58 protein-coding genes and 1 other annotated feature (1 of these 59 running past the window's edge) are annotated in these 57,671 nt (G+C 42.2%); of the genes, 16 read left to right on the top strand and 42 right to left on the bottom strand.

All coding sequences use genetic code 11. The features are described from left to right. On the bottom strand, nt 1-62 hold the 5' end (the start) of the coding sequence (locus NOM01_RS08480; RefSeq protein ID WP_255748018.1) for an NUDIX hydrolase. The gene continues 475 nt to the left of window position 1, outside the view; the window shows 62 of its 537 coding nt (coding positions 1-62); its start codon is at nt 60-62; its stop codon lies beyond the left edge, outside the window. 248 nt (nt 63-310) lie between these two features. Between NOM01_RS08480 and NOM01_RS08475 the strand changes: the two genes are divergently transcribed. After that, nucleotides 311-1,573, top strand: coding sequence for an MFS transporter (locus NOM01_RS08475; protein ID WP_255748017.1), 1,263 nt, complete (start codon nt 311-313; stop codon nt 1,571-1,573). Here NOM01_RS08475 and NOM01_RS08470 read toward each other — a convergent pair whose 3' ends face one another. The 3 genes from NOM01_RS08470 to NOM01_RS08460 form a co-directional block, all read right to left on the bottom strand. Further along, on the bottom strand, nt 1,574-2,200 hold the full coding sequence (locus NOM01_RS08470; RefSeq protein ID WP_255748016.1) for a DNA-3-methyladenine glycosylase I: 627 nt from the start codon (nt 2,198-2,200) through the stop codon (nt 1,574-1,576). A gap of 15 nt (nt 2,201-2,215) precedes the next feature. Then, nucleotides 2,216-2,758, bottom strand: a complete 543-nt coding sequence (locus NOM01_RS08465; protein WP_255748015.1) for a cysteine hydrolase family protein — start codon at nt 2,756-2,758, stop codon at nt 2,216-2,218. Nucleotides 2,759-3,077: 319 nt separating this feature from the next. Continuing rightward, complete coding sequence (locus tag NOM01_RS08460) at nt 3,078-4,004, bottom strand: cation diffusion facilitator family transporter (RefSeq protein ID WP_255748177.1); 927 nt, start codon at nt 4,002-4,004, stop codon at nt 3,078-3,080. A 303-nt stretch (nt 4,005-4,307) separates the two neighbouring features. Between NOM01_RS08460 and gloA2 the strand changes: the two genes are divergently transcribed. Both gloA2 and deoD read left to right on the top strand, forming a co-directional pair. After that, nucleotides 4,308-4,700 carry an SMU1112c/YaeR family gloxylase I-like metalloprotein gene (gene gloA2 / locus NOM01_RS08455; protein ID WP_255748014.1) on the top strand — a complete coding sequence of 131 codons (393 nt, stop codon included), beginning with the start codon at nt 4,308-4,310 and terminating at the stop codon, nt 4,698-4,700. Between the two features lie 68 nt (nt 4,701-4,768). After that, a complete protein-coding gene (deoD, locus tag NOM01_RS08450) occupies nt 4,769-5,479 on the top strand; it encodes a purine-nucleoside phosphorylase (protein WP_255748013.1) in 711 nt (236 codons plus the stop codon). A gap of 69 nt (nt 5,480-5,548) precedes the next feature. Here the strand turns inward: deoD and NOM01_RS08445 are convergent, their stop codons facing one another. From NOM01_RS08445 to NOM01_RS08420, 6 genes are all read right to left on the bottom strand, one after another. Continuing rightward, the gene (locus NOM01_RS08445) at nt 5,549-6,010 is read right to left on the bottom strand and encodes an NUDIX hydrolase (protein ID WP_255748011.1); all 462 of its coding nucleotides are present in this window, start codon (nt 6,008-6,010) and stop codon (nt 5,549-5,551) included. A gap of 23 nt (nt 6,011-6,033) precedes the next feature. Beyond that, entirely contained in the window at nt 6,034-7,110 is a 1,077-nt protein-coding gene (locus NOM01_RS08440; protein ID WP_255748010.1) for an AI-2E family transporter, read from the bottom strand. 279 nt (nt 7,111-7,389) lie between these two features. Further along, complete coding sequence (locus NOM01_RS08435; protein WP_255748008.1) at nt 7,390-8,634, bottom strand: dihydrolipoamide acetyltransferase family protein; 1,245 nt, start codon at nt 8,632-8,634, stop codon at nt 7,390-7,392. A gap of 84 nt (nt 8,635-8,718) precedes the next feature. Continuing rightward, nucleotides 8,719-9,753 carry an alpha-ketoacid dehydrogenase subunit beta gene (locus tag NOM01_RS08430; protein WP_255748007.1) on the bottom strand — a complete coding sequence of 345 codons (1,035 nt, stop codon included), beginning with the start codon at nt 9,751-9,753 and terminating at the stop codon, nt 8,719-8,721. A 30-nt stretch (nt 9,754-9,783) separates the two neighbouring features. Then, complete coding sequence (locus NOM01_RS08425; RefSeq protein WP_255748006.1) at nt 9,784-10,779, bottom strand: thiamine pyrophosphate-dependent dehydrogenase E1 component subunit alpha; 996 nt, start codon at nt 10,777-10,779, stop codon at nt 9,784-9,786. A gap of 129 nt (nt 10,780-10,908) precedes the next feature. Further along, nucleotides 10,909-11,691, bottom strand: a complete 783-nt coding sequence (locus NOM01_RS08420) for an SDR family NAD(P)-dependent oxidoreductase (RefSeq protein WP_255748005.1) — start codon at nt 11,689-11,691, stop codon at nt 10,909-10,911. Nucleotides 11,692-12,004: 313 nt separating this feature from the next. Here NOM01_RS08420 and NOM01_RS08415 point away from each other — a divergent pair, with 313 nt between their 5' ends. Continuing rightward, nucleotides 12,005-13,267, top strand: coding sequence for an ammonium transporter (locus tag NOM01_RS08415; protein WP_255748003.1), 1,263 nt, complete (start codon nt 12,005-12,007; stop codon nt 13,265-13,267). A gap of 192 nt (nt 13,268-13,459) precedes the next feature. Here the strand turns inward: NOM01_RS08415 and rnz are convergent, their stop codons facing one another. From rnz to NOM01_RS08400, 3 genes are read right to left on the bottom strand one after another with little or no spacing between them, the layout of a single operon-like run. Then, nucleotides 13,460-14,395 (bottom strand): ribonuclease Z, encoded by a 936-nt coding sequence (rnz, locus tag NOM01_RS08410; RefSeq protein WP_255748001.1) that lies wholly within the window; start codon nt 14,393-14,395, stop codon nt 13,460-13,462. A gap of 57 nt (nt 14,396-14,452) precedes the next feature. Then, on the bottom strand, nt 14,453-15,664 hold the full coding sequence (locus NOM01_RS08405) for a DNA polymerase IV (RefSeq protein ID WP_255747999.1): 1,212 nt from the start codon (nt 15,662-15,664) through the stop codon (nt 14,453-14,455). A 34-nt stretch (nt 15,665-15,698) separates the two neighbouring features. After that, nucleotides 15,699-16,820, bottom strand: coding sequence for a M20/M25/M40 family metallo-hydrolase (locus NOM01_RS08400; RefSeq protein ID WP_255748176.1), 1,122 nt, complete (start codon nt 16,818-16,820; stop codon nt 15,699-15,701). Between the two features lie 123 nt (nt 16,821-16,943). Here NOM01_RS08400 and prli42 point away from each other — a divergent pair, with 123 nt between their 5' ends. Next, complete coding sequence (gene prli42, locus NOM01_RS08395) at nt 16,944-17,090, top strand: stressosome-associated protein Prli42 (protein WP_255747997.1); 147 nt, start codon at nt 16,944-16,946, stop codon at nt 17,088-17,090. Here prli42 and NOM01_RS08390 read toward each other — a convergent pair. The 3 genes from NOM01_RS08390 to NOM01_RS08380 form a co-directional block, all read right to left on the bottom strand. Next, a complete protein-coding gene (locus tag NOM01_RS08390) occupies nt 17,087-18,178 on the bottom strand; it encodes a sensor histidine kinase (protein WP_255747995.1) in 1,092 nt (363 codons plus the stop codon). The two genes, prli42 and NOM01_RS08390, sit on opposite strands and share 4 nt — an antisense overlap. Further along, nucleotides 18,175-18,849: a response regulator transcription factor gene (locus tag NOM01_RS08385; protein ID WP_255747993.1), complete on the bottom strand. Its 675-nt coding sequence runs from the start codon at nt 18,847-18,849 to the stop codon at nt 18,175-18,177. Before NOM01_RS08385 ends, NOM01_RS08390 begins: the two co-directional genes overlap by 4 nt. A 163-nt stretch (nt 18,850-19,012) precedes the next feature. Then, complete coding sequence (locus tag NOM01_RS08380; RefSeq protein ID WP_255747991.1) at nt 19,013-19,930, bottom strand: DMT family transporter; 918 nt, start codon at nt 19,928-19,930, stop codon at nt 19,013-19,015. Between the two features lie 151 nt (nt 19,931-20,081). On the opposite strand from NOM01_RS08380, the gene NOM01_RS08375 reads away from it, so the two are divergent. The 4 genes from NOM01_RS08375 to NOM01_RS08360 all read left to right on the top strand — a co-directional run bounded on the left by NOM01_RS08375 (nt 20,082) and on the right by NOM01_RS08360 (nt 23,820). Further along, entirely contained in the window at nt 20,082-20,963 is an 882-nt protein-coding gene (locus NOM01_RS08375; protein WP_255747989.1) for a LysR family transcriptional regulator, read from the top strand. Nucleotides 20,964-21,165: 202 nt separating this feature from the next. Then, complete coding sequence (gene aroA, locus NOM01_RS08370) at nt 21,166-22,434, top strand: 3-phosphoshikimate 1-carboxyvinyltransferase (RefSeq protein WP_255747988.1); 1,269 nt, start codon at nt 21,166-21,168, stop codon at nt 22,432-22,434. Continuing rightward, nucleotides 22,427-23,533, top strand: coding sequence for a chorismate synthase (aroC, locus tag NOM01_RS08365; protein ID WP_255747987.1), 1,107 nt, complete (start codon nt 22,427-22,429; stop codon nt 23,531-23,533). Before aroA ends, aroC begins: the two co-directional genes overlap by 8 nt. Beyond that, a complete protein-coding gene (locus NOM01_RS08360) occupies nt 23,530-23,820 on the top strand; it encodes a chorismate mutase (protein WP_255747986.1) in 291 nt (96 codons plus the stop codon). Before aroC ends, NOM01_RS08360 begins: the two co-directional genes overlap by 4 nt. An 87-nt stretch (nt 23,821-23,907) precedes the next feature. On the opposite strand, the gene NOM01_RS08355 is transcribed toward NOM01_RS08360, so the two are convergent. The 5 genes from NOM01_RS08355 to NOM01_RS08335 form a co-directional block, all read right to left on the bottom strand. After that, entirely contained in the window at nt 23,908-25,197 is a 1,290-nt protein-coding gene (locus NOM01_RS08355) for a dihydrolipoamide acetyltransferase family protein (RefSeq protein WP_255747985.1), read from the bottom strand. A gap of 18 nt (nt 25,198-25,215) precedes the next feature. Next, the gene (locus NOM01_RS08350; protein WP_255747984.1) at nt 25,216-26,199 is read right to left on the bottom strand and encodes an alpha-ketoacid dehydrogenase subunit beta; all 984 of its coding nucleotides are present in this window, start codon (nt 26,197-26,199) and stop codon (nt 25,216-25,218) included. Nucleotides 26,200-26,213: 14 nt separating this feature from the next. Next, nucleotides 26,214-27,239, bottom strand: coding sequence for a thiamine pyrophosphate-dependent dehydrogenase E1 component subunit alpha (locus NOM01_RS08345; protein WP_255747982.1), 1,026 nt, complete (start codon nt 27,237-27,239; stop codon nt 26,214-26,216). After that, nucleotides 27,236-28,654, bottom strand: coding sequence for a dihydrolipoyl dehydrogenase (lpdA, locus tag NOM01_RS08340; protein ID WP_255747980.1), 1,419 nt, complete (start codon nt 28,652-28,654; stop codon nt 27,236-27,238). The genes NOM01_RS08345 and lpdA overlap by 4 nt, the downstream gene beginning before the upstream one ends. A gap of 240 nt (nt 28,655-28,894) precedes the next feature. Continuing rightward, nucleotides 28,895-29,878 carry a DUF4003 family protein gene (locus NOM01_RS08335; RefSeq protein ID WP_255747978.1) on the bottom strand — a complete coding sequence of 328 codons (984 nt, stop codon included), beginning with the start codon at nt 29,876-29,878 and terminating at the stop codon, nt 28,895-28,897. 223 nt (nt 29,879-30,101) lie between these two features. On the opposite strand from NOM01_RS08335, the gene NOM01_RS08330 reads away from it, so the two are divergent. Then, nucleotides 30,102-31,235 carry a mechanosensitive ion channel family protein gene (locus tag NOM01_RS08330; protein WP_255747976.1) on the top strand — a complete coding sequence of 378 codons (1,134 nt, stop codon included), beginning with the start codon at nt 30,102-30,104 and terminating at the stop codon, nt 31,233-31,235. Between the two features lie 30 nt (nt 31,236-31,265). Here NOM01_RS08330 and NOM01_RS08325 read toward each other — a convergent pair whose 3' ends face one another. From NOM01_RS08325 to NOM01_RS08305, 5 genes are all read right to left on the bottom strand, one after another. Further along, the gene (locus NOM01_RS08325) at nt 31,266-31,709 is read right to left on the bottom strand and encodes a hypothetical protein (protein WP_255747974.1); all 444 of its coding nucleotides are present in this window, start codon (nt 31,707-31,709) and stop codon (nt 31,266-31,268) included. A gap of 185 nt (nt 31,710-31,894) precedes the next feature. Beyond that, complete coding sequence (locus tag NOM01_RS08320) at nt 31,895-32,206, bottom strand: hypothetical protein (RefSeq protein WP_255747973.1); 312 nt, start codon at nt 32,204-32,206, stop codon at nt 31,895-31,897. A 171-nt stretch (nt 32,207-32,377) separates the two neighbouring features. Further along, nucleotides 32,378-34,126 carry an ABC transporter ATP-binding protein gene (locus NOM01_RS08315; protein WP_255748175.1) on the bottom strand — a complete coding sequence of 583 codons (1,749 nt, stop codon included), beginning with the start codon at nt 34,124-34,126 and terminating at the stop codon, nt 32,378-32,380. A gap of 41 nt (nt 34,127-34,167) precedes the next feature. Then, the gene (locus tag NOM01_RS08310) at nt 34,168-35,925 is read right to left on the bottom strand and encodes an ABC transporter transmembrane domain-containing protein (protein WP_255747972.1); all 1,758 of its coding nucleotides are present in this window, start codon (nt 35,923-35,925) and stop codon (nt 34,168-34,170) included. A gap of 526 nt (nt 35,926-36,451) precedes the next feature. Then, nucleotides 36,452-36,886 (bottom strand): Hsp20/alpha crystallin family protein, encoded by a 435-nt coding sequence (locus NOM01_RS08305; RefSeq protein ID WP_255747971.1) that lies wholly within the window; start codon nt 36,884-36,886, stop codon nt 36,452-36,454. 315 nt (nt 36,887-37,201) lie between these two features. Here NOM01_RS08305 and NOM01_RS08300 point away from each other — a divergent pair, with 315 nt between their 5' ends. Continuing rightward, nucleotides 37,202-39,304: a DNA topoisomerase III gene (locus NOM01_RS08300; RefSeq protein WP_255747969.1), complete on the top strand. Its 2,103-nt coding sequence runs from the start codon at nt 37,202-37,204 to the stop codon at nt 39,302-39,304. A 43-nt stretch (nt 39,305-39,347) separates the two neighbouring features. Here the strand turns inward: NOM01_RS08300 and NOM01_RS08295 are convergent, their stop codons facing one another. From NOM01_RS08295 to NOM01_RS08285, 3 genes are all read right to left on the bottom strand, one after another. After that, nucleotides 39,348-40,046: an SGNH/GDSL hydrolase family protein gene (locus NOM01_RS08295; RefSeq protein ID WP_255747968.1), complete on the bottom strand. Its 699-nt coding sequence runs from the start codon at nt 40,044-40,046 to the stop codon at nt 39,348-39,350. Between the two features lie 98 nt (nt 40,047-40,144). After that, nucleotides 40,145-40,651, bottom strand: a complete 507-nt coding sequence (locus NOM01_RS08290) for a threonine/serine exporter family protein (protein WP_255747967.1) — start codon at nt 40,649-40,651, stop codon at nt 40,145-40,147. A gap of 9 nt (nt 40,652-40,660) precedes the next feature. Continuing rightward, nucleotides 40,661-41,446 (bottom strand): threonine/serine exporter family protein, encoded by a 786-nt coding sequence (locus NOM01_RS08285; RefSeq protein ID WP_255747966.1) that lies wholly within the window; start codon nt 41,444-41,446, stop codon nt 40,661-40,663. Nucleotides 41,447-41,759: 313 nt separating this feature from the next. Between NOM01_RS08285 and gpmA the strand changes: the two genes are divergently transcribed. After that, the gene (gene gpmA, locus NOM01_RS08280; protein WP_255747965.1) at nt 41,760-42,503 is read left to right on the top strand and encodes a 2,3-diphosphoglycerate-dependent phosphoglycerate mutase; all 744 of its coding nucleotides are present in this window, start codon (nt 41,760-41,762) and stop codon (nt 42,501-42,503) included. A 333-nt stretch (nt 42,504-42,836) separates the two neighbouring features. Here gpmA and NOM01_RS08275 read toward each other — a convergent pair whose 3' ends face one another. From NOM01_RS08275 to NOM01_RS08255, 5 genes are read right to left on the bottom strand one after another with little or no spacing between them, the layout of a single operon-like run. Then, nucleotides 42,837-43,238 (bottom strand): heavy-metal-associated domain-containing protein, encoded by a 402-nt coding sequence (locus NOM01_RS08275; RefSeq protein WP_255747964.1) that lies wholly within the window; start codon nt 43,236-43,238, stop codon nt 42,837-42,839. A 35-nt stretch (nt 43,239-43,273) separates the two neighbouring features. Further along, nucleotides 43,274-43,498 carry a hypothetical protein gene (locus NOM01_RS08270; RefSeq protein ID WP_255747963.1) on the bottom strand — a complete coding sequence of 75 codons (225 nt, stop codon included), beginning with the start codon at nt 43,496-43,498 and terminating at the stop codon, nt 43,274-43,276. A 35-nt stretch (nt 43,499-43,533) separates the two neighbouring features. Further along, nucleotides 43,534-45,669 (bottom strand): ferrous iron transport protein B, encoded by a 2,136-nt coding sequence (gene feoB / locus NOM01_RS08265; protein ID WP_255747962.1) that lies wholly within the window; start codon nt 45,667-45,669, stop codon nt 43,534-43,536. Nucleotides 45,670-45,712: 43 nt separating this feature from the next. Next, nucleotides 45,713-45,934, bottom strand: coding sequence for a FeoA family protein (locus NOM01_RS08260; RefSeq protein WP_255747961.1), 222 nt, complete (start codon nt 45,932-45,934; stop codon nt 45,713-45,715). A gap of 23 nt (nt 45,935-45,957) precedes the next feature. Beyond that, nucleotides 45,958-46,248: a FeoA family protein gene (locus NOM01_RS08255; protein WP_255747960.1), complete on the bottom strand. Its 291-nt coding sequence runs from the start codon at nt 46,246-46,248 to the stop codon at nt 45,958-45,960. Nucleotides 46,249-46,566: 318 nt separating this feature from the next. Between NOM01_RS08255 and NOM01_RS08250 the strand changes: the two genes are divergently transcribed. After that, nucleotides 46,567-47,622, top strand: coding sequence for an ATP-binding protein (locus tag NOM01_RS08250; RefSeq protein WP_255747959.1), 1,056 nt, complete (start codon nt 46,567-46,569; stop codon nt 47,620-47,622). A 99-nt stretch (nt 47,623-47,721) separates the two neighbouring features. Here the strand turns inward: NOM01_RS08250 and NOM01_RS08245 are convergent, their stop codons facing one another. From NOM01_RS08245 to NOM01_RS08230, 4 genes are all read right to left on the bottom strand, one after another. Beyond that, on the bottom strand, nt 47,722-48,012 hold the full coding sequence (locus NOM01_RS08245; protein ID WP_255747958.1) for a DUF2653 family protein: 291 nt from the start codon (nt 48,010-48,012) through the stop codon (nt 47,722-47,724). Continuing rightward, nucleotides 48,000-48,425, bottom strand: coding sequence for a hypothetical protein (locus tag NOM01_RS08240; RefSeq protein WP_255747957.1), 426 nt, complete (start codon nt 48,423-48,425; stop codon nt 48,000-48,002). The genes NOM01_RS08245 and NOM01_RS08240 overlap by 13 nt, the downstream gene beginning before the upstream one ends. Nucleotides 48,426-48,516: 91 nt before the next feature. Further along, on the bottom strand, nt 48,517-49,707 hold the full coding sequence (locus tag NOM01_RS08235; protein ID WP_255747956.1) for a MalY/PatB family protein: 1,191 nt from the start codon (nt 49,705-49,707) through the stop codon (nt 48,517-48,519). Nucleotides 49,708-49,724: 17 nt separating this feature from the next. Beyond that, a complete protein-coding gene (locus NOM01_RS08230) occupies nt 49,725-50,084 on the bottom strand; it encodes a MerR family transcriptional regulator (RefSeq protein ID WP_255747955.1) in 360 nt (119 codons plus the stop codon). Between the two features lie 152 nt (nt 50,085-50,236). On the opposite strand from NOM01_RS08230, the gene NOM01_RS08225 reads away from it, so the two are divergent. After that, on the top strand, nt 50,237-50,470 hold the full coding sequence (locus NOM01_RS08225; protein WP_255747954.1) for a hypothetical protein: 234 nt from the start codon (nt 50,237-50,239) through the stop codon (nt 50,468-50,470). 64 nt (nt 50,471-50,534) lie between these two features. Here the strand turns inward: NOM01_RS08225 and NOM01_RS08220 are convergent, their stop codons facing one another. After that, the gene (locus tag NOM01_RS08220) at nt 50,535-51,116 is read right to left on the bottom strand and encodes a thioredoxin family protein (protein WP_255747953.1); all 582 of its coding nucleotides are present in this window, start codon (nt 51,114-51,116) and stop codon (nt 50,535-50,537) included. A 126-nt stretch (nt 51,117-51,242) separates the two neighbouring features. Then, nucleotides 51,243-51,462: a binding site (T-box leader), on the top strand. A 45-nt stretch (nt 51,463-51,507) separates the two neighbouring features. Here NOM01_RS08220 and proB point away from each other — a divergent pair. After that, nucleotides 51,508-52,665: a glutamate 5-kinase gene (gene proB, locus NOM01_RS08215; RefSeq protein ID WP_255747952.1), complete on the top strand. Its 1,158-nt coding sequence runs from the start codon at nt 51,508-51,510 to the stop codon at nt 52,663-52,665. Then, entirely contained in the window at nt 52,658-53,920 is a 1,263-nt protein-coding gene (locus NOM01_RS08210) for a glutamate-5-semialdehyde dehydrogenase (protein ID WP_255747951.1), read from the top strand. Before proB ends, NOM01_RS08210 begins: the two co-directional genes overlap by 8 nt. A gap of 69 nt (nt 53,921-53,989) precedes the next feature. Here NOM01_RS08210 and NOM01_RS08205 read toward each other — a convergent pair whose 3' ends face one another. The 3 genes from NOM01_RS08205 to NOM01_RS08195 are packed head-to-tail and all read right to left on the bottom strand — an operon-like array spanning nt 53,990 to nt 56,881. Continuing rightward, complete coding sequence (locus tag NOM01_RS08205; RefSeq protein WP_304654825.1) at nt 53,990-54,688, bottom strand: LutC/YkgG family protein; 699 nt, start codon at nt 54,686-54,688, stop codon at nt 53,990-53,992. Further along, nucleotides 54,685-56,145 carry a LutB/LldF family L-lactate oxidation iron-sulfur protein gene (locus NOM01_RS08200; protein WP_255747949.1) on the bottom strand — a complete coding sequence of 487 codons (1,461 nt, stop codon included), beginning with the start codon at nt 56,143-56,145 and terminating at the stop codon, nt 54,685-54,687. Before NOM01_RS08200 ends, NOM01_RS08205 begins: the two co-directional genes overlap by 4 nt. Beyond that, nucleotides 56,111-56,881, bottom strand: a complete 771-nt coding sequence (locus NOM01_RS08195; protein ID WP_255747947.1) for a (Fe-S)-binding protein — start codon at nt 56,879-56,881, stop codon at nt 56,111-56,113. The genes NOM01_RS08200 and NOM01_RS08195 overlap by 35 nt, the downstream gene beginning before the upstream one ends. Between the last annotated feature and the right edge of the window lie 790 nt (nt 56,882-57,671).

Genomic DNA, 57,671 nt, shown 5'->3' with positions numbered 1-57,671 from the left:
TGAACAATTCTTCCTTTGAAGATTTCTTTTGAGTCTTTCTTTATTTCGGTAAGACCATCCATGAAACACACATCCTTCATCATTTTATACTTTCTCAGCAGAGTGGTATTGTTGCAGTATTCTTGTTCCGATCTCATTTTAACATAGCAGATCATTCTGCTTGAATGATCTGTTGTTCATTTTTTCACCGCCGCTTCATTCTTTTCAGGTTAATCCCTAACAATAAGACTCATTCGCTGATGACTTATAAGTAATTTTGCTTTATAGTGATTAAGGTTGTTAAAAAGCGCTGTTATTTGAGGTGAAAACAATGAGTCCTGAACATACTGCAACGCCTACCAAACATAATGTCCCGCATTTTTTTCTGCCAATTTATCAATCACGGGCATTTAGAGCATTGTGGATCGGAAATACGCTCTCTGTGTTTGGTTCATCGATTACAGGCATTATTATTCCCATACTCGTTTATTCACTGACACAGTCAACGCTTGCGATGGGATTTGTTATGACTGCCTATATGCTTCCCAATGTCATTATCTTGCCCTTTGCCGGAATCATTGTAGATAAAGTGAATCGAGCAAAACTGATGCGTTTGACTGACATCGTTCGCTGCTCGATGGCATTCACAATCATGGGTATGGGATTAAACGGATCGTTAACCATTCACCTATTGTCAATGTTTGCAATTATACTCGGAATCATGGATGGTCTTTTTCAACCCGCCTTTTCAGCAATGAGAGCGACCGTCTTCACACCGGAAATCCGCACCTCTGCAAATGCCCTGAATCAATTAAGCATTCAAGGCATGCGGTTGCTCGGACCGGCATTAGGCGGATTAATCGTCTCTGTGTGGTCTGCACCCATCGGATTTGGTATTGATGGGGTTACTTTTCTTGTCTCTTTTACCTGTCTGCTCTATTTGACCAAAGAAGGAAAAATAAGAAAAGCAGCTTTAGAAGCGAAAAAAACTTCCTTTATACACGACTGTTTCGGCGGCATCGAGATCATTAAGCAAAATACATGGCTGTGGGTAACCATCATGGCTTTTTGCTTTATCAATATCTGCACAACAGGGATTACCGTCATCATCATTCCTTGGCTGATGAATGTGCATCATCACTTTCCTTCCTACGTTTACGGCCTTGTTATGTCAGGGCAGGCAATTGGAGCTGCATTGGCTGCCTTTATTTTCGGCATGCGCAAAACATGGCATCATCGCGGTATCATTGCCTATCTTGGGATTGCTCTCGGCGGACTCGCGTTCATTGCCATGCCATTCGTATATAATATCGTCCTTCTCATCGTACTCATGATTTTTGAAGGTTTAGGGAGCATGGCTTTCGGATTAATCTGGGAAACAAGTCTTCAAGATCTTGTCGCTCCTGAAGCGTTTGGGCGCGTCGCGAGTATTGACATGCTCGGATCATTTGCACTTATTCCGGTCGGTTATATGTTCACAGGCTGGTTTGCCAATGTACTTGGAGGCGTTTCTGCAATGCTCGTGCTCAGCTCGCTGACACTTCTGCTGATCGCACTGAGCCTGTGTATTCCGGCCATTCGAAATTTCGATTAGTTATTCATTGCTATTTCCTGATTCGATCAATTCACTCTTAGCTGTGCCCGTTAATTCTCGGAAACAGAAACAATCAGTTAAATGGTCATTAACCATTCCTGTCGCTTGCATAAACGCGTAACAGATTGTCGGGCCAACAAATTTGAAACCTCTTTTTTTCAGATCTTTACTCATCAGAATTGATTCTTCAGTTAATGCGGGGATGGTTTTTGCTTCCTTATAATGATGAATAATTGGCTGTCCTTCTACAAAGGACCATAGGTACTTGTTAAAGGGTTGTTCTTTTTCAACTTCAAAAAAATTGCGTGCATTTGTAACAATGGCATTAATCTTGAGCTTGTTCCTGATAATCCCTGAGTTGTTCATTAACTGTTCAATTTTATCATCAGAAAAAGCCGAGATGGATTGAGGATCGAAACCATCAAATGCCTCCCGATATGCTTCACGTCGTTTTAAAATCGTAATCCAGCTCAATCCGGCCTGCATTCCTTCTAAGCAGAGCATCTCGAACAATTTGAGTGAATCATACTGGGGACGCCCCCACTCATGATCATGATAAGCTAAATAGACAGGGTCTGTTGTGTTCCAAGCGCAACGCCTGATCTTCTGGTCATGTATGTTTTCCAACTCGCTTTTCCTCCCCTAATCCGTAAGTGTTGTTTTGAATATCGCCTTCATATGGTCAAGAAATAAGTCATGCTGATTTGTGAAGGTCGCCATTCCTTTTCGATGCGCGACCGTCTTGTATCCTCTTGAATACGCACCATATGCAGTCAGAAAGTCACAGATATCCGTGCATACTCCTGTTAAGTGGACCGTGTCGATGCGATGCTCTTTTAGCTGCTGATCAAGGTCCGTTCGGATAAAAGCATCATACTCAGACTTAGGAATGAAGATGACATTTGAGTCCTTCTCATGTGTTTGAAACCATTCTCCGAGCCGTCCATACAATTGAGCGCCCCATGTACCTTTTACATTATGCGGCGGCCAAAGCTGGAAATGTGGATCATTCGGTTCATGTGCGTCCATACAGAAAAAAATTGGTTTCTTCTCGCTTAAAAACCTGTCAGCAAGTTTCACAATATAAGGAACAATGCTCTGCGCTGGTTTCCCCGCTGTCAGTCCACCTCGATCATCAACGAAATCATTGCTCATATCAATAACTAGAAGAGCTTCATTACCCATCTGAACATCCTCCAATCTGCTGTAGACACCGATTTTTAATGGGTCTCATAATCTTATCTTTAAGTCTGTTCGCTCATATTGATCACAACTCAATCAATTGAAATGTGACCATCCAGCTGTGTCCCCCCGTTCTCTTCCAAAAGAAAAGACAGCTTTAAATTAATTATAGAACATTTGTTTTCATTTAACTATAAATAAGTAATTCATTCATCACTTTGGCATGGCAACAATTGCTTGCAACAATCGTGCACATTGAAAAAGCGGAAGCCGCGTATTCGTGTTACCTACGCCTGCTTCCGCTCTGTTTGATACCGACACATTATCCATGCCGTTGATGTGCGCAATCAGAATGACAGCTTTGAAAATTGACACTTTCGATTTGAATCGTTGAGTGTTCCAGATGATAGCCATCAAGCACTTGTTCGACTTGTCTCAGCATGTCATCATGGTTGATACCCTCTTCGACTGTCAGATGACAGCTTAACGAAAAAAATCCCGAAGTGATCGTCCAAATGTGGAGATCATGGATTCCGTTAACACCTTCCAATGCTGTAATCCGACTGCGAATTTCATCCAGATCAAGATTATCGGGCTTAGCTTCCATTAAGACGTTAATCGAGTCGCGTGTGACACTCCATCCGCTTTTCAATATAATTACAGATACAATCATGCTGGCAATCGGATCGGCAAGTCCCCAACCGAAAAACATAATTAGTGCCGATGCGGTAACAGCCCCAACAGAGCCAAGCAAATCGCCAAGCACATGTAAAAATGCACTTCGTACATTCAAATTGTCATCTTTTTCGCCTTGCATTAGAATTTTTGCCACAATAATATTTACGAGAAGTCCTATGAATGCAATCATCATCATTTCGCCGCTCGCAATGGTGACAGGCTGCGCAATTCTTGTGATCGCCTCTATGATAATCCAAATTGAAATAAGGAGAAGCAGAATTCCATTAAATAGAGCTGCCAATATCTCAAATCGCTTGTATCCGAACGTTTTCCGATTATTTACAGAAATTTTGCTTCCAATCACCATTGCAGTAAAACTCAAGCCCAGAGAAACAGCATCACTAAGCATATGTCCTGCATCCGACATCAGCGTTAAGCTTCCGCTTAAATAACCGCCGACGGCTTCAACGATCATGAATCCGAAAATAATCAAAAAACTGATAAGCAGTGCCTTTTGATTCGCTGTATGGTGGTGATGCGTGTGACCGTGCGCAACTTCATGATTATGCATTGAATGATTTGCCAAATTTTGTTCACTTCTTTCCTCGATAAGGGCCAAAAACATATGACTAACCGTTCATATGTATAGTATCCGTTTTTTTTAATTAACTGTCAATGGTCTCTTGTTTATGCTCTCAAACCTGCTCACGTTGTATTTTTGATATACTTTAAAATAAGTAAATCGTTTTTTTGAATACTTTGCTTCTAGCAAGTTTGCTGTTCCAGTGTACAGATCATGCAAATTACGCCGTTCTGACGTGAACAGCGAGCAGCATTTATATAAAATAAGGCCAATGAAAAAAGGTGGGAAACTATGGATTTTAAAGGCATTCATCACTGTGCAATCATCTGTTCCAATTATGAACGTTCAAAACATTTCTATGTAGATCTGTTAGGACTTTCCGTTATTAACGAAATCTACAGGGAAGACCGAAACTCCTATAAACTGGATCTTGCAATCGGAAATGGCAACTGCGGCCAAATCGAACTTTTTTCATTTACAAATCCTCCTCAGCGATCAACACATCCAGAGGCATGTGGACTCAGGCATCTCGCCTTATCTGTTGATGACTTGGAGAAAACTGTTACTGAACTAAACGACAAAGAGATAGAGACAGAACCCATACGTGTAGATCCGATTACGGGAAAAAAATTCACGTTCTTCAGGGATCCTGATGATCTGCCGCTTGAGCTCTACCAAAATTAATTTAACCAGCTCAATGTTTGCGTGATAAAATAGGTAAGACTTGTTCAATTTGAGGGAGGAACTATAAAATGAGTATTCATATTGAAGCAAAACCAGGTGAAATTGCGGAACGCATTTTGCTCCCTGGTGATCCATTACGTGCGAAATATATTGCCGAGACCTACTTAAAAGAAGTTACCCAGTACAATAATGTGCGTGGAATGCTTGGATTTACGGGTACATATAAAGGGGAACGCATTTCGGTTCAAGGTACTGGAATGGGAATTCCCTCAATATCGATCTATGTTAATGAATTGATTCGTGACTACGGTGTCAAGAAATTGATTCGTGTCGGTACCTGCGGCGGCGTTCAAAACGGAATTCATGTTCGAGATGTTATATTGGCTATGTCTGCAACAACGGATTCCTCCGTTAATCACGGTGTTTTTCCAACTATTGATTATGCACCTACCGCTGACTTTAGGCTTCTCCAAAAGGCATATAATATCGGCACAAAGTTAGGCGTTTCATTAAGAGCCGGCAACGTTTTATCTGCCGATGTTTTCTATCGTGACAGTATGGATATCGTGAAAAAATTAGGTGAGTATGGTGTATTAGCAGTAGAAATGGAGACTTCAGCGCTATACACATTAGCGGCCAAATATGGAGCCCAAGCATTAACTGTTCTGACGGTCAGTGATCACATTTTCTCAGACGAGCCGGATACGACAGCCGCCGAACGTCAGACAACATTCAACGACATGATTAACATTGCCCTTGATACCGTAATTAGCGACTGAATCACGTAACCTTTTTCTTAAACTAAAAGAGCACCGATCCAATTAATGTACAGATCAGTGCTCTTTTGTTTATGCGTTATTTTGTTGTTCAAAATAATCATCAAGGATTCTTTTCTGGTTCTTCAGAATAAAATCCGGAAGATCTTTTTGTGTACGGAACTCAAACCGCTCTGACTCTGTTTTATCAATTCGCCAATCGCCTTCAAACATATCTGCCTCATAGGCAATTGTTACGGGATAATATTGATCTCCGTTTTCCGCTACAGCTGGCGTCTTCACGCCAGAATATACCTGAAACAGATGAAGCCCATGAACCATTAAGCCGGTCTCTTCACGAATTTCTCGACTCGCCGTTTCCTCTGCCGTTTCGCCAAGCTCCATCAGGCCACCCGGAAGTCCCCAGCTTCCTTCTGGATATTTGCGTTTCTGAAGGAGCACTGCTCCTCGGTGGTCATGAATGATTGCGACTGCGCCAACCAGAATAATTGGCTCGTGTCCAATCTTGCTCCTCAGATTCTCTATGTACCCCATACTAATCTCTCCCTCAACTAATTTTATTGCTTGCGCAATTGGATTAATTGGTACACACGCGTCACAATTACCTTGCACACAGCATAGAAGGGAATGGCAAGCAGCATGCCGATAATACCGGCCAAGTTTCCTGCAACAAGCAGAATACAGATGATCGTCAGCGGGTGAATATCTAATTTTCTTCCCATGACAAGCGGTGAGATCACATTGCCTTCAATTTGCTGAACGACGGTAACTCCGATGATAACATAAAGTGCGAGAATCGGTGATTGAATAAACGCAACAATGACAGCCGGTATGGTTGCAATAAATGAGCCGATAAACGGGATGACATTTGTAAACAAAATGACTAAGGCGAGTACCAGCGAGTAGTGGAGTCCGATAATCAGATACCAAATATAAATGAAGACAAAATCAAAGAGTAAAACAATCATCTGCCCCTGAATATATCCGCTCAACGTTTGATCCATGTCCCTAAGTATCTCTCCCGCTTTTTCGCGATGCTCGGCAGGAATGAATTTTATAATTCCTTGAGACATGCGATCACCATCTTTTAAAAGATAGAAAAGGATAAAGGGAACGATGGCAATAATGAGCACAGTACCTGTAATCGATTGGATAATGGATAGAATATTATTTCCAAATGTAGTCGCCATTGCAGATAGAGATTTTGAAAAACGGTTGGCGAAATCAAGATATGGAATTTCATCCAAATGCATCTTTGAAAAAATTTCACTCTGTTGAAAGTTGACCAGTTGTTCGCCAAGCTGCTGTACCAAGCCCGGCATGCTTGTAATTAAGGAAAGAAACTGATTATATAAGAGCGGGCCAAAATTAAAGAGAAGCAAGGTGATTAATCCGATGACAACGAGATAAATAATGATTATAGCAACAACTCTTGGAATTTTAAGCCTTACTAATCCACGAACAAGAGGACGCAATAAATAAAAGAGCAATCCGGAAATAATGAGAGGAGCCGCAAGTGATGTAAATAGAACACCAATCGGCTGTAAAATAAAGGTAAGTTTCGAACCTACCATAAGTATTATTAATATCAGAAGCACCCAAACTGCAAATCGAAAGTATTTAGATTTCGGCATGACCATTCCCCAATCTTTCAAAAATGCCGATAATACGGCTAACATTCACTATTCCATTGTACCCTATTTCACAATCACTAATCCAATATAATCCAAATCTAACATCAAACTCGAGCACCATTGACTTTAAAAAATTTGTACTAAATGATCCTCTTCCTTGTGAGTTCTGCAAAAAAAAAGGAAGCAGCCGTCGTTTACCCGGATCTGTTTCCTGCATAACATGACTCGTTTATTCTATTAAACTTATCTTATTTAATAAAAATCTCTTTACGCAAAAATTTAGAGTACCAATTTGAATGGTGCTTCTAGATTTTGTTTAACCGTAGCTAAAAATGCGGCTGCCGGCGCTCCGTCAACTGCTCGATGATCAAAGGTCAAACTGAGCGGCATCATACTGCGTTTCTTTAGTTCATCGCCAAAGTAAACAGGCTGTTCACTTATCGTACCTACACCAAGTATACCTACTTCAGGAGGATTGATCACCGGTGTGAAGAAGCCGACGCCATAGGTTCCTAGTGAAGTAATGGTAAACGTTGATCCGCTTAACTGAAGCTGATTCAATTCCGAACCGCGTGCTTGCTTGCTCGCTTTGCGAATCTCGCGTGATATAGAACTCAATGATTTTTTGTCCGCGTCTTGAATGACCGGTACAACGAGTCCTTCATTAAGCGCTACCGCCACGCCAAGGTGAACGGCATCAAAAGTTGTAATCGTATCCCCTTCATAGATGCTGTTCATCGCTTTGTGTTCAAGCAAGGCGTTAATTGCTGCCTTGGCAATGAAATCAGTGATCGTTAAACGCACTTCATCATTAATTTGATACGCTTCACGCGCTTTTTTCTGGAAAGCTATCAGTTCTGTGACATCGACAGTGGTCTGCAGAGTCAATTGTGCTGTTGTCTGCAAACTGTTGAACATTCGATCTGAGATCACTTTACGCATTCCAGTAACTTTCTTTGCCGTTCCTATACTAAGTGATGATGGTGCAGGTGTTGGAGCAGGCTTAGATGCTTCAGCCGGCTGCTGAGCTTTTTTTGTCTGAGCCGCAGCAACATCGGCTTTTGTAATTCGTCCCATTGGCCCCGTGCCGGTAACGGTAGCTAAATCTATATTTTCGATTTTTGCTAAACGGCGAGCCGCGGGAGAAACACGAAGTCTCGGTTCTTCACCCTTCGCCGGTTCTGGAGCAGATTCTGCTGCAGGTGCAGGGGCTTCAGCAGCAACTGGAACATCTTGTTTCTTTTCCGGTGCTGGTGCAGATGCTTCTTCTGAATTAACTGTTTCCCCTGGAGCACCAATATATCCTAACGGGTGACCAATTGGAACAACATCGTCAACATCTGCTTCAATATCAATAAGGACGCCTTCTTCCGGCGCTTCCAGTTCTTTTTCAATCTTATCTGAACTAATTGAGACAACAGATTCGCCTTTTTTTACCGAATCCCCTTTTTGTTTCAACCATTCGACAACCGTTCCTTCTTCCATGCCCATGCCCATTTTCGGCATAATGATTTCTACCGCCATTTTTTCCTCGCTCCTTTCGGATAAACTCAGAAGGGATACTGAGATCAATTACGGAGCATCCCATTACTATAATTGCTGATTACTTTACACAGCTGAGAAAACTTTATCGCCTACCATAACACTGAATGCATCGATAATTTTCTCAGGTGTCGGCATATACAACTTCTCAAGCGGCGGAGAAAATGGTACTGGTGCATGAGGAGCAGTCACACGCTTAATTGGCGCATCCAGATAATCAAAGGCTTTATCACCGACGATCGCTGCGATATCCGTAGCTGCACTGCAACGAGGATAAGCTTCATCTACAATAATTAGTCGTCCCGTCTTCTTCACCGAATTGATAATCGTATCTTCATCAAGAGGTGATAAAGTTCTAGGATCAATAACTTCTGCTTCGAAACCTTTCTTCGCCAATTTGTCTGCAGCTTTTAAAGCGGTATATACTTGTTTTCCGAGGCCGACAATCGTCAAATCATTCCCAGCACGTTTGATTTCAGCTTTTCCGAATGGAATTGTATAGAAACCCTCGCCGACCTCGCTTTTCATTCCATAAAGAGTCTTATCTTCAAATACCACGACAGGGTCGTCATCAAAGATTGCGCTGAGCAGCAGTCCCTTCATATCATATGGATTGCTTGGTATGACTACTTTGATACCCGGAATATGTGTGAACAATGCGTAGAGGCTTTGCGAGTGCTGAGCCGCAGCGTTGAATCCGGCGCCGTCAATGGTTCGAATGGTCAGCGGTACCTTTGCTTTTCCTCCGAACATATAATGAAATTTTGCCGCTTGATTCATGACTTCATCTAAACAGCTGCCGATAAAGTCATTGAACATTAGTTCTGAAATAGGTCGTAATCCAGTTGCCGCTGCGGAAACAGCCGCGCCCATATATCCGGATTCAGCAATTGGCGTATCAATTACACGATCACGGCCGAATTCCTCTACAATTCCTTTTGTAACTCCGAAAACACCGCCCCATGCGCCTTGATCCTGCAAATGATCAACTTCCGCACCGCCTGCGACATCTTCGCCGATTAAGATAACATCATCATCTTTACGCATTGCAACTCGAATTGCGTCATTAATTGCTTCTGAATAACTCATTTTAACTGCCATTGCGAGCACCTCCAGATTTATCCAATCGATTTAATATGAGACATAGACATCGGTGGTGACTTCTTTATCATCAGGGAATGGACTTTCCTCACTAAATCGAACCGCCTCATCGATGGCTGCCTTGACTGAATCATCAAGTCCCTTGATTTCTTCAGCCGACAAAATTTTGTTTTTCTTTAAGTAGCCCTGAAATCTGAGAATAGCGTCGTCATCAGTAACTGCCTTTTGTTGTTTTTCTTTATCTTTATATGATTGCGTATCGCCTTCAAAATGTCCGAAATCGCGATAGGTCATGCATTCAAGAATCGTCGGGCCTTCACCTTTGCGTGCGCGTGCAACTGCCTTTCCTGCAGCGTCATACACGGCAGTCAGATCTTTTCCGTCCACCGTTTCTCCTGCAATTTTATATACCTTGGCAAAATTTGCAATTGAATCAGCTGCTGCTGCGTATTCAAATGTAGAAGCTTCACCGAATCCGTTATTTTCGCATACGAAAATAACGGGAAGTTTCCAGATGGCAGCCATATTCACTGCTTCGTGGAACGTTCCGTGGTTGCTTGCTCCATCGCCGAAGAAGCAGACGGCAACATCATTCGTTTTCTTTACTTTGGCTGTTAGTCCCGCACCGACCGCCAGCGGCAGTCCCGCGCCTACAATACCATTGGCACCGAGCATGCCTTTTGATACATCCGCAATATGCATGGAACCTCCCTTACCCTTGCAGAGACCGGTTGCTCGTCCGTAGATCTCAGCCATCATTCCGTTCAAATCACAACCTTTTGCGATACAATGTCCATGTCCGCGGTGGGTACTTGTGATACTGTCATTGTCTGTCAGGTGAGCACAGACTCCGACAGCAACAGCTTCTTCGCCTGCATACAAGTGAACAAAACCCGGTATCTCACCCTTAGCGAAGATTTCATGTACAGCAGTTTCAAATTGGCGAATCTCTTGCATTTTCGTATAAATCCATTTTGCTTTCTCAACGGTCATGTCTTTAGCGGATGCTTGTGTTTCAGTTTGCATTCTGACTCCTCCCGTCATTTAGCGCTTACAAAATTGAACGCGCAATAATGTAAGCGTTTTCTTACAAATCAATAATACACTTTTTGCACGTAATATGCAAAATATATAGATTGTCACTGAAAAAAATGCCTACTTCATATTAATAATACGTCCGAAAATCTTCTCAAATACTCCGGGCATTAACTGATACAGCTTTGCACCTATACCCATATACCAAGGAAGATTAATTTCCCGCTTATTTTTTTCAATTCCACTGATCACTTTTTCCGCTACGGTACGTGCATCAAGCATAAAACGTCCTGCATTTTTCAAATAATGTCCTGAAGGATCCGCAATATTTAAAAACGGCGTACGAATCGGTCCGGGATTTACAACAATTACGCGTATGCCGTCCTTCAATGTTTCCATCCTCAATCCATTTGAGAAACCGATGACCGCATGCTTTGTTGCACCATAGACGACCGATTTTGATGTCGTAATGATTCCTGCAAGTGATGCAATATTAACGATACATCCGTGTTTTTGCTGAACCATTGATGGAAGAGCAGCCTGTGTACAGTGAATGAGTCCATGTACATTGACCGCAAGCATTTGATCAATCACGTCGCTTCCCATTTTCGAAAAAAATTGAAATTTTCCAACTCCGGCGCAGTTAATCAGTATGTCAATATGTTGGAAACGCAAAACAATTTTTTCAAAAATCAAGCGAATCGAATTGATGTCAGTTATATCCAATGAATAGTAATCAGCCGAACCGCCTTCAATATTAATTTGTCTCTGCAATTCAGCTAGTTTTTCTACATTGCGAGCAAGCAGCACAACCTGAGCTCCCTTTGAAGCAAATAAACAGGCAAGTTCACGTCCAACCCCACTTGAAGCACCAGTAATAACAATTATTTTCTTTTGAAACATGATGAATACTCCCTTAATGTCGAATCCTCATTTATTACAAATACTATTATAAATAATAGTACATTCAATAGATAACAAATGTTAGCCCCGTCTTATCGCCTAGATCAATTTAATCATTATAAATCACCTAAAGTGAAGCAAAATATGTCGAACTTCGCAGAATTATAGGAAAAAGGGCTTGCAAAATAGTAACAAAAATGCCGAAATTGAAAAGGCTTACATAAATAAATGAATATTTTTAATATTTAGTTGTAACTTTTACTGACATGATATGTTATAATTACTTCATCATAAAAAAGGGGGCATCAACTTAATGAAAGCAACAGATGCTATAACAGTAAGTTTGGATTCTTTATGGGTAATGGTTGCAGCAATTTTAGTTCTCCTTATGCAAGCCGGATTCGCATTTCTTGAAGCAGGATCACTGCGAAGCAAGAATGCGGGCCACATTACAGGAAAGCAGATTATTACACTCGGCGTTTCCTCAATTGTTTTCTGGGCAGTAGGTTATGGGGTCGCTTTTGGCGATGGTAATGCATTTATCGGTACTTCTAAATTTTTCTTGAGCGGCATCCCGAGCGGCGCTGATTCAATTTTCTTCCTCTTCCAGCTCGCATTCGCCGCTGTATCGCTGGCAATTGCTTGGGGCGGTTTTGCAGAACGTGCCAAGTTGTCTGTGTACTTCGTATTCGGAACGATTTTCGTTGCGATCATTTATCCGGTAGTTGGTCACTGGGTATGGGGCGGCGGCTGGCTGTCCACTCTTGGCATGCAGGATTTCGCTGGATCAACAGTCGTTCACCTTCAAGGTGCAACGGCAGCATTAGTTGGTACATTGCTTCTCGGACCTAGAATCGGCAAGTTTGTCGATGGAAAAGCAAAAACAATTCCGGCACACAGTATTCCATTTGTATATCTTGGTACATTTATTCTTTGGATTGGCTGGTTTGGATTCAACGCCGGCAGTACCGTTTCAACAGGTGTAGCAACATCTGGTTATGGTCAATTCTTCGGTTATGTAGCTTTGACAACGAACCTAGCAGCAGCAGCTGGCGCACTTGGTGCTCTGTTCGCAGCAATGCTTATTTCTAAAAAGGCAGATATCGGTGCAATGTGCAACGGTGTTCTTGCCGCACTCGTTGCGATCACAGCATCTTGTGCGTTTGTTGAACCTTGGGCAGCAATTGTCATTGGCGCAGTTGCCGGTGCATTCACTTACTGGACTTCAATCTTCCTTGAAAGCAAAGGTCTTGATGATCCGATCTATGCCTTCTCTGTACACGGCATCTCTGGTGTTATCGGTACTCTTTCAACTGGTTTCTTCGCAGCTCCTAAGCTTGTTGCACTCGCTGGTGTTGGTAAAGCCGGACTCTTCTATGGCGGCGGTTTCCACCAATTAGGCGTTCAAGCACTCGGCGTTATCGCAGCATTCGCTTTTGTTGCTGTTGCTTCGCTGATTGTACTCTCAATCATGAAAGCAACCATGGGTCTCCGCGTATCTGCTGAGGCTGAAAAAGCAGGTCTTGATATCAGCGAACACGGTGCATATGGTTACGGTGAAACAGAAGCAAAGTAATCTGTTTACTTAATGAACGATCAACGTACATGAAAAATAAGGCTCCCATATTTGGGAGCCTTATTTTTGCTTATAAAAAAGGACAAGAAACAAATAACAAACGCAGCAATGAAAACGGATGTCATCATTATATCCTCACCCTCACCGACTTGTATGAAATTTTTCAACACATCGAGTAAGATTTTTGAATGATCAATGCCGTGATGGGTGCTTTAATTCATAAGTCCACAAATCATGAGCGAGAAAAGTTAATGGAAAAACTGCTTTTGCTTCATTAAGCAGTGCTGATTGTTCCCTTTTTTGATATCTTGAACTTAAATGAGAGAGAATCAGAGCTTTTGCCTCCGCTTTATTTGCCGTTTCAGCAGCTTGCAGTGACGTAGAATGGTGATAATCATGAGCAAGCTGATCACAATCTCCACTAAATGTCGCTTCATGAATAAGCAAATCAGCATTTTTCGCAAGAAGCAAAGACGTCTCACAGGGCCTCGTGTCGCCTAAGATGGTAATCGTTCGCCCTTTACGTTGTTTTCCGATGAAATCAGCTGTATCTAGAACTTTTCCATCCGGTAGCATAACATTCTCTTGTTCCTTTATCTGCTTATAAATAGGACCCGGACGCACGCCTATATCGATCAGCTTGTCCACCAGCAACTCTCCGGGCTGATCTTTTTCAGTGATCCGATAACCGTATGTTTTGATGCCGTGATCCAGTTCGCCTGCATCCACAATAAAATGATCATTTTCATACACTATGTTTTCTGAATTAATTTCATGTACAGTAACCGGATAATAGAGATGCGTTCCGGAAACACGAAGTGATGTTTCAACATATTCCTTCAATCCCTTCGGACCGATGAGTGTCAACGGTGTAAGCGCTCCCTGAAAAGACCGACTGCCAAGAATTCCCGGCAACCCGAAGAGATGATCTCCATGCAAGTGGGTGACGAAGATAACTGACAGCTTTGTTAATTTAACAGAGGTATAAAGAATTTGCCGCTGGGTCCCCTCACCACAATCAAAAAGCCATAAATCTCCATCATATTCTGGAAAACTGACAGCGAGCGACGTAACATTTCGTTCTTTCGCCGGCATTCCCGCACCTGTTCCTAAAAATGTAAACCTCATTCTATCCAATCCACCTTTTATACCCTTACTACACTAAATTTTTCAACGATAATACTCTTAATTTCCAAATGAATCTCCCATTCGTTTCTTATCAAGTAGGCGCGTTGCCGGCAGCAACGTTTCTTCTCCAAATTGGTCGTTGATTTGATCAATTAAATTGACAAGCTGCTCTGATTGGGCATCTTTCTGGTATGAAAACAGATCAAGTTGTTTCGTTGAGTCACTGACTGACTGAAAAGAAGCAAGCGTGATACCAAGCAGTCGAACATCATTGCCTTTCCAATTTGAACGAAAGACTGAGAACGCAAGGTTCTCAATTTCTTCCAAGCTCCTCAACGGTTGTACTGTTGTTTTATGTCGCGTAACCGTTGTCCAATCATGATAACGTATCATCAAAATAAGTTCATAGCTTGCCACATGCTCTTTTTTTAATTGAAGCGCTAGCTTAGTCGAAAGCTGATGCAAGGTATCTTGAATAATTTTCATTGATCGTGTGTCCTGAGACAGCGTGACAGAATGTCCGATGCTTTTATAACGATCCCAAGCCTCTGGATCGACAAGACGATCGTCTTGTCCATTTGCTAATTCAAAAAGTCTGCGTCCATTCGTTCCAAAATGCCGTTCAACTAGAACCGGATCATGATTTGCAAGATCACCAATTGTCAGTATGCCTTCTGAGTTAAATTTTTGTTCTGTTTTCGGTCCGACACCATGCATTTTACCAATAGGCAACGGCCATAATAGATCCGCCAACTGTCGCTTTCGGACAACTGTTATGCCCATGGGTTTCTTCATATTAGACGCCATTTTTGCGAGAAATTTATTAGGTGCAATACCAATACTGCATGGCAAACGAAGCTCATCGCCAATCCTGTTTTGAATCGTGCCGGCAAGCTTCAATGGATGTATTTTATTCAAAGCACTCACATCAAGGTAACCTTCATCAATGGATGCTTTTTCAACTAATGGAGTATATTCTTTAAGCATTTCGAATAATTGATCCGAAGTTCGTCGATACAAGGAAAAATCAGGATGACGTACAATGAGGTCAGGACACAGCTTTCGTGCTTCACGAACTGTCATGGTCGTCCGCACCCCTCTTTTTCTTGCCTCATAGCTGCTCGTTACAATGATACCATGCCGCTCCTCCGTTTTACCGGCGATGGCGAGCGGCTTTTTTTTAAGTTCCGGATGGTTGGCAATTTCAACTGAGGCATAAAAACTGTTCATATCGATATGAAAGATAATCCTTGCACTTGCCATCGCCATTTATCGCCTCTTCGTACGTCATTCTTTCTTAAGATTAATCTTTTTCAATTGCTTGATCAACTAGAGCAATGACAAGCTCAGCTGTCTTTATGAGTTCCTTAATTGCTATTTTCTCTTTGACTGTGTGAATGTTTTCATAGCCGACACCCAAGTTTATCGTTGGTATTCCTTTACCGCAAAGTACATTAGCATCGCTTCCTCCGCCGCTTTGGAGCATATGCGGTGTTCTGCCAACTGCTTCAATCGCCTTTGATGCGAGCTGGACCACTGCATCCTCACTGCCGAATTTGTATCCCGGATACATGAATTCAGCATGAACCTCTGCTTTTCCTCCCATTTTCATGGCGGTATCTTTGAAAGCCTCAGTCATTTTTATAATCTGATTATCCATTTTTTCTTTGACAAGTGATCGAGTTTCTGCAATCACCTTCACGTAATCACAGACAATATTTGTCGCTTTACCGCCTTCAAAACTGCCGATATTCGCTGTTGTGTCATTGTCGATCCGACCGAGCGGCATTTTAGCAATGGCTTTAGCTGCCAATGTAATTGCCGATACTCCTTTTTCAGGTTCAATGCCGGCGTGTGCAGTCTTCCCATATAAATCAACGATGAATTTCGTTTGAAATGGAGCTGCCACTACCACATCTCCTACCGGTCCGTCACTGTCCAATGCAAAGCCATAATCAGCATGGACCAGAGACATGTCAAGCGCTTTTGCTCCGAGCAAGCCGGATTCCTCGCCAATCGTAATGATGAACTGAACATCGGCATGTTCGTGCTGCTCCTCGATCATTACTTGAATTGCCTCCAGAATCGCTGCTATACCGGCTTTATCATCCGATCCGAGAATCGTTGTCCCATCTGAGGTGATGTAACCATTTTCAATTAATGGTTTAACACCTTTTCCCGGAAGAACCGTATCCATATGTGTACCAATGAAAATGGGAGTACCTGTTTTCGTTCCATGCAACGTGCAAATGAGATTATTTGCTCCATGACCCGTTGTCTTTTGTGCCTGGTCTTCCTTAACATCGAGTCCGAGTTCAAGAAGTTTTTTTTTCAGAACCTCATAGATTTTCCCTTCAAATCCAGTTTCCGAATCAATGCTGACTAATTCACAAAAATTCGTGATCAGACGTTCTTCATTAATCAATCCACTCACTCATTTCATCATTATTTCTGTAAAAATTACCTTTATTTCGTTTTGCCTGTTTCTCTTTTGTTATAATAACATACTGTTCATTCAATTTTGCTCAGTCGATTGAAAAGTCTGCTTATGATCAACTATAATGGACAAGAACTCACTAGGAAAGGAACGGTCATATCTATGTCGAAGAAATTATTTAAAGTCGTTGTCTATCTCATGATCGGCGCACTCGTCCTATCAAGCATTTCCGTTTTTATCATTGCACTTGTCAATTAATTAGTGCTTTGGGACTTTGTTTCTGCCTTTTCCAACCATATAGAAAAAGTAGTCCCCTTTCCATAGTCGCTGCTTACACGAATTTCTCCTTGATGAACATCTATAATTTTTTTCACGATAGAAAGGCCTAAACCACTGCCGCCTTCACGACTGGTTCGCGAGCGGTTTCCTTTATAGAATCGTTCGAAAAGATGAACAAAATCCTCTTTTTTAATGCCCATTCCTGTGTCTGACAATTGGAAGAGAATACGACCACTCTGCTCTTTTAATAAAACACTGATCTTCCCTTCAATGGGAGTGAATTTAATACTATTTTGAATTAAATTCATCCAAACCTGATTCATTAGTTCACTATCTGCATGAATCATAACCGGTTCTAATTTAATATCTAGATTCAATTTCTTACTGCTCCATTGAGGTTCAAGTGCGAGCAGGCATGATCTTATTTGTCGATCCGGATGATAATCAGTCATGTACATCGGGTGCTTCTCATTTTCAAGTGCTGTCAATTTTAATAAATTATCGCTTAATTTCGAGAGACGATCTGTTTCTGTTTGAATGATCTTTAAGTAATGATCTTTCTTTTCCTTCGGCAGCTGATCATTCTCCAATGCACGTGCGAATCCTTTAATCGAGGTCAGCGGCGATTGAATCTCGTGGGAGACATTTGAAATAAACTCTTGCCGCACACGTTCCAGCTGTCCCAGTTCCTTCGCCATATAATGAACGCTGTCTACAAGCTGGACAAAAGGATTATGTCGATTTTTTTCTTCCGTAGGAAGCGGAATGTTAAGCTCTATTTCGAAATTTCCCTTCGCCATCTGTCTGATCGCTTGGGAAATCGTCTGAAAGTAATTAAATCTTTTTGGCTTAATGTACTTTCCAACCTGAGTCATCACAAAGCCCATTAAAACGACACCAAGGAGTCCGCTCACAACATGAATAAGAAGCGGATGGACATGAATTTCAAAATGATTCGTCACCGAATCAATCAACAGATAAAAAAGAATCCAGAACAGACTCAGTACTAATAAGAACAAAATGCCAAAACAGTGCACTTTGAATTTATTCCAAGGGTATCTTTTCATAATAACTCTTCCAATCGATATCCGAGTCCACGTACTGTTTTTATTTCAAATCCGCATTTATCAGTGACAAAACGTTCACGAAGTCGTTTCACATGAACATCAATCGTGCGTTCATCCCCCTCGTAATCATAACCCCAAATATTTTCAATGAGGTCATCTCGAGTGAACGTTCGACCTGGCGCTCCAGCAAGCATAAACAGCAATTCAAATTCCTTCATTGGGATCATAATTGAATCGTTTCCATTAATAATGGTATACGATTTTCGATCTAAAACCAGTTTTCCTATGCGCAGGGTTTGCGAGACGGATACCTGATAGCGCCTCAGCAAAGCTTTCACACGCATAACAAGCTCAATCGGTTCAAATGGTTTTACGAGATAATCATCAGCTCCAAGCTCAAAACCCTTAACTTTCTGCATTGTCTCTCCCTTTGCTGTAAGCATTAAAATCGGAGTTTTTTTGGACTTGCGCACTTCACGGCAGAATGCCCATCCGTCCATCTCAGGCATCATAATATCCAATATAATGAGCACAACAGAATCATCATCAAGTATTCTTAGCGCTTCTCTTCCATTTTCTGCTTCAATGCAGGGCAAATTTTCACTTTCAAGAAACACAGTCACTAGCTCGCGAATATGCGGATCGTCATCAATAACGAGAATTTTGTTCATTGGTTTTTCGACTCCTTTTCACACAACATTCTTCTCAAATAGTGTGCATGTGAACTATGAACAGAAAATGAATCGATTGATATGTACGATGATAAAAATTATAATGCATAGTTGTTCCAAATGCATCCCGCAAATCGTGCGCCTGCCTATTTTGCCTAAACAATTACTTATCAGGACGGCTGTGCTTTTTAAACAGAGAGACAGCAAACCATGCACGAGGCATTTTGCGATCATTACCAATTTTGATTTCCATGATGACGATACTAAGTAAAACAAGCACGGCTCCGATAGATGCCTGAACAGATAACCGTTCTCCGACAAACAAATAGGCAAACAGCGCCGCAAATACGGGCTCTAATGAAAAAATAAGCCCTGCGTGGAGATCCGAAGTAAACTTTTGTGCTATGTTTTGCAGCAAATAACCGACTGCACTGCATAGAATGGCCAGACCAAGAACAGAAGTCCATGCCGCCAGGGTTGCAGGCAGCTGAAACGGCTCGAAGATCAGGGCAAGCAGTAAGGACAGAACGCCGGTGAACCCCATCTGCCAGATACTGAACGCAAGTGTGGGCACTTGCTTACCGACATGTCCGGCAAGAATAATATAGCCTGCATTGAATAACGCACCAATAATACAGAACAAATCACCACTGCTGAGCATGAGTGAGGAGGTACCTGTTAAAAGAAAAATACCAATTAACGAGACACCTGCTCCCGTCATCACGCGTCTTGGTGGCAGATGTCGCGTGATCAGCGCATGAAGAATCGGAACAAAGATGACCGTAAGACTATTCAAGAATCCCGCCTTTGACGCGGGTGTTGTTAGCATTCCGAACATGAGAAATGCAAAAACGCCGAGAAGCATCAGACTTTGCAGCAAGCTATAAACCAGTGTTCTGAAATCTGTATGAAAAAGTGCACGATGGAAAAATAAAGCCATGATGACAAAAGCAATGAAAAAACGCAGTGCAATAAAAGTAAAGACCCCCAAATCATCCAGCCCGGTTTTCATAAACAAATAAGAAGTGCCCCAAAGAACGGTAACAAGGACAAGCATCCAGTCTGCTTTTTTTTGATTCATGCCTCAACACCTCGATTCAATCATTTTCTTCATCAGTATAAAGGACGTATTGTTATTAATAAAATGAATCTTTATAATATAACAAATGAAATATTTTCATCATGAGGTGATGTCTCACATGGTTTATAAACAAACATGAGGAGGAGCACGAATGAGTCTCATTAAATATCAAATTTTTTCCAAAGTGGCTCAGCTGCACAGTTTTACGCGAGCGGCTGAACAGCTCGGATTGACGCAATCAGCGGTTAGCCACGCCATTTCCGGGCTTGAGCAGACCTTTGGTTTTTCATTGATCCATAGAGGGCGTTCTGCCATCACCTTAACTCGCGAAGGCAACCTGATGCTTCCGAATATCAATGCCGTATTGCAGTTGGATGAAGGTGTTCGCCAGGAAGCTTCATCCATTCTCGGTGTCATAAAGGGAACTGTGTCTGTGGGCAGTTTCAATAGTGTCTCCATTCATATCCTGCCACAAGTGATTCAGCAGATGGAGACGCATTATCCATTAATAAAAATCCGCCTTTTCGATGGGAATTATGAAGAAATTGAACAGGCACTGTTACGCGGTGAACTTGACTGCGGATTTGTAACAAAAATGGAAATTAAATCTGTCCGGGTCACACCAATTAAAAAAGATCGTATACTTTGCATTGTGTCGCCGAAAAGTCCGCTCTATAATCAAAAGACAGTCGCTTTTAAACAGATTGAAGACGAACCCTTTATCATGCCGGCGTACGGTGGATATCACGAAATTAAACGTTTGTTATCTGAGCACCATTGCTCACCTAATGTTCGGTTTGAACTTATGGAAGAGAATGCAATACTCGCCATGGTCGCACATCATCTCGGGATTAGTATCCTTCCGGAACTTGTTCTTCCAGAAAACATTGAGCCGCTTCGAGCAATTCCATTTACTGTTGAAAGTTTTCGAACAATCAGGCTTGCTTCTCGAGTTCCCACATCACCAGCTGCCAAATGTTTCGCAGATATTGTCCTTGAAGTCATAAAAGACAATGAATCTGCAAATCGATAGAATAAAACATTACATGAAAACAAGTCTTTATTGACAGATATTTTTGAAGCACTTAAAATTTATTTTAATTGATTCTCATTCAAATAAAGAATGAACACTTATCCTTTAAAGAGAGTTACCTCTCTTTTTTGTTTTTAAAGAATTAAAAGCGATTATCGCCGGCCCCAATGATCAATGAAAATAGTTAGGGAGATAAACATTGATGCATATTTCAGCAGATTCACTCAATGGTACTGTTGTTGTCCCACCTTCGAAAAGCTACGCACACCGAGCAATCATGGCAGCCTCACTGGCTCAAGGCACAAGTTTGATTCAAAATGTCGGACTATCCGAAGATATTACGGCTACTATAAATGCAATGCAGGCTTTTGGGGCACGAATCAGTTCCCCCCCTTTGTATAAGGAAAGAACTTCACTGACAATTACCGGAATTTCATCTCAATTTAATGGCACGGTTCCCACAATTGATTGTCATGAATCAGGATCAACGTTACGCTTTGTTCTTCCTGTAGCGCTTGCGTTATGCGGAGAAGCACTTGTTACAGGCAGCGATCGATTAGCACAACGTTCACTGACGCCCTATCAATCGCTCTTCGCTGAGAAAAAAATACGATGGCAGCAGATACCCAAGCAGTTTCCAATACATTTAAAAGGAGCATTGCATCCAGGCGACTTTCCCATCTCAGGAAGTGTCAGTTCTCAGCTTATTTCGGGATTAATGTTCGCACTTCCCTTACTTGATCACCCATCAGTAATTCGTATTACCGACTCATTGGAATCAAGCGGGTATGTGACCATCACTCGGGATGTACTCAGTCAATTCGGCATAGCAATTAAAGAAGACGGACGTTCCTTTTTAATAAATTCAGAACCCTACCGATCGAACACCTATACTATTGAAGGAGACTGGTCTCAGGCTGCTTTTCTTCTGCTAATGGGCGTGCTTGGCGGTCGGATTACCATACGCGGCTTAAACCGGGACAGTAAGCAAGGGGACCGCGCCATTAAGTCGATCCTCACGTCAATGAATGGACAGATTTATTGGAACGACGATGAATTAATTGCTGAGAAATCAAAATTAACAGCAACAACAGTGGACGTCGCACAATGTCCTGATCTTGCACCAGTAATAGCAGGAGCTATGGCATTAGCCGATGGAAAAAGTGTCATAAAAGGCGGAAAACGTCTTCGCGACAAAGAATCGGATCGAATCACTAGTGTAGCAAATGCATTGAATTCGTTGGGAGCAGATGTCACGGAGACTGAAGACGGTATGATTATTCGCGGTGTTCCCTTCCTTCGGGGAGGATCCGTTTCATCTCACAACGATCATCGACTTGCCATGCTTCTTACATCTCTTTCAGTGATCGTACACGGTCGGATTCATTTGCAAGAAGCACATGCCGTCGCAAAATCATGGCCGGATTTTTATCACGTATTTCAAACAATTGGAGGGTGCTGTAATGAGTAGTTGTTGGGGAAATCTAATGAAATTAACTATTTTCGGTGAATCACACGGACCTGCTATCGGCGGTGTGATTGATGGCCTCCCCTCTGGAATATCAATTGATTTTGATCAAGTAAATTTCCATATGAAGCGCCGTGCACCGGGCCTTCATCGGTGGTCAACACAGCGACATGAAACGGACACTTGGGAAATACTCAGTGGTATGTTTCAGGGTCGGACAACAGGTACCCCGCTCGCCTTTCTCATTCGCAATCATGACCAAAAGTCTAAAGCGTACGCGGAATTAAATATTATTCCGCGTCCAAGTCATGCAGATTATACAGGAAACGTACGCTATCACGGCTTCCAAGATTATCGAGGCGGCGGTCATTTTTCCGGTCGACTGACTGCCCCTTTGGTCTTTGCGGGATCTATTGCTCGTCAGTTGTTGGAAAATCAAGGAATTCATATCGGTGCTCATATTCGTTCAATTGGCAAAATAAATGACTCTCCTTTTGATCCGATTCATCCTTCAAGCGAGTTGATGAAGGAAGTGGCGAAAAAACAGTTTCCAGTCATTAATGATTCTTCAGGAGAGAAAATGAAAGCACTGATTGAAAAGGCTCGAATGGATTGTGATTCTGTCGGCGGTGTAATTGAAGCAGCAGCAAGCGGAGTCCCCGCAGGTATCGGCTCACCGATCTTTGATGCACTGGAAAGTGTACTTTCCTCAATTCTGTTTGCCATTCCCGCAGTGAAGGGTGTCTCTTTCGGAGACGGTTTCGGAATCAGCAACCTGCGTGGCAGTGAAGCAAATGATCCATACGAGAAGATGAACAAGGACGGTAAACTTGTTACAAGCAGTAATCACAACGGAGGAATATTAGGCGGCATTACGAGCGGTATGCCTTTATTGCTGAATGTAGCGGTGAAACCCACCGCTTCGATTGCCAAACCGCAACAATCAATTAACATGGACAACGGGGAACAAACCGAATTGAACATCAAAGGCAGACATGATCCATGCATTGTCCCGCGTGCGGTCCCAGTTGTCGAAGCGGCAACTGCCTTTGCCTTACTCGACACAATGATTCAAAACAGAGGATTGGAGCACTGGCTATGACCGATATGCAAAGACTTCGCCAGGAAATTGATAAAATCGACGAACAGTTAAGCTGTCTCCTTAATCGGCGTATGATGATTGCACGATCCGTTGCTCAATATAAAATAGATCATAATTGCTGCGTACTTGATACGGAGCGTGAAAATGAAATTATTCACAAAGCATGTGAACGAAGTGCGTGTGATGAACTAAAGCCCTATCAGGAACTTTTTTTCAAACAGTTGATGACACTCAGCCGAGATTACCAGAAAACATTTATCAAACTACAAAAGCAAATAAAAAAATAAAATAAGTAAAATAAAATAAGTAAAATCCCCTTGTCTTTGTTCCGAAACAAAGACAAGGGGATTTTCAATACATATTTATTTTAATTATCAATATATAGGTGTGTTCTCTGGGTTAATATTTTCCAGCAATTCTTTCACTCGTGCAAGGAAACGGCCGGTAATCAGTCCATCCAGTACGCGATGATCGATGGAAATACAGAGATTGACCATGTCTCGGATCGCGATCATGTTATTGACAACAACCGGTCGTTTGACGATGGATTCAATCGAGAGAATCGCTGCCTGCGGATAATTAATAATCGGCTGTGACTGAATTGAACCAAATGATCCCGTATTATTGACCGTAAATGTTCCTCCTTGCATGTCATCAGGAGATAATCGATTTTCACGAACATTAGCAGCAAGTTCATCTACCGCAAATGCAAGGCCTTTAATACTTTTTTCATCGGCATTCTTAATCACAGGCACATAGAGCGCCTCATCTGCTGCAACGGCAAGTGAAATATTTACTGCCTTTTTTTCTATAATCTTGTCGCCGGCCCATGTACTGTTAATGCGTGGGAATTCTTTCAGTGCAGCGACGATTGCTTTGATAAAAAAGGGCAGATAGGTCAATTTATGACCCTCTTTCTTAAGAAAAGCACCTTTGATCTGATTTCGGTAGTTCACCAAATTCGTAACATCCACTTCAATCATCGTCCATGCATGCGGAATTTCGTGCTTGCTTCGAAGCATGTTCGATGCAATTGCTCGGCGAACGCCTGTCAAAGCGACAACATGATCTCCCGCTTCGTTTTCAAAAGTTTTTGGAGCATGAACTGCAGGTTTTGCAGCTTCCTTAGCGACTGCTTCGGAAAAACACCCTGCTGCAGACGGCTGAGGAACATGCATATCAGATGGAGATTCACTTGTGTGTTCTTCAGGGACGGATGCGATATAGAGTTCAACATCCTTACGTGTAATTCGTCCGCTTCTGCCCGTTCCGGCTATCTGATCCAAATCCAGATCATGTTCCTGAGCGAGTCTCAAAACAGCAGGTGAATAACGTCTCTTCATTGATGTATCCTGTTGTTCCTCTTTTTGAGCAGCTTTTCCTGCCGTATTCTTGACCAGCTTTTCAACGGCCGGTTCTGCTCCTTCGACTTCGATGGTACAAATTGGCTCGCCAACGGGCAATGTATCTCCTTCACCCACAAGAAGCTCCGTAATTTTCCCGGAAAAACTTGATGGAATTTCCGCATTGACTTTGTCTGTTGTTACTTCTGCAATCGGATCATACTTGTTTACCGTATCTCCGACTGAAATCAGCCATTGGCTAATCGTACCTTCAGTCACACTTTCTCCTAACTGAGGCATCGCCATTTGTTCGACACTCATTCTGCTGCCCCCATCCTGTTAAAATTCAGCTAAATCTCGGATTTCATTTTCCACTTGTTCAGGTTTAACCATAAATGCTTGTTCCAAAGGTCCGGCATAAGGCATGGCCGGTGCATCTGGGGCAGCCAGTCGTCTGATCGGCGCATCTAAGTCGAACAAGCAGTTTTCAGCAATAATTGCCGCTGCCTCGCTGATCACACTGCCTTCCTTTGTGTCTTCAGTAAGAAGCAATACTTTACCGGTTTTTCGCGCTGCATCAATGATTGCTTCCTTATCCAAAGGATAGACAGTACGAAGATCAAGAATATGTGTTGAGATGCCTTCAACAGCAAGCTTATCAGCAGCCTGCATTGCATAATGCACCATCAGGCCATAGGTGATCACCGTGACATCGGTACCGTCGCGTTTTACATCTGCCTTACCAAGCGGAATCGTATAATCATCAACCGGAACCTCGCCTTTAATCAGCCGATATGCACGTTTATGTTCAAAGAAGATCACCGGATCATTATCACGAATCGATGCCTTCAGGAGTCCTTTGACATCATAAGGTGTTGACGGAATCACAATTTTAAGTCCCGGAACATTGGCAAAAATCGCTTCCATTGATTGTGAATGATAAAGACCGCCATGCACACCGCCGCCAAATGGAGCACGAATCGTCATCGGAACAGACCAATCATTGTTTGAACGATAGCGCGTTTTCGCCGCTTCGGAAATGATTTGATTCGCTGCCGGGAGCATAAAGTCGGAAAACTGCATTTCAGCAACAGGACGCATACCATACATTGCTGCTCCGATTCCGACCCCGGCAATTGCTGATTCGGCAAGCGGTGTATCGATCACGCGATTCTCTCCATATTTGTCATATAAACCCTTCGTAGCTTGGAACACTCCGCCGCGTTTTCCAACGTCCTCACCAAGAACGAACACATTTTCATCTCGACTCATTTCTTCATCTAACGCCTGAGTCACGGCTTCAATATACGAAAGTACAGGCATATGCTCTCTTCCCTTCAGTTCTTTTCCTCATATACGTACCGCAAAACAGAATCAGGATCAGCGAACGGCGCATTTTCTGCATAATCAGTCGCTTCGTCAATTTCCTTGCGTACCTGATCTTCCATTTGTTTTTCTCGTTCTTCTGTAAGGACACCGACAGATCGCAAATAAGCGGCAAAAGTAAGAACACCGTCATGTTTCTTTGCTTCATCGACTTCTTGCTTCGTCCGATAGGTCATGTCATTATCATCACTGGTATGCGGCATTAAACGATAGCAGTTTGCTTCAAGCAGAGTCGGTCCTTCTCCACGGTGAGCGCGATCAGCTGCTTCTTTGACCGCCGCGTATGCAGCGAGCGGGTCATTGCCATCAAACGACTTTCCAAACATGCCATAACCGACCGCGCGATCAGAGACATGAGCACATGCCAATTGATGCTTTAATCCCACAGAAATCGCATATTGATTATTTTCACACATAAAAATAACCGGCAGTTTATGAACGGCCGCAAAATTAGCTGCTTCATGAAAATCACCTTGGTTTGATGAGCCTTCACCAAAATCAACAAAGCTGACAAGATCGTCTCCTTTAATTTTAGCCGCGAGTGCTATTCCGACTGCGTGAGGATTCTGAGTTGTCACCGGTGACGAATGACTGAGCATCCGCAGCTTTCGATAGCTGAAATGACCCGGCATCTGGCGTCCTGCAGAACTCGGATCTTCTGCTTTGGCAAAGTTATTGAGCATCATTTCTTTGACCGTCATTCCCCAAGCAAAAACAAAACCAAAATCACGATAATACGGTGCAACATAATCCTTCTCACGGTTCAAGCCGAATGCAGCGCCAACCTGGGCCGCTTCCTGTCCTTGGCATGACACAACAAAAGGAATCTTCCCGGCTCGATTAAGCAGCCAAAGCCGTTCGTCCACTCTTCTTGCTTTCAGCATACTCTCATACATTGACAAAACAACTTCATCGGATAGTCCTAAATTTTGATGACGGTTTTTCACTAACGTATCTCCACTTTTTGCTTTAATCATATATGAATCGCCCTCCCGTCTACCGCTAATGCGGCTTCTCCGATCACTTCTGTTAATGTTGGGTGCGGATGGATCGCTTCTGATAATTCCCATGGAGTCGCATCAAGTAATTTTGCTACAGCAGCTTCTCCGATCAAGTCCGTCGCATGCGGCCCGTAAATATGAATACCTAAAAGATCATTAGTCGTTTTGTCGGCAATAATTTTTGCAAAGCCATCGGATTCACCGTAAACAAGCGCTTTTCCAATTGCTCCGAACGGTACCTTTCCAACCTTGACAACGTGTTCCTTCTTCGCTTGTGCCTCTGTCAATCCGATCGAAGCAATTTCCGGATGCGTGTAAATGCAACGCGGTACAAGTTCCGGATGAAGCGGCTCAACTGAAAGTCCTGCTAAATGTTCAACAGCCTTTATACCCTCATGTGAAGCAACGTGTGCAAGCTGCAGTCCGCCGATCACATCACCGATGGCATAGATATGCGATTCCTTCGTTTGGCCGAAGGCATTTGTCTTAATATAACCATGATCCGTTTCAATTGATGTATTCGCTAGACCAATATCCTCGGTATTTGGCATCCTGCCTACAGACACGAGCATTTTCTCAGCTGTAAAGGTTTCGAGTTGGTCGCCAATTTCTGCACTGATTGTTACTCTATCCGTTTTCTTCAATGTTTCAGGAAGTACCTTTGCTGCAGTCACAACCTTAATGCCACGCTTCTTCAAGCCTCGTGCAAGCGTGATTGAAAGTGTTTTGTCTTCTGTAGGAATGATTCGGTCGCTGTACTCAACGATCGTCACCTCTGCGCCGAAGTCTGCCAGCATTGAAGCCCACTCAACTCCGATGACCCCGCCGCCGACTATCAAGATTGAGGCTGGACATGCCTGCAGCTGCAACGCTTCATCCGATGTCAGTATTTGTTTTCCGTCAATGTCTAGTCCTTTTAATGAGCGGGGCCTTGATCCCGTTGCAATAATTACATTTTTCGACGTTAAAATTTCATTTTCCTTTCCATCGGCAAATTCAACAGATATTGAACCGGGAAGTGGTGAAAAAATCGAGGGTCCAAGCATCCGCCCCAGTCCGTTATAGACATCAATTTTCCCCTTTTTCATCAAATGCTGAATGCCGTGGTGCAGCTTTTCTACAATTGCTTGCTTTCGTTCTTGAATTTTTTCGAAACGGAGTGCAACTTCAGAAACATCAATACCGAATGAACTGCTTTTCTTGATTTCATCGTATACTTCAGCGCTTCTGAGCAGCGCCTTCGTCGGGATGCATCCTTTATGGAGGCATGTGCCGCCAAGTGCATCTTTTTCGACAATGGCGGTTTTTAATCCAAGCTGGCTGGCGCGGATCGCCGCAACATAGCCGCCTGTTCCACCACCTAATAGGACCAGGTCATAATTTTGGGCCATAAAAAAAGTCACTCCTTATTCTTGCATGACCTATCTACGTTCAGATTTTAAAAAGGTTTCATTCATCATGACTTTATAAAAACAGTGACAGCAACTTGCATGTACTTTATTTTCTAACGATTATTTTACTCTTGTTTCAAGATAGGTACAAATAATACGATATTGAGGAATTAAATAGTCTCCCCAAGAAACAGCAAAGATGCCATTGGCGTTTCTCAAGTACTCCAGACATTTTTATAATTAATTTCCGCTGTTTGATGCGGCGGCTGCACTTGTAGATGCGGCAATAGCTGCGGCGCTAGCCGCTTGTTGAGCACGAATCACCATCTCGGTCATGACAAGCAAACTTGGATCAATTGATTTTTGTTTTTCCTCACCGTTCAACACTTCATTTACAAATAGACTAGCCGCTGTTTGAAAGTAAAGATCTTTGCCGACAAACAGAGTAAGCTTCTTGTTTCTTATTTGTTGATAGAATTCAATCACTTGTCCAGCTGCTTCGTTTTCATTGGCAAGCAAAGCAAGCACACCATACATCGGAAAACAGCTGGCTCTAAGACGCATGCCTTGATCTTCCATTGCCGACTTGATTTGTGCAGCTTTCCGAGCGAGTCTTAAGCTGCTTCCCTCAGAAATATAGGCAAGGAGACAAGCGAGCGTCTGGAGGTCATCGCATTTTCTAAATCCATTCTCATTCAAATGGGTATAAATCCGTTCCTCTTTTTCAACAAGTTCATTCGTGTCCTCTTCAAGCTGGGCAAGAAGCACAATAAGTGATACATCATTTTTATTTGTTAAGAACGGATGCTTTTTCTTTAATAATTTGTACAATGAAAAAGCCTTTTCCGAAATTTGAAACGCCTTGGAGGGATCCATTCCGGCAAGTATGGCTGCCGCTATGTAAGTCTGTTGCTGACGAGTAAATCCTGCTTTAACGAGATAGCCATAAATTACCCGAACAAAATCAGGTTCTGCTTGTTTTTGAATGAGCATGGCATTAATACAATAACGAATTTCACGACTAAGCACGGTGAACCACCCGGTCGCACCTTTCATTTGTTCATCGACACGGTAAAATGCCGCCGTATCAAAACGAACACCTGAAGCCGTATAAACCGATGCGAGGATCAGCCGCGTATTCGCCGAAGTCATTTTTAACTGTTTTGTCAGTAAATCCATATTTTTTTCGAGCAGGTTTAATTTATCATCAAGCATCAGATTCATTTCATCACACTCCAGTACCCATTTAACAGTACATATATGGTACCATATTTTTATAATGAACATCATGTTATGGCTTTTCGATTGATACAATCCCCTCAATAATCTTTTCGAACATGCAGTATAAACTTGGTCACATTTTTTCGTCATTTCTTAATTTTGAATGAACGTAGATGATAAATTCCATGCTATGATAGAAATAAAAAAGATTTTCGGAGTGAATAAAGTGGAACAACTGAACTGGATACTTAAAATAACATGGCTGGACGGGCTCATTTCAATAGGGATTTTTCTTGTCTTCTTCTTTGCCCGCGAGCTTTTTTCTAAATATTTTCTTAAACTCGTTACGCGGCTCTCAAAATTGAGCAAGACCCCTGTTGACGATGCACTGATCGGCGCATTCCGCAGGCCCGTTGCTTTTATTCTTTTCTTTGCTGGTATTTATTTGGCACTTATGTACTTGCCGATGCCGCATCAATGGAAATCCATTGCTACACTGCTTTTTAAGTCATCGGCAATCTTTTCGATTGGCTGGGGATTTTTCATTTTTTCAGATGCGATTGGGATCTTCTTCCATCATATGGGAGATCGCTATGATCTTCAGTTCAATACAATTGTCATTCCATTTCTTGCCAAAATCATGAAATTCATTGTCGTTGTCTTCACGATTGTAATGATTCTTGATCAGTGGAATTATCATGTAACCGGGTTGATCACCGGCCTTGGAATCGGTGGACTCGCGATCGCCATGGCAGCAAAAGATACATTAAGCAATTTATTCGGAGGATTTGTGATCATCACCGATGCCCCATTCACAATCGGCGATTTAATTCAAATGGGTTCAATCGAAGGATTTGTTGAAGATATTAATTTCAGATCAACCCGAATTCGAACAATGGATCAGGCAATTGTCACGGTTCCAAATTCTACACTTGCTAATTCACCGATTACCAATTTGTCTAAAATGGATAAACGGCGGATATCATTTAATTTACCGCTCGATCTTGAAACAACGAATGAACAGATTAAGCGATGCCTTGGACAAATCAGACAAATGCTGCTAAACGATTCTGAGGTGTATGAAGATCGCAAACTGATTTATCTCGATAAAATTACGTCAAGCAGCATGAATCTGCTCGTTGATTTCTATATCAAGTCGATCGATGCAGAGGAATGGCTGAAGGAGAAGGAAAAATATACGTATGCAATATTAGAGATTCTGCAAAACGAAGGGGTAGAACTGGCAACAACGCGCTCTCTAATGGTTGTTCCGTCACAAAATAATCAAGAACAGCCTGATACACACAGAGATGACAAAAATCAAACTGAACGTGAACAAAGATCTCGCTCGCGTGAATAGTTGCAAGCATTTAACGTTATTTTTCGAAACTCAGTCCGACATTTCTTTCTTTTGAACAATCGGCGGCTTTGGTGTAATACTGTCTGACTTGCCTGCCATGGCAGCAATTCCTGTAATGACAAGAATGATACCGGCCGGAAGCCCTGTACCAAAGAGTATTAAGCTGTTCAAACTTCCTGAAATGAGAAAACATAGGCCTGGAATTGTGTGCCAGCGTTTTTTAATAAAAAAGTATAAGGCTGTACCTGAAATGATAGAACATAATAAACCTGCGAAAAAGGCATGAATGCTGAATGCGTTTAAACTGTAAATGGCACCCGCGGAAGTTATTTGATCGGTATTCAGCCGCAATTCATCAATCATTCCGCTGTCGAAGTGGGCCGCTATATATGAAAATCCTCCAAAAATAAATTGGATCACCGTCAAGATTGTTCCTAGTATACCTGCTACACAAGCGGTAATACGCCTAAACATAACCCTCGCTCCTCATATGTCCGAATCAATGATCTTGATTCAATAGTATGCTTGGCCAACACGCGAGATGCATGGTCTTTAGTTTTTTGCTTACAAAGAGGAGCAGGACGATCAAGGTTTTGTCGTCCTGCTCCTCTTTGATACACCATTTATTTATCAATTAACTTCAGACGGTTTATCATAACTTAGCCATGTCGATACAAGCCAGGATTTACTCGCGCATTCTCTCGAGCAAGCTGAATAGTATCCATGATTTTCTGATGCAACGATTGTGCATCCTCGCCTTCAAGGACAAGTAAAATCTCTTTTTTTTGCACGGACGAAAGATAGGTCATCGTTTGTGGTAAATATTTCATCGGGAAAGTTGAGCCATTGTTCGAAAAGTATGCTTTGCAACGGCATTTTCTTATGGTCTCAAACAGCCTGATCGCACGTTTTAAGGTAATGCCGCCACCTGGAGTAAGCGGAATTTTAATTGAAACAATTTGTTTTTCCATGATTAAAAATCACCTCTAAATCCATTTCTCGGACACTCCAGCTACATCTATTATTATATGTCATCTTTCCACACTTTCGAAACAATAGGCATGCTGCTTGGTTGAATATGAAAAAAGAAGCCCGATATTAAAGGACTCCTCATTAATGATCATTAAATAAAAATCGTTTTTTCACTGTGCTGAAGACACTTCACCTGCGCCTTTTCCATGCTGTAATTGGTACATATTAAAGTACAGACCACCTTTTTGAAGCAGTTCTTGATGTGTTCCGCGTTCAACAATTTCGCCTCTATGGAGCACCAAGATTTGATCAGCGTCCTGAATTGTTGACAGTCGATGGGCAATCGCAATTGTCGTTCTGCCCTTTCTCATCTTAGACAAGGCTGTTTGAATTGCTTCCTCTGTCTCTGTGTCTACGCTCGCTGTCGCTTCATCAAGGACAAGTATTTTTGGGTCTTGAGCCATCGTTCGAGCGAAGGACAGCAACTGCCTCTGACCGCTTGAGAAGGTCGCTCCGCGCTCCCCAACTGGCTCATGGTATTGTTTCGGTAGCTTCGTTATGAAGTGATCCGCCTGGACAAATTCTGCCGCTTTCCTTACCTGTTCATCAGTTAGCTTCTCGTGACTCAGTCGAATATTATCAGCTACATCGCCCACAAACATAAAGGAGTCTTGGAGAACCAGACCGATACGTTTTCGTAGTTCGCCATCAGAAAATGCGGTTAGCGGCTGTCCGTCAATGAAGACAGTGCCTTGTTCAATCGGATAGAAACGCATGAGCAGATTAATAATCGAACTCTTTCCGCTCCCTGTATGACCAACAAGCGCAATGGTTTCGCCCGGATTTGCTGTGAAAGAAATATTCTTCAAAACCGGGTTCTTGCCATCGTAAGCGAACGTGACATTGCGAAATTCCACTCGTCCTTCCTGTACTGCCGGATTCACATCGCCCCGCTGAACAGGTGCCATGCGCTGATCATCAAGCAACCCGAATACCCGTTCAGCGGAAACCATCGCCTGCTGGAAGATGGTCAGCTGCTGCATAATTTGGTTGATCGGATCAAAAAATCGGTCAAGATAATTGATAAACGCATACAAAACACCAATTTTGACTGCATTGTCAAATGACTGGATACCAAAAAAGCTCAAGATCATCATTAAACCAATGAGGTAAACAGAGTAAACGGCCGAACGGAGCATGAGACTGTTTAACCGTACACTTTTTAACAGTGCCTTTTTGTGATCATTATTGATTTTGCCAAATTCCCGCCTCAACCGTTTCTGTTGCCGCATTGCCTGAATCATTGACATTCCTTGCAGCGACTCGTTCAGTTTCGCATTTAGCTGGCTGAGTTTCACTCGTGTAACCCGGTATACTTTCGAGCTCAATGTACGATACACCCACATCAGAACCAGAAGAAAAGGCATCAGAATGAAACAAATAAGTGCCAGACGAGCATCAAGGAAAAACATGCCCGCAAAAATACCGATCATCATAATTGTGCTGTTCACAATTGTCGACAATACCGTGACATACAGATCCTTGATGGTTTCGGTATCATTTGTGATTCGAGATACCAGACTTCCTCCCGGCGTCTGGTCAAAAAAGCGTAAACCGAGATGCTGTACCTTAGAAAACACTTCTACCCGCATGATTTGGATAATGTTCAGTGCAATTTTCTGAAACGATATGACTTGATAATAATTAAATAAAGCAGAAATTGCGTACAAACCGATGAATAAAGCGCCAAGCAAAATCAGCGGCTGAACCGGAAATACACGCGGTGTCAGATAATCATCAATAAACACCTTCATCACGATCGGTCCAAGAACATCCGCACCGGTAGCAATCAATAACACAATGAATGTAATGATTACTTTTTTCTTAAAGTATTTAAGATAAGACAGCAGCCGTCTCATAACTCGACGTCCTGAGAGCTGCGCGAGATTCTGTTCCTCGTTCACGCCTTTGTGCCTCCTTCCGAAACAAGCGATTCAAGTTGTTGGTGCGCGTACATCTCCGCGTACCATCCTTCTGCTTGAATAAGATCTTCATGCGTTCCCCGTTCGATAATTTTGCCATCGCCCATGACAATGATGAGGTCGGCGTGTTCAACTGCACTTAAACGATGTGCAGATATCAGCGTTGTTTTATTTCGACGTTCATGTTTGAGCGCATGAAGTATGGAAACCTCAGTACGAGCATCAACTGCAGAAAGCGAATCATCGAAAATCAACAGTTCAGGATCGGCAAGCAGCGCCCGGGCAATTGAAATACGTTGTTTCTGCCCCCCTGATAATGTAACGCCTCGTTCCCCGACAACCGTCTCGTAACCTTCTTTAAAATGAAGAATATCTTCATGAATACTTGCTAACTTAGCAACGCGTTCAACTTCTTCTTGGGATGCTTCCGGTTTTGCAAACGCAATATTCTCAGCAATGGTTGCTGAAAATAAGATATGATCCTGTGGGACATAGCCAATGGCACTTCGAAGCGCATCAAGTGTGACTGCCTGTATTGCGGTTCCGCCTATACTTATCTGACCATCCTTGATGTCAAATTCACGCAGAAGCAACCGCAGCAATGTGGTTTTTCCTGCACCCGTTTTCCCCACAATACCTAATGTTTGTCCTTGGTTAACTTGAAAACGGATATCAGTCAACGCATCAGAATCACTTCCCGGATAGCGGAAACTCCGTATTGAAAAATCAATCGATCCGCTCGGCACTTGATCAGAAGCACCCTTCTGATCTGTAATTTCCGGTTTTATTGCTAATAGCCGCCGAATCCGATCATAGGAAGCACTGCCACGTTCGACAATATTGAATAGAAAACCGAATGCGAGCATTGGCCAAACAAGCTGACCGAGGTACAGAGTAAAACTTGTTAATCCGCCAAGCGTCATTGACCCGCCAACCACATAAACTGATCCGAAGATGAGTGCAAGAAAATAACAAAAGGCAACGATGAATGTTATGGTTGGATCAAACAATGAGTCTACCTTTGCAACCGCAATATTTTTATTGACCACATCTTGTGATGCCTTTCGAAACATAGTGATCTGTGCGTCTTCTTCACCAAACGCCTTGATCACTCGAACGCCGGATACGTTTTCCTGCACTTTATCATTGAGATCGGAAAAAGCGGCTTGTGCTTTTCCAAAACGTTTATGCAATAGTGATCCATAATACATGGTGAGTATAACCATAATTGGCATAGGCAGCAGCGTAATTAAAGTCAGTTTCCAGCTGATAAACACGGACATGGTCACGATAACCATGCCGCCGAGTGTGATTGAATCAAATAAAGTGAGAATACCTTCACCAGCAGCACCTTGAACTGCATTAATATCATTGGTCGCATGCGCCATTAAGTCACCGATCCGTCTTTTTTGAAAAAAGTTAGGTGACAGTTTAGTGAAGTGTTTATATAAATCATTTCTTAACTGATTCGCTAAAATAATGGACGATCCAAAAATTAATTGGCGCCAAATATAGCCTGTAAAATAATAAATAATCCCAATGATTACTAGAAATGCAATCCATTTTCCTAAAGTTAACGGAGTTAAACTTCTTGTTCTGATATCGTCAACTAAAATACCGACAACATAAGGAGGAATCATCGATAAAAAACTTGAAAGCATGAGAAAGATGACACCAAAAGAATATTTCAATCGTTCTTGCTTAAAAAACCACCACAAATCAATAAAAATACGCACCAGACAACCCCCTCGTCAAACAACCTTATCTTTAAAAACACAAAAAAGCCACAAGAGAACAGAGTTCCTTTCTCCTGTGGCTTCATAGACAAAACCGTAAAAAATACCGATTATTATGTCAACAATACCGAAGGAAAGAGGTAAGTGTCACAAAATCAACAACAGAATGTACAAATGAATACTTAACTCCATTTACCATCTTCTGAGTATTCTTCATGACGCTCACCTCCTTCCCTATTTGAATCAATGTAGCAATTATATAATTTTTTCCAAATGAAGTAAACCATCAATTTAAAGTATTTATTATAATTGCTCTGTTAAATAATGGTCAATTCTTGACGGATCATTTCACCGATATGTTACCGGCAAAACATAATTAAAGTAAACCTGAAAACTATATGTATAAAAAAGGATGTCTCATGAAAAGTTAATTTCTTAACTTAGAGACATCCTTTTTCGTTTTATTGTTCAAATTTCTAACATTCTAGTTTTGTCGGCTTCTCACTCATTTAGAGCTGATATTCATTTAATTTATAGTAATTTCCTTACGATCACGTTTGCTTTCTTCCTTTTTAGGCAAGGTAATTTGAAGCACTCCGTCCTTAAACGCGGCTTTAATTCCATCCTCTTTAACGTTGTCAAACATAAAATGACGTGTATAAGAACCGGACGCACGCTCTTTTCTAATGAAGCTGCCGTCTTCTGCTTTTTCACTTGTTTGCTGATCACGTGTTGCATCAACAGTCAGAACACCGCGATCAAAATCAAGATGGATACTGTCTTTACTGAAGCCAGGCAGATCCAGTTTTACACTGTAAGCATCATCACGTTCTTGAACATCTGCAGCGAATGTCTGCAATCCACTATTGTGAAAGAAGTTGTGCCCCCATTCATCAAACCAGGAAGGCAAGAAATCAAAGAATCCGTCACGGTCTTTTTTCGTTGGATAAAGATTTGCCATCATAAATTCCTCCTCATTAATTTAAGGCTGTCCAAAAGTTACGTCTGTCTTTTCACGTTGCTTTGACACGTAATGTCTAAGAACTATGAAATTACATGACTGCTCGCTCCTTTTAAACGTGTTTGATTTTTTAATTCGGGGTTTGAATTTCATCTCTTCTAACCCTTACAACTGTATTATAACCGTTTGGTCAGTAAAGGTCAAATGTTTTTGACCTTTACTGATCTTTTTTCAAGAACCTGAAATTATGCGTGTATTCCGTTATAATAGGCTGTATCAGTCAATAGGTTTTATAAGAGAAAGGAATTTCCGTATATGTCAAAATCACTCGTTTTAGCTGAAAAACCCAGCGTTGCTCGTGAAATTGCGCGTGTTCTGGACTGCAAGAAGACGAACCGCAGCTTCATTGAAGGAGAACGCTATATTGTTACCTGGGCACTTGGTCATCTTATCGAATTAAAAATGCCTGAAGAGTACGATAATAAATACAAAACCTGGCGGCTTGAAGATCTCCCGATTATTCCAAAACAGATGGAAACTAAGCCGATTAAACAAACGCGTGCACAATTTCAAGCGATTGCCAAGCTAGCTAAGCGATCGGATATCAGTGAATTGATTATCGCGACTGATGCGGGACGCGAAGGTGAACTAGTGGCGCGGTGGATCCTTGAAAAAATCAATTGGCGCAAGCCAGTCAAAAGACTTTGGATTTCATCGCAAACTGACAAAGCCATTCGTACCGGCTTCAAACAACTTAAACCTTCGAAAGAATATGACGACCTGTTTCAATCTGCTGTTTGCCGCTCAGAAGCAGACTGGCTGATTGGGCTCAACATTTCACGGGCCCTTACGACAAAATACAATGATTCGCTCTCTGCCGGACGTGTACAAACACCGACGCTTGCCATGATTTTAGAACGTGAACAAACCATTCAATCCTTCCAGCCCAAGCCCTACTGGAATCTTTCTGTTGATTTAAATGGCGGTACCGCTTCTTGGAAAAACGGTGATCGAACACGCATTGCAACAAGAGATGAAGCCGCTGCGTTGAAGAACAAGGTGTCTGGCCATCAAGCTGTGGTTCGCAGTGTCGTCATTAAAGAAAAGCGGGAGAAGCAGCCGCTTCCCTATGATTTGACCGAACTGCAACGTGATGCGAATAGAAAGCTTGGCTTCTCAGCAAAAAAAACACTCAATGTTCTTCAGAACCTTTATGAGCGTTATAAAATTGTTACGTACCCGCGTACGGATTCGCGTTACCTCACCAAGGATATTGCTGCGACGATGCCCGAGCGGCTTCGCGCCATTTCTTCCGTCTACGGTGATGAAGTTCGTGCGATTCTGCACAAGCAAAATGGCAAGGTAAAAGCTGCTTATGTATATAATGACTTAAAGGTTAGTGATCACCACGCCTTGATTCCAACGGAAGAACCTGTCTATATTCATGATTTGTCCGATGATGAACGTCGACTGTACGATTTAATCGTTCGAAGATTTTTAGCCCTCTTCTACCCTGAGTACACATTCCAGAGCATGCGTGCGGAGTTAGAAATTAATGGGGAAACGTTCGTATTGAAAGAAACAAAAGAACTGGATTTGGGATTTAAACGTTTGAACGAATCATCCGGCAAACAAGTGAGTGAGGACAGCCTTAATGTGACAAAAGGGCAAAAATTGCCAGTACATCAGGTTCTGCTGGATGAAAAAATGACAGAGCCGCCTGCACGTTTCTCAGAAGCTGACTTATTAACAAAAATGGAGACATTTGGTTTAGGAACACCAGCCACCCGAGCAGATATTATTGAGAAAATACTGCTCGCCGAATCTGTTGAGCGTGTAAATGGGCGTTTGCGCCCTACCGGCAAAGGCAAACAATTGATTGACCTTGTAAGCACGGATCTGAAATCTCCAAAGCTTACTGCAGAATGGGAACGGCAATTAGAAAATATCGCAAAAGGCAGTGGGAATGCGAATCAGTTTATGGCAGAAATTCGCAAACGCACCTTAGAAATGGTGCGCGAAGTCAGAAACAGTCAGCAAGACTATAAAATTCAGAATTTAACCGGATCTAAATGTCCGGAATGCGGCTCGCCAATGAAAGAAGTTAGAGACCGTGATGGCGGACGGGTTCTTGTTTGCATTAATCGTGCCTGTGGACTACGAAAGCGTAAAGATCCGAAATTATCGAATAAACGCTGTCCGACCTGCCATAAAAAGATGGAAATGCATAAAGGAAAAGCGGGATTGTATTTCCAGTGCCGCACTTGTGGAATCATTGAAAAGGCAGATCAAATTAAGAAAAAAGCGGATAAAAAAGAAACTCGGAGGCTGCTCAATAAACTGAATAACAACAGTGACCCGATCGGAAACAGTCTTGCAGATGCCTTAAAAGCAGCGATGAAAGAAAAAAATGAGTAAGAAAAGCCTTTTGGCTTTACTTACTCATTTTTTAGTACTTTTGTTACACAGCATGCATTTCCGTGACACTTTTTCTGAGTTCAGGCACGAACCCAGACACAATCTCAGCTAACGCTTTATATCCCTGGGCTGTCGGATGCAAGCCGTCTTCATTAATCAACGCCTTCAAATCGCCTTTCAGTTTAAACGCGGAACGGACATCAATAAGCGTTGCACCACTCTTTTTACACAGATCTTTGAGTGCGCGATTGTACATCCCGTGCCAATGCTCAATACCGCCGCACATACCGATCCAATGACCAATCGAGTGACTGTAGTGACTCATCAGCGACTGATAATATCTGGCAGGATCAAGCGGCAGCAAACTTAAGATTACGGGCAGAGCTCCTGTCGCCGAAATACGATCAATCATAAGCTTTATGTTGGACAAATAGCGATCGATCGGAACAATCGGTACATGTTCCGAATCCGGAAGCTTTGCAACTTGATCCCAAGGAAAATTGCAATCATTTCCGCCTACATTAATGAGCACAAGATCCGGATGCTCGTCTAGCACATCATGATCAAGTCTTTGTACAAGAAGATCTGAGTTGTCGTTAAAGACGCCTTTGTTGATGACCTCATCCCCATCGCCAAGGAAGCGTTGCAGTAATGCAGGATAATTTTCACGAATGATCTTAAATCTTCCGCGTACAAATGTAATACCCCGTGTCACACTATCGCCAAAACAGATCAATTTCATAACCGCTCACCTCTCAAAATAACCGGATGTACATAATTCTTTCATTCGGTCTGTTTCATTTGCATTTATAGTAACAAATTACCTAATTAATTTACAGTTTATTTCGAGAAATGTTTCACTTTTTTTGAAAGAAAAAGTCCAGCTGCCATTTTATTTGATGCATGATGCTTCATTTTTTCGAAAATTTGATAAAACACTTCTGCCAAAATCAATCCCATTGCAATCGCTCCGGACAAAACAAATACCTTCTCAGCAAAATAAATAGCAACATCATAATTGTTATCCACCGCACGGCTCATTACCGAATAAGTGAGCCCTCCGGGAACAAGTGGAATAATACCCGATACACTATATAGAATGACCGGATTTTTGCATAGCCGTGCAAAGATCTGACTCATGAGCGCAATGACAAATGATGCGGCAAAGGTGGCAACAAAATCATTGCCGCTATAGTGAAACAGGAAGAAGTAGATCAGCCAAGCAATCATTCCAATCAAACCACCATGGATCAGCGGTTTAAATGGAATATTGAATATAATACCAAACGCACATGTGGCAAGATAACTAGTAATCGATTGAATGGTAATGACGACAAATAAGTGCATGAACTCACCTCAACCGAGCACAATTGCGGCCGTCACGCCAATGCCAATGGCAAAGGCTGTCAGGCCTGCTTCTGCGCTTTTCGATAGTCCGGCGACCAAGTCGCCGGCCATGATATCTCTCACAGCGTTTGTGATTGGCACTCCGGGAACGAGCGGCATCACAGCACCGATGATAATTTTATTCATTTCGACACCGAATCCCAACTTTACACTGACTAATGCAATCATTCCGATAAAAATCGATGACATAAATTCAGAAAAGAACTTAACTTTCGCGAGCCGATGCAGATAAATCATTCCGGCTTGACCAGCACCGCCTGCGATAAATGCCGGCAGCAAATCTTGCCATTTACCCAAGAACATGAGTAAAAAACAGCTGCTGGCAATCGCAGCTGCAAGAATCTGCAAGCTGTTCGAATACATGACTGTAGAACGATCGATCTGGATTAAATCACGGTGCAGATCCTTCAGACTGACTTCGCCATGAGCAACTCTTCTTGACAAGGTGTTTACTTGCGTGACCTTACGCAGATTAGTTCCTCGATTCTTGATTCTCACAAGCTGCGTGACATCGTGGTCTTCAATGGAGAAGATGATTCCGGTTGGCGTAACAAAACTCTGCGCATCATGCACAGAAAAGCTGTTAGCGATTCGATTCATTGTATCCTCAACCCGATATGTCTCTGCCCCGTTCTGCAGCAGAATTTTTCCCGTTAATACGCAAACAGCCGCAACTTCATGCACAAATCCTTCCTTGCTGTCCTTCCTCTTATATGACCCTAAGAAACCATTCATTTTCACGACTTCTCTCTCTTTTTTTGAGTAAGATCATTATAATATGAGCATTGGCTGATAACAATACTTTCACATTGTTTTAAAAGATGAAAATGTCAAAGATAAAAAAGCATGTTATAATTAATTGATGAAAAATCACTGTTTCGTCATTCTATGCCGCTTGACGCGAGTGATTTGAGTAAAATGGCTTCATCACGTCGATACTTTTAATGCATGCTGCCCGTGCATAAAACGTGACTGATACACCATCGTTCACGATTCGGGTAAGCATTAATTATCGAATGTGCAAATTTGAGAGGAGTGTTTCACACTAATGATCAAACTCGTATTGATCAGGCACGGTCAAAGTGCTTGGAACCTTGAAAACCGTTTTACTGGTTGGACTGACGTAGACCTTACGGAAAAAGGTGAACAAGAAGCAACAGAAGCAGGAGAAATTCTGAAGAAAAACGGCTACACATTTGACCAAGCCTATACTTCCGTGCTCACAAGAGCAAACCACACACTTTGGAATGTGCTTCACGAACTCAACCTTACTTGGATTCCTGTAGAACATTCATGGCGCTTGAATGAACGCCATTATGGTGCTCTTCAAGGATTGAACAAGGCAAAAACTGCTGAAAAATACGGTGCTGAACAGGTACATATCTGGAGACGTTCCGCTGACATTAAGCCGCCGGCTCTTGAAAAAGACGACGAACGTTTTGTTGCTCAGCTGAATGATCCGAGATACGCTAATCTTCCTGAATCGGAACAACCGCTTACGGAAGACCTTCTTGATACGGTTGACCGCGTACTTGTTTATTGGAACAATGAAATTGCTCCGCAAATCAAGGAAGGCAAAAAGGTTATTATCGCAGCGCACGGCAACTCACTGCGTGCGCTTGTTAAACACCTTGACAACGTGGATGCAGGTACAATCGTTGGTCTGAACATTCCTACAGGCACACCGCTTGTTTATGAATTAGACGATAATCTGAAACCGCTCAATCGCTACTACTTGACCGCTGACGGTCCTAGCGATAAAGAAGTACTTCCTTCTGCAGAAACAAAATAATTTAACTTTGAAAAGCACTCCGTACGGAGTGTTTTTTTATACCAATTTTGATGGAGACAGATATAAAATAAAAAAAAATCCCTTGAAAATTCAAGGGATTAATTATGGATAAAATCCGTTCAAATCCTGATGCATTGATCGTGATGGGCAATCCGACCAATATAAGAATTTAACGCATCCATATAAAATAACTGGGTAACCATGCAAGGTGCAAAGTATTATGATGGGCATTTAACAACTCATAACAAAGATATTGTAAACCCTTTCTTCAAAAATGTAAAGGCTGTCATTCTTTTTACAGTGCATGATTCATTTTTTATAATAAGACCTATTTTAGTTGATATTATTTAATTGGTCACCTGATGGTGTATGATTCCCTATAATCCTCATGACTGTATAACCTGCCTCAGATACGATACGTCGCAGATCCTTTTCCGGCAGAGGTTGTCGCATGTGAACCGTAGCCGTCCGCGTATCCAAACTAGCCTTGGCCAAGATACCATCCAATCTATTAAAAGCATTTTCAATGTGGATGACACAGTTATGACAAGTCATTCCATCGATTAGCAACGTCTCTACATAAGGATAATGTGCCATATCTCGATCATGAACTTTTATTTTCTTTACAGGCGCCTCACCGGATCCGCAGCAGCCTAACCGCATTCTCTTCCTTGTGCTATGCAAAGCAAATCCAGCAAGTATGACGAGTAGTGCAAAAATGAGAAACGTCGCCATTTAATCAGGTCCTTCCACAAAATTAATAATATGGCTTACTTACGAATCATCGCACGCAATTCAGTTGCTGTCGGCTTTTGGATCGATGCGGCTGCAATCGAACATGGCTTTTGGTGAGCATTCCGCTTCAGATTTTCAATGGGACATGATCCACTCAAACCACAGTCCGTACACACGCTTTTGTTTCTCTTTACATAACGAAACGCCAAGAAATACATTGAACTGACAAGAACAAAAATAAGAAGTGTTGACAGATTCAAAATCAGGTCCCCCCTCATTAGGTCGTTTTAGTCGTTCAAGCTCGCGCACTTGTGCTTCGCAAATCGACGGTATGTGACCGCGGAGCGGGCCGCAGGAGCAGATATAGGACAAATGCAATAATAATCAAGGCGAGAATCGGCCCAAGCCCAAAGCTCTTCCCAAGGAAGAATACACTGCCGAGCTGATAAACAACAAAGGCAATACTATAACCGAGCAACGTTTGATAACCAAGCGCAATAAACGTCCATTTACTACCGCCCATCTCTCTGCTCGTCGCCCCGATCGCAGCAAAGCAAGGTGGATTGAAGAGATTAAATAGCATGAAAGATAAGGCACTGACACCTGTGAACATTGAACCAACACCAGCAATAAGCGCTTGCGTATTCGCTTCATCGGAAACACCACTTAAAACTGCCAAAGTGCCTATCGCATTTTCTTTCGCAACAAGCGCACTGATTGTCGCCACTGCACCTTTCCATGTACCGAAGCCTAACGGAATAAAGATCCAACTGATCAATTGACCAAGAGTAGCGAGTATACTCCGATCAATGTCGTCAACCATTCGCATATTCCATCCAAATGAGGAGAGGAACCAAATCAATCCGCAAGCAATAAAAATTATTGTACCAGCCTTCACAATAAAATGTTTGCCGCGCTCCCACATGTGAATCAGAACGCCTTTGAGTGAAGGCAACCGGTAAGACGGAAGTTCCATAACGAACGGTGCCGGCTCCCCAGCAAACAGTCTTGTTTTCTTTAAGATGATTCCGGAGACAGCGATCATCGTCAGTCCTAGAAAATACATTGCCGGTGCGATCCAGGTGGAACCAGGAAAGAAAGTTGTGACAATCATCGTAATAATTGTCAGCTTCGCACCACAGGGAATAAATGTCGTAAGCATAATTGTCATTTTCCGGTCTTTCTCGTTTTCAATTGTCCGTGTTGCCATAATGCCTGGAACACCACATCCAGAACTGATCAGTATTGGAATGAATGACTTTCCTGATAAGCCGAAGCGACGGAAAATTCGATCCATTATAAAAGCGACGCGAGCCATATACCCAGAATCCTCTAAAATAGAGAGGAAGAAAAAGAGAATCAGCATCTGCGGAACAAAACCAAGAACTGTACCTACGCCTCCGATAATGCCGTCAACAATCAAACCATTCAGCCAATCTGCTGTACCGATTGTTTCAAGAAAATGCGTTGCGGCTTCTGTTATCCAGCCGCCAAATAAGGTATCATTTGTCCAATCGGTCACTAACGTTCCAAGCGTTGTTACCGAAATATAGTAAACGAGCCATATAATACCCGCAAAAATAGGCAGTGAAAGAAAGCGATTTGTAACAATCCGATCAATCTTGTCAGAAGCAGTCAACTTTCTACCTTTTTTATGTAATGTATCTTCAAGAACGTTCTCAATATAATCATAACGTTCATTCGTAATAATCGATTCACTATCATCCTCAAATTCTTTTTCGACCCGAGCTACGACTGTGTTCAGCTTTGTTCGCAGTTGTTCGGACAATGTTACTGATGCCAGCACTTTCTCATCGCGTTCAAAAAACTTAACTGAGTACCAACGCAAACGTTCCGGTTCTGCATGTTCCTTTACAAGTTCAGAAATTGATGCAATCGATGCCTCAACTTCTTTACTGAATACTGGTTTTGCAGGAATGGCTGTCTTGGAAGTTGCCAATTCAATAGCTTTTTCCGCAGCCGTCATTAACCCTATCCCCTTAACTGCTGAGGTTTCAACCACGGGACAGCCGAGTTTATCTGCGAGTTTCTTCACATTTATTTTATCGCCGGATTTCTTAATGATATCGATCATGTTTAAAGCAATGATCACTGGTATGCCTAATTCAACGACTTGAGTCGTCAAATACAAATTACGTTCCAAATTTGTGCCGTCAACCAGATTAATAATTGCATCCGGACACTCATGAATCAGATAGTTACGGCTGACCACTTCCTCAAGTGTATAGGGTGAAAGTGAATAAATACCCGGGAGATCGGTAATAATCACATCTTTATGACCTTTAAGACGGCCTTCCTTTTTCTCAACCGTTACACCTGGCCAATTACCGACATATTGACTGCTGCCAGTTAGATCATTAAACATTGTAGTCTTCCCGCAGTTCGGATTCCCGACTAAAGCAATTTTCATTGTCATTGTCCTTTCCAATTTAATCATTGATTATGGCTTTCATTTAGATAAGTTCGATATTTTCAGCCTCCACTTTACGAATGGACAGTTCATAACCGCGTACTTGAATCTCGATCGGATCTCCAAGTGGTGCAATCTTTCGAATAAAGAGCTTTGTCCCCTTTGTAATTCCCATATCCATAATCCGTCTTTTTAATGCGCCTTCTCCATGGATTTTGGCTACAGTCACCGTTTCACCCGGTTGCATTTCTTTTAAAGTTTTCATAGTCACAAACCCTCTCCCAACGTTTAAACGGTCATAACACGTCTGGCCATCGCTTTGCTGACAGCCAATCTAGTTCCTTTTATTGACACGATAACATTACCATCCATTTCGGCAATGATCGTAACCTCTGTATTCTCCACAAATCCAAGGTTCCCGAGAAGACGACGTGTCTCATCTTTACCGCAAACACATGCCACATGTACTTGCGCACCAGCACGAGCCAGGCTCAGTGGTATTGCAGGTTTGCATCGAGACTCTGACACGATCCGGTGGCATTTCATTTCATCAAGTATTGATTGATTCATATTTTTCATATATGTTCTCCTTCCGTAAAGCAACAGTCGGGATTACTAACAAGGCAATCATGAAAACCTATCTCGACTGTTCGGAAATTTCTTTGATAATGATAATTGTTTTCAATTAAATTTTAATGGAATCCTACTTGTTTAACAATCCTCAATTGTGAACTTATCGTGACACCTGCGAAATACGGAACAAGCATTCGCTTATTTCGACTTTTCATATTGTTTTTCAACAATATAAAACAATAAGAAGAAATATTTGCTAAAAGTGCTTCATATATATTTACAAATAGATTTGTTCAACCTATCATCTTCTTAGGAGGCAACGGTATGTCTAGTAACAGTAATTCTACTGAATTCGATTTTAAAAAAATGATTGACTTGGTCATGGACGCGATCCTGATCCTTTCTGGAGATGAAATTGTTTATTCAAATCGGGCGGCAAATCGTCTGCTCTCTTTTGATGAACATACGTCACTCTGTGGTTTGCCCATAGGCATGTTCGTCGATCCATTGGATATGCCCTTAATTCATGCCTCACTTAATAAGATCTGTTGCCGTCAAAGTGATACGGAATCCGTTCAACTTTCCATACATTCAAGTAATAATGTGCAGATTCCCGTGGAAATAGCGCTGTTTTATTTTCCCGATGAAGATCAGTCTCTCGTTCAATTAACCATTCGTGACGTCAGCAACCGCAAAGAGGCTGAGGAAAGCATGATCCAATCTGAAAAGCTCTCGGTGATTGGTGAACTATCAGCAGGGATACTTCATGAGATTAGAAATCCGCTCACATCGATCAAAGGTTTTTTACAGTTAATGCAGACCACTGAAAAGCTCAATCAGGATTACCTCGACATTATAATGCGAGAGATCGAGCAAATCGAGAAAATCACAAGTGAACTTTTATACTTCACAAAACCAAAAAGTGAGCATTTTTCCCAAGTGGATCTTTCGAACATTGTAAACGAAACACTCCAACTGTTCGAATCACAGGCTGTAAACCTTAACACACAAATGATTCTTGATTCAGACGGTGCCTCTCATTTTATTCTTGGTGATAAGACCCAACTCAAACAAGTATTCGTCAACCTTATTAAAAATGCTCTTGAAGCCATTCATGGTCACGGCACGATCACAATACGACTAACTTCTTCTGAACAATACGAAAAAGTCCTTATTCAAGATACTGGATCGGGAATCCCGCAGCACATTTTCAATAATTTAGGAAAATCCTTTTTTACAACAAAAGAAACTGGTACCGGGCTTGGTCTCATGGTTACGTACACTATTGTAAAAAATCATAAAGGAACAGTAAACGTAACAAGCAAGGAGCATTGCGGCACAACATTTCATCTGAGCTTTCCCAAAGTGACAACTAAGTAAATCTAAATCAGCTTTTAACTTTTTGCAATGCTCTCTTTATCTATATAAATTAAAAACTCCCTTAGACCTGCCCGAGCAGTCTTGGGAGTTTTTTCTATTTTAATTTTGATAATGCGCAATAATTCCTGCTTCTTCATCAAGTTCCAATCGCAGGGATCCGTATGGATTTTCTTTTAATTCGATCTCAACCCATGAACGGAGAGCCTCAACAATATTTGCTTCAATTAATATCTGCTTGCGATCACCAACGTAAGCCTCCGCAGAAAATCCATAGTCATCATCGTAGAGAAGCTCGATTTGGATTTTTTGAGGATTAATACCTTTTTTGGTTGCGAGATGGAGGCATAATGCATTGACAATATCTTGCTCTGAAATCGTCAACGTTTCCATGGATTGGAATCCTCAGGCTTTTTTCGCCTTGAAAAACTCGTTATGATGTATCGGATAAGTGAAATAACCACAAGAATCGCAATCAAATTGATTAGAAATCCTGCCATCATTCCAAATCCACCAAGATGCGAGAACAAGCTGCCGAATAACAAACCTGACAATCCGCCGAAGATCATCCCGCGCATAAAACTCCCACCTGTAAAATTCTTTGCTGAGGTTCCCGTACGTGCATTTTGACTGCGGTTGCTCTTAAAAAATGAAGTCGTGCCCGTGCCTCGATTCGATTGAAAGCTTTTAACACCGGATCGATATCCTCGCGCACTCACTTGTTGATCCGATCTATGAAAAACAAAATTACCGACAGGCGTAAAAATAAGCGTTAATGCAAGAAATGCGGCCATAATCTTCTTCATCGAATGTATCAATTCCTCCTGTACTTTTATGTACTATGTTATACGTTTTTATTTTGCAAAAGGTTTCAAAGTAAGCGATTCAAGACCAGACTCATAAATTTTGTTGAAAAGCAAACTGCAGCTGATTCATTGCTTGCTTGAGCAGGCTTTGCGGACATGCTAGATTAATCCGGACGAACCCTTCTCCCTCAGCACCGAACGCATAGCCCTGATTAAGGGCCAGCCCCGCTTCTTTTCTTAGAAAATTCTGCAAGTGCAGTTTATCCCAGCCAAGCTTGCGACAGTCAATCCAGCCAAGATAGGTACCTTCAATTGGCGTCATTTCCAAATTCGGCAAGTTCTGTTTTAAGAAATTGGTGACAAAATCGGCATTCTTTTTAATATAAGCAAGACATTGATCGAGCCAATTTGCACCAAACCGATAAGCAGCTTCTGCAGCTGTGACTCCTAATGTATTCGGTTCACTCAAACTGAAACGCCGCACCTGTTTTAAATAATTCCTTCTGAGTGTTGGATTTGGAATAATAATATTTGATATTTGCAGTCCTGCAAGATTAAAAGTTTTGCTAGGTGCCGTACAAATGATTGAGTGGGCACTTGCCTCTTCAGATATCTGTGCATATGGCGTATGATGATGTCCAACAAATACGAGATCATTATGAATTTCATCGGCAACCACCAAGACATCGTATTGACTCGCCAGTTCCGCTACTTTCGTTAATTCTTTCTTCGTCCAAACTCTTCCAACCGGATTATGCGGCGAACACAGGATCATAAGTTTGACCTTTGGGTCGGATAGCTTATGCTCTAAATCAACGAAGTCCATGCGATATTCACCATTGTCATTGATTAAAGGATTTGTTACCACCTCTCGATTTTGGTTCAAAGCCGACTTAGCGAACGGCGGATAAACTGGAGACTGTATAAGCACTCTGTCCCCCTCATGTGTAAATCCGTCCACAATAAGATTTAACGCAGTTACAACTCCTGGGCTGTGGCATATCCAATCCTTCTCAATAGACCAATGGTGCCGCTCCTCCATCCACTTTTGAACAGACTCCAGATACCCTTCTGTTTCAGTGGTGTACCCATAAATGGCATGATTAACTCGCTTAGAAAGAGCTACTGTAACCTCAACCGGCACTTGAAAATCCATATCTGCTACCCATAGAGGAATTAAATGATCTCCTCCAAACAGGCGATCTGCCTCATCCCATTTTATTGAAGCAGTTCCGTTTCGATTGATCACTTGATCGAAATCATAACTTTGTATCACTGGCATTCATCTCCCTCTTATTTTTAAACGATTAATGATTGAAGCTTGGCACTCAATAATCGCAACTGTTTCCGTTGATTACGAATTTTAATCTCTTCATTCATTAAAAATGTTTCTTGTTTTTCAAGCGCTATGGTTACATCGCGAATTAATTTTTGGGAACCGCAACCGCTCTTCTTTTTCATTTTAAAGACACTTTGAATGATTTTCAGAGACAGTCCCAAATTCTGCATTTCTTTGATAACCCTAAAATCTTCTATATTTTTTTGACTGTACTCTTTATATTGATTGGACGCGTCCGGCTGTATCAACATCAGTTCCTCATAATAACGAACTGTATCCTTTGTTGTCCCGCACTGTTTCACAAATTCCCCGATTTTCACATGCTGCCTCCTTTCTCGATCTCTTGACATGGGGTTAACCCCATCGTTTTTAATTACCTTATTAAGAATATAGGGGGTATTTTATAATGATCGCAAGTTTTCTTTTATTCGTTTATTCACTCTCATGTCTCATTGCAGGATGTATTTATTTTATGAAAAAAGGTCGCTCCATAGTAATCAGCATCTTTATCACTGCACATCTAGCGAGTCTCATTCTTTCGTTCTATCTTTTTATGTATCACACGGCCGTGTACCAGTCGATCATTATTCTTCTGCTCTGCCTCATGACAAGGATCGTAAACGGTTTTTTTATTTTTCATCATGTACAACCGGTGCACCTTGCCATCACGACATCGTTATTTATCATCATTGTCATTTTACAATGAAGCAAAGGCTGATTTAAAAAAATGCCCTTCCCCAGCCGTCGGTCGAAGAAGGGCATCAATCATATTATACTAAATCGCAAGCTTCGCCGGGCATCCAATGCGCATCTTGACCGTTCCACTTGACATTGCATCCGATCGGATTAGTCAGCGGTGTTGTCACTGATTTTCTATTAGTGAGTTGATCCAGCGCACGATCCAAGTCGTTCACTGTCGCCTTCTCCGGCTGTCTCGGGTTATCAAGCTCGCGTCCCGTATAAACCAGTTTCCTTTCTTTATCGAAAACAAAGAAGTGAGGTGTTCTCAAGGCGCCGTATGCACGCGCTGCATCTTGAGATTGATCGCGCAAATAAATCCAAGGAAATTTTTCTTCATTCATCTGTTCTACCATATATTCGAAGGAATCCTTTGGATGCGTTTCTTCGCTGTTTGAGTTAATGGCGACGAACTGAACACCTTTATCCTGATAATGTTCAGCAACTTTTCTCGTGGTTTCGTTTGAACCAAGAACAAAGGGACAGTGATTGCACGTAAAGAATACGACCAGTACATCTGCATCTGAAAAATCATTTAAACCATATGTTTTTCCGTCAGTCGCCGGCAACGAAAATTTTGGTGCTTTTTCGCCGATTTGCAAAGTGAACGCCACAACAAAAACCTCCTTGTTTATATTCATTTCTATTGTACCATCACTATTTTTGTAAGGAAAAAAATTTGCTTGAAGGTATGTTCTCTTGACTTCTATTCAATAGCTGAATATAATAATATCAATTATAAAACGGCGTTGACAGGGATTAGTAAACAATGAACAAAGCGTAAGAGAGTGGCATCCATCGGCTGCGAGATGCCTCGCATCATTCGTGTTGAACCTGCCCTTGAGCAGTCCGGATGAAAACTGGGCCGTCTTCTTCACGATACGAAGATCCGAGAGAGTACGGACTTGCACCGTACTAACAAAGGTGGTACCGCGGGCAAAGCCTCTCCCCGTCCTTTTAATTTAGGATGGAGAGAGGCTTTTTTACGAAGGGACGCAACAACTTATGGAAACAAAACGAGTGGTTGTAAAAATCGGCAGCAGTTCTTTAACGGATGCTCGTGGGCAACTCGATCACGCCAAGCTGCGAGATCATGTCGATGCTATTGCACGGTTAAAAACGAACGGTCATGAGGTCGTTCTCGTATCATCCGGTGCTGTTGCAGCCGGTTATGGCGGATTAGGCTATCCGGCACGGCCGGTGACCATCGCCGGAAAACAAGCAGCAGCAGCTGTCGGTCAAGTCATGTTGCTGAACAGTTATGCAGAAAATTTTCACAAATACGGAATGACCATTGGGCAGCTGCTGCTCGCCCGCCAAGACTTTGAACGGCGTGAACAAATGAGTCATGCTTATTCGGCACTTTCGGAACTGCTGAAGCGTTCTGTGATACCGATTATTAATGAAAACGATTCGGTTTCACTTGCCGAGCTGACTTTTGGAGACAACGACATGTTATCCGCCCTTGTGAGCGGCTTGATCCATGCAGACTTTCTAGCCATACTGACTGATGTTAACGGCTTATATAATAAAAATCCGAATGTATATGATGATGCAGTCCGCTACCATTTTCTCGACAATCTCCCGGAACATCTACTTGACGAAACAAGTGAGGTTGCCGGCTCAAAGGTTGGGACAGGGGGCATGAAATCAAAGCTGCGTGCCGCACGCATGGCACTGTCGCTTGGTGTCCGAACATTCATCGGCAAGGGAGAAGGACCTGATAAGCTGGTTGCCATTATCAACGGAAATGGTGATGGCACCTATATCGGATCCGATTGTCTGAAACCGTCGCTTAAGGTTTCCGAGCAATGGATTGCCCTTCACTCACCAGTATCCGGTAAAATTGAAATTGATGACGGGGCCGTCAGAGCATTGATGAAGGAAGGCAAGAGCCTGCTTCCCGCTGGGATCAAAAGAATCGACGGGCATTTTCTTGCTGGAGAAGTGATTCAAATTGTAGATCGAAAAAGCCATGTATTAGGCAAAGGTCAAGTAAACTATTCATCGGAGCAGCTTGAGGAAATTAAACGAATGCCAAGCAGTCGTGCCATGATCACGGTCAACGGCGGACATCCGGAGGTTGTACACCGTGACAATTGGGTTCCGTGGACCGCAGTTCTCAAACCTGCCGTTTACGAAAGGAGAAATACTAATGAATGACACTAAAGACAATGAACTCATTTATAAGGCAAGATCAGCACATGAAGCTTCTCAAATAATTGCGGCAAAATCGACAGAAGAAAAAAATGATGCCTTAAATCACATTGCCGTTTCTTTACGAATGCATGCCGCAGAAATCATAGCGGCCAACCAACAAGACATGGCGCAGGCACAACAAAACGGTATGACGAATTCTTTGCTCGATCGTTTAATGCTGAACAGCGATCGTATTGATGCGATGGCACATGCTTTAGAGCATCTCGCAGATTTACCGGATCCAATTGGTGATGAACTGGAAAACTGGGATCGTCCCAATGGATTGAATATAAAAAAAATTCGTGTTCCAATCGGTGTCATTGGAATGGTTTATGAAGCACGACCTAATGTCACGGTTGATGCGGCAGGTCTGTGCTTGAAAACAGGAAACTCTGTCTATCTGCGCGGAAGTGCTTCTGCGCTTAATACGAATAAAGCAATCGTTGCTGTCATTCGCGAAGCACTCAAAACGTCAACACTTCCTGTCGACAGTGTTCAGCTACTCGAAGACACACGCCATGAGACGGCAGATCAATTTTTCCGATTGAATGGATTGATCGATGTTCTCATCCCACGCGGAAGCAGCAGACTCATTCAAACCGTGATTAAACAAGCCAGTATTCCTGTTTTGGAAACAGGAGCAGGCAACTGTCATGTGTTCATTGATGAAACGGCAAAGCCTGAAATGGCGATCAGCATTGTACTGAATGCAAAAACGCAGCGTCCATCTGTTTGCAATACAATAGAAACAGTCATCGTTCATCAAAAATGGTTCGAAAAGTTCGGTCCTGATTTGATTGATGCTTTGCAGACGGCAAATGTTTCTTGCCGAATTGATCCGGTAATTGCGGGACAATTTCCTGCTTTGAAGATCGCAACCGAAGATGATTGGGCAACTGAATATCTAGACAAGATAATTGCTGTAAAGATCGTTGCTAGCTTGGACGAAGCAATTGCACATATTAACAAATATGGTACAAAGCATTCAGAATCCATCATTACAGAAAATACAGATCATGTCTCAACCTTTTTCAAATTTGTTGATGCCTCAACCTTGTATCATAATGCCTCAACACGATTCACGGATGGCGAAGAATTTGGTTTCGGCGCTGAGATAGGCATCAGCACACAAAAGCTTCACGCACGAGGTCCAATGGGACTTAATGCATTAACGAGTATCAAATACCTCATCGAAGGAAACGGACAAATTCGCAATTAATTGAAAAGCAAAATTAAAAAGCAGACGCTGCTAAAGGCGTCTGCTTTTTGTTTTCATTGAAAATGTGGATTATAGATCAGAAACAATAATATAGGCAACTTTAATTGGTCCGTGAACTCCGACAACAAGCCTCATTTCAATATCCGCGCTATTGCTTGGCCCGGAGATGAAATTGATGTAGGAGGACACATCTTCTCCATTCTCAACCTTATTCTCAATAAGATTCATAGCCTGTGTCAACCGCGGAACAATACTGCTTTTTGGAACAATAACAATCGATGTTTCCGGAAGAAGGCTGACACTTCTTGCCTTGTCTTTATCATTGAAAAGGCCGGCAGTCGCTGATTCAGCAAGCATAACATCACAAATTGATAAACCAATATTTGCCTCTGCTGCTTTATCAATATTCTGGTGACCTTCTTTATAATTCCATGTATAAGCTTGATAATTTTCTAAAACATTACTAAGACCGAATGCTTCAAATCGTTCGTCTTTGGTCGCAACAATTTTACCCGCACCATATTTATCAATTAATTGTTTCAATTTTTCTGCAAGTCCATCCGAATTTGTTTCACAAACAGTTGTATGAATCGACTCGCATGCTTTTTTCATCATAGCTGTAAGCTGGTCTTCAGAATAGTCCTCATAAACGCGTTCCTGGGGCTTATGCGCCCAGATAGGCATCTCAGGTACTTCACCTACTGTCCGATTCAATTTTCCAGCTATCTTTTCAAGAAACGAATCTCGATTTTCAATCGTTCCTCTCATAATGATTCACCTGTACCTTTCGCCTGGATCGTTGCTGATTGCTGCTTATGCTTCTTAAACCAATCTCTGAAATTTTCTTTGCTTGGTGCCGGAAGGTCTCTGCCATGAGTCCATGGTTTCATCGGTCCCGGACCTTTTGGAATGGATCCATCATGAACAAGCGGCTTTAACATGATCGGTGCCATTTTGGTACCTGCCCGGAAAATCATTGGAGAGGATGCACCAATACTGAATCCCTTCATTGCTGCTCGTTCCATAACAGGTGGATGACCGCCGCCTTCCACATATTTTTCACGATGACGAATCAATAGTTTGTGCAGTGGTATTTTTACTGGACAAGCTTCTGAACACGCCGCGCAAAGACTGGATGCATACGGCAATTTTCCATACTCTTCGTATCCTCCTAAAATCGGCGAAAGAACTGCACCGATCGGTCCCGGATAAATAGAACCGTAGGCATGTCCCCCAATATGTCTGTAAACAGGACAGACATTGATACAAGCTGCACAGCGGATACAGTGCAATGCTGATTGAAAATCGGTTCCAAGAGCATTAGAACGTCCTGCATCAACAATAACCAAATGATAATCTTTTGGACTGTCAACAGCATCCTGATCTGCCTTTGGAGTTATATCTGTAACATAGGTTGTTAGGCGTTGACCAACCGAGCTTCGACAAAGCAGAGATACGACAACATCAAGCTCTTTCCAGGTTGGAACAAGGCGTTCCATACCCATTACCGTGATCTGAGTTTCCGGAAAGCTCGTCACCATGTTTGCATTGCCTTCATTCGTTACAAGACAGATACTGCCGGTATCAGCGACCGCGAAGTTGCAACCGGTTATCCCGACGTCAGCATTCAAAAACTTGCTGCGTAGTGTCTTACGTGCAAATCCTGCGAGCTCTTTAGGATCATCGCTTCCTTCATAGCCCAATTTCTTGAAGGCATCACGAATTTGCTGACGGTTTTTATGAACAGATGGGACGACAATATGAGATGGCTGATCATGATCAACCTGAAGGATAAATTCAGCAAGGTCTGTTTCGAGCACTTCGCAACCTTCTTCTTCAAGTGCTTCGTTCAGACTGATCTCTTCAGTGACCATTGATTTCGCTTTAACCACATGCTTTGCGTTTTTTTCTTTACATACTTTTTTAACATAGTCGCGTGCTTCTTCCGCTGTTTCTGCGAAGAATACATGTCCTCCGCGAGCTGCAAAGTTATCGCTCAACTGTTTCAGATAATAATCCAGGTTATTTAGTGTATGTGCCCTGATTTCTTCACCGGCACTTCGCCATTCTTCCCAATCACCCAGTGCTTTGTCTCCGATTGTAGCGCTAAGTTTTCTCCCGCGCAGACCATCTTGTGCTGAAGAAACGGCGTTTACCATAAAAGAGTCATGGATAGCTTTGTCAACTCCTTCAAAGAATGGTCGATTTCCGACTTTCATCGGCATGGCGCTCAGCTCCTTCAGTTTGATGGCTATTTAAAATTTGTGCAATATGTAATACCTTTATCGGCCTTCCAAGCCGCTTCATTCGTCCGCCTATATTCATAAGACAGCTTGCATCGGCGCCAACAACCACTTCAGCATCTGTTTCTTCAATATGGCGGATCTTTTCATCAACCATTTGTTCTGATATGGGAAACATCTTCACCGAGAACGTACCGCCAAAACCGCAGCAGTCATAATTGTTCGGAAGCGGAACCAAGTCAAGACCTTTAACGTGTTTCAGTAGAGTATAGTGAGCTTCACGTTCCCCAAGCAGCCGCGTCATATGACACGAAGTATGCAACGTCGCTCTTGCATGATATTCCGCGCCTACATCAACAACACCCAAGACACGCACAATAAACTGCGTAAATTCATAGGTTTTGTCCGCAATATTCTTGGCTTTTTCTTGCCATTCCGGTTCATCCGCAAAAAAATTAGGATATTCATGAAACATGGTCGCACATGATCCGGACGGACACACAATATAATCTGAATGTTCGAATGCTCGAATCATGTTCTTTGCCGGGCCTTTTGTATCTTTCGCGTAACCGCTATTATATGCCGGTTGTCCGCAGCAGACCTGACCCTCAGGGACATCCACTTCACACCCTAGCCTCTCAAGAACCTCTGTTACATCTTTTAATACATCAACGTAAAACAAGTCTCCCAAACATGTTGTAAAAAGAGAAACTTTCACTAATCTCAGCTTCTTTCTTTTTGATTGTGACATTCTCTTAAGTGATACGATGCATCCGTTTTCATCGTTTTAATTCGTCACAATTTCATCACTCTTCACTCACATTTTATACATATAAAAAAAAAGATCAACCCAATTAAGCGAATTGAGATGATCAATTAGTTATAACAGATATGCCTTTTTTCTATCTAATAATTATTCTAATTCTTTAACATATTTAAATATGTCTGGAGCATTCGTGATAAGGCGCAAAAATGCTGGCTTTATGTAATCCTTTAATTTTAATAAGCAAAAACGCCAGGTTCTTATTTCCGCAGGACGCAGTGGCTTCCGCGTTGCATACAGGGGACGTATGCGTCTTTAGCGAAAGCTCCTTTACACTTGCGAAGGTTCCCCTACATACGGAAGTTCCTTCATCCTACCTCTGTTTCATTAAGCATTCTGGTCCTTCATTAGTTAACGGGTATAATAAGCGGAGATTTTCCGGTTATATGCACCATGGGGCTTGTTTCGACGGTAAATAAGGGTAATTTTTCCGGTTATGCAAAGAAAAAACGTCCATTTTCACGTTCTTCGATTCGATAAGCGGAATTTTTCCGTCTATTTAAGCTATTTTTTCGTTCATTTTCTAATTAAGCGGAGTTTTTCCCTCTATTTATCAGATTGGGCACTTAACTGATCGCCCAACCGATAAGTGCGGATTGGGAATCAGAATCCTATGACCATATCGTCGTACCAGTGGGGCAAACTCTTAAACCATGTACATACATGTAAAAGCAAAAACACGCAT

Origin of the sequence: Sporolactobacillus sp. STSJ-5 (assembly GCF_024385605.1) — a bacterium.
GTDB lineage: Bacteria > Bacillota > Bacilli > Bacillales > Sporolactobacillaceae > Sporolactobacillus.
Note: the sequence above shows the minus strand (reverse complement) of the source record. Positions and strands in the feature narration are given on the sequence as shown.

What these genes read in the sequence shown, in the direction of transcription:
- NOM01_RS08475 (WP_255748017.1), top strand. Translation starts at nt 311, where the DNA reads ATGAGTCCTGAACATACTGCAACGCCTACCAAACATAATGTCCCGCAT.
- NOM01_RS08465 (WP_255748015.1), bottom strand. Translation starts at nt 2,758, where the DNA reads ATGGGTAATGAAGCTCTTCTAGTTATTGATATGAGCAATGATTTCGTT.
- NOM01_RS08460 (WP_255748177.1), bottom strand. Translation starts at nt 4,004, where the DNA reads ATGCATAATCATGAAGTTGCGCACGGTCACACGCATCACCACCATACA.
- gloA2 (WP_255748014.1), top strand. Translation starts at nt 4,308, where the DNA reads ATGGATTTTAAAGGCATTCATCACTGTGCAATCATCTGTTCCAATTAT.
- deoD (WP_255748013.1), top strand. Translation starts at nt 4,769, where the DNA reads ATGAGTATTCATATTGAAGCAAAACCAGGTGAAATTGCGGAACGCATT.
- NOM01_RS08445 (WP_255748011.1), bottom strand. Translation starts at nt 6,010, where the DNA reads ATGGGGTACATAGAGAATCTGAGGAGCAAGATTGGACACGAGCCAATT.
- NOM01_RS08440 (WP_255748010.1), bottom strand. Translation starts at nt 7,110, where the DNA reads ATGCCGAAATCTAAATACTTTCGATTTGCAGTTTGGGTGCTTCTGATA.
- NOM01_RS08435 (WP_255748008.1), bottom strand. Translation starts at nt 8,634, where the DNA reads ATGGCGGTAGAAATCATTATGCCGAAAATGGGCATGGGCATGGAAGAA.
- NOM01_RS08430 (WP_255748007.1), bottom strand. Translation starts at nt 9,753, where the DNA reads ATGGCAGTTAAAATGAGTTATTCAGAAGCAATTAATGACGCAATTCGA.
- NOM01_RS08425 (WP_255748006.1), bottom strand. Translation starts at nt 10,779, where the DNA reads ATGCAAACTGAAACACAAGCATCCGCTAAAGACATGACCGTTGAGAAA.
- NOM01_RS08420 (WP_255748005.1), bottom strand. Translation starts at nt 11,691, where the DNA reads ATGTTTCAAAAGAAAATAATTGTTATTACTGGTGCTTCAAGTGGGGTT.
- NOM01_RS08415 (WP_255748003.1), top strand. Translation starts at nt 12,005, where the DNA reads ATGAAAGCAACAGATGCTATAACAGTAAGTTTGGATTCTTTATGGGTA.
- rnz (WP_255748001.1), bottom strand. Translation starts at nt 14,395, where the DNA reads ATGAGGTTTACATTTTTAGGAACAGGTGCGGGAATGCCGGCGAAAGAA.
- NOM01_RS08405 (WP_255747999.1), bottom strand. Translation starts at nt 15,664, where the DNA reads ATGGCGATGGCAAGTGCAAGGATTATCTTTCATATCGATATGAACAGT.
- prli42 (WP_255747997.1), top strand. Translation starts at nt 16,944, where the DNA reads ATGATCAACTATAATGGACAAGAACTCACTAGGAAAGGAACGGTCATA.
- NOM01_RS08390 (WP_255747995.1), bottom strand. Translation starts at nt 18,178, where the DNA reads ATGAAAAGATACCCTTGGAATAAATTCAAAGTGCACTGTTTTGGCATT.
- NOM01_RS08385 (WP_255747993.1), bottom strand. Translation starts at nt 18,849, where the DNA reads ATGAACAAAATTCTCGTTATTGATGACGATCCGCATATTCGCGAGCTA.
- NOM01_RS08380 (WP_255747991.1), bottom strand. Translation starts at nt 19,930, where the DNA reads ATGAATCAAAAAAAAGCAGACTGGATGCTTGTCCTTGTTACCGTTCTT.
- NOM01_RS08375 (WP_255747989.1), top strand. Translation starts at nt 20,082, where the DNA reads ATGAGTCTCATTAAATATCAAATTTTTTCCAAAGTGGCTCAGCTGCAC.
- aroA (WP_255747988.1), top strand. Translation starts at nt 21,166, where the DNA reads ATGCATATTTCAGCAGATTCACTCAATGGTACTGTTGTTGTCCCACCT.
- aroC (WP_255747987.1), top strand. Translation starts at nt 22,427, where the DNA reads ATGAGTAGTTGTTGGGGAAATCTAATGAAATTAACTATTTTCGGTGAA.
- NOM01_RS08360 (WP_255747986.1), top strand. Translation starts at nt 23,530, where the DNA reads ATGACCGATATGCAAAGACTTCGCCAGGAAATTGATAAAATCGACGAA.
- NOM01_RS08355 (WP_255747985.1), bottom strand. Translation starts at nt 25,197, where the DNA reads ATGAGTGTCGAACAAATGGCGATGCCTCAGTTAGGAGAAAGTGTGACT.
- NOM01_RS08350 (WP_255747984.1), bottom strand. Translation starts at nt 26,199, where the DNA reads ATGCCTGTACTTTCGTATATTGAAGCCGTGACTCAGGCGTTAGATGAA.
- NOM01_RS08345 (WP_255747982.1), bottom strand. Translation starts at nt 27,239, where the DNA reads ATGATTAAAGCAAAAAGTGGAGATACGTTAGTGAAAAACCGTCATCAA.
- lpdA (WP_255747980.1), bottom strand. Translation starts at nt 28,654, where the DNA reads ATGGCCCAAAATTATGACCTGGTCCTATTAGGTGGTGGAACAGGCGGC.
- NOM01_RS08335 (WP_255747978.1), bottom strand. Translation starts at nt 29,878, where the DNA reads ATGAATCTGATGCTTGATGATAAATTAAACCTGCTCGAAAAAAATATG.
- NOM01_RS08325 (WP_255747974.1), bottom strand. Translation starts at nt 31,709, where the DNA reads ATGTTTAGGCGTATTACCGCTTGTGTAGCAGGTATACTAGGAACAATC.
- NOM01_RS08320 (WP_255747973.1), bottom strand. Translation starts at nt 32,206, where the DNA reads ATGGAAAAACAAATTGTTTCAATTAAAATTCCGCTTACTCCAGGTGGC.
- NOM01_RS08315 (WP_255748175.1), bottom strand. Translation starts at nt 34,126, where the DNA reads ATGAGACGGCTGCTGTCTTATCTTAAATACTTTAAGAAAAAAGTAATC.
- NOM01_RS08305 (WP_255747971.1), bottom strand. Translation starts at nt 36,886, where the DNA reads ATGGCAAATCTTTATCCAACGAAAAAAGACCGTGACGGATTCTTTGAT.
- NOM01_RS08300 (WP_255747969.1), top strand. Translation starts at nt 37,202, where the DNA reads ATGTCAAAATCACTCGTTTTAGCTGAAAAACCCAGCGTTGCTCGTGAA.
- NOM01_RS08295 (WP_255747968.1), bottom strand. Translation starts at nt 40,046, where the DNA reads ATGAAATTGATCTGTTTTGGCGATAGTGTGACACGGGGTATTACATTT.
- NOM01_RS08290 (WP_255747967.1), bottom strand. Translation starts at nt 40,651, where the DNA reads ATGCACTTATTTGTCGTCATTACCATTCAATCGATTACTAGTTATCTT.
- NOM01_RS08285 (WP_255747966.1), bottom strand. Translation starts at nt 41,446, where the DNA reads ATGAATGGTTTCTTAGGGTCATATAAGAGGAAGGACAGCAAGGAAGGA.
- gpmA (WP_255747965.1), top strand. Translation starts at nt 41,760, where the DNA reads ATGATCAAACTCGTATTGATCAGGCACGGTCAAAGTGCTTGGAACCTT.
- NOM01_RS08275 (WP_255747964.1), bottom strand. Translation starts at nt 43,238, where the DNA reads ATGGCGACGTTTCTCATTTTTGCACTACTCGTCATACTTGCTGGATTT.
- feoB (WP_255747962.1), bottom strand. Translation starts at nt 45,669, where the DNA reads ATGAAAATTGCTTTAGTCGGGAATCCGAACTGCGGGAAGACTACAATG.
- NOM01_RS08260 (WP_255747961.1), bottom strand. Translation starts at nt 45,934, where the DNA reads ATGAAAACTTTAAAAGAAATGCAACCGGGTGAAACGGTGACTGTAGCC.
- NOM01_RS08255 (WP_255747960.1), bottom strand. Translation starts at nt 46,248, where the DNA reads ATGAAAAATATGAATCAATCAATACTTGATGAAATGAAATGCCACCGG.
- NOM01_RS08250 (WP_255747959.1), top strand. Translation starts at nt 46,567, where the DNA reads ATGTCTAGTAACAGTAATTCTACTGAATTCGATTTTAAAAAAATGATT.
- NOM01_RS08245 (WP_255747958.1), bottom strand. Translation starts at nt 48,012, where the DNA reads ATGGAAACGTTGACGATTTCAGAGCAAGATATTGTCAATGCATTATGC.
- NOM01_RS08240 (WP_255747957.1), bottom strand. Translation starts at nt 48,425, where the DNA reads ATGAAGAAGATTATGGCCGCATTTCTTGCATTAACGCTTATTTTTACG.
- NOM01_RS08235 (WP_255747956.1), bottom strand. Translation starts at nt 49,707, where the DNA reads ATGCCAGTGATACAAAGTTATGATTTCGATCAAGTGATCAATCGAAAC.
- NOM01_RS08225 (WP_255747954.1), top strand. Translation starts at nt 50,237, where the DNA reads ATGAAAAAAGGTCGCTCCATAGTAATCAGCATCTTTATCACTGCACAT.
- proB (WP_255747952.1), top strand. Translation starts at nt 51,508, where the DNA reads ATGGAAACAAAACGAGTGGTTGTAAAAATCGGCAGCAGTTCTTTAACG.
- NOM01_RS08210 (WP_255747951.1), top strand. Translation starts at nt 52,658, where the DNA reads ATGAATGACACTAAAGACAATGAACTCATTTATAAGGCAAGATCAGCA.
- NOM01_RS08205 (WP_304654825.1), bottom strand. Translation starts at nt 54,688, where the DNA reads ATGAGAGGAACGATTGAAAATCGAGATTCGTTTCTTGAAAAGATAGCT.
- NOM01_RS08200 (WP_255747949.1), bottom strand. Translation starts at nt 56,145, where the DNA reads ATGCCGATGAAAGTCGGAAATCGACCATTCTTTGAAGGAGTTGACAAA.